Source organism: Micromonospora sp. R311, from assembly GCF_056780015.1.
In genome coordinates, this window is record NZ_JBSWCE010000018.1 from 1 (window position 1) to 56,299 (window position 56,299).

The window sequence follows — 56,299 nt, forward strand, 5'->3', positions numbered from 1 at the left end:
CGCCGGTATCACCGCCGCTAACTTCATGATCAACGCGCCCGGGCGGGGCGGGAGGGGGAGGGCGTGGGGGTGGGGGTTAGGCGACGGGGTCGGTGAGGAGCGGGGTGGGGGTGGAGCGGGCGCAGTGGACGGGTGGGCCGGCGGGACGGGGCGGGCCGGCGAGTCCGGAGCGGCGGCGGGCCCGGCGCGGTGCGCCGGCCGCGTACTCGTCGGCCGGCGGACGGAGTCGCGCGACCCTCGGCCGGGCCGGCGCCGTCCGGGCGGTGGGCACGCCACCGACCGGCCGGACGCTCGGCGCCGGCACCGGCCGGACCACGGTCGAGGCCGGCCGGACAACGCGGGCGGCCGTCAGGGCGACCCGGCGCACGCCGGGCGCGGCCAGCGCCCGGGCGACCCGGCGGCGCAGCCGGCGGTCCCGCAGCCCGTCCAGGGCCACCCCGGCCACCATGGTGGCGATCGCCGTGGCGGCGCCGGCCAGCACCAGGGTCTGCCGGGGCCCGGCGTGCTCGGAGAGCCAGCCGAGCAACGGGGCGCCGACCGCGGCGGAGACCGAGCCGGTGACCGCCAGCGCGGCCAGCACCCGCCCGCGCATCGCGTAGTCGGTGTCGAGCTGGGCCCGGGTCCCGACGGTGGTGTCGATGACCACCGCGGCGGCGGCGACCGGCAGGATCACCGCGGCGAAACCCAGGGTGGTCGGGGCCAGTCCGGCGGCGACCTGCAAGCCGCTGGCCAGCAGTCCCGCGCCGACCAGGACGCCGTAGCCCAGGTGCCGCCGGCGGGCCGCGACGAGCGCCCCGAGCACCGTGCCCACCGCGAAGACGGTGGAGAGCAGGCCGTAGCCGGCCGCGCCCCCGCCCAGCGGTCCGTCGCTCATCGCCGCCATGGTGACCTGGTAGTTGCGCCCGAGGCTGCCGAGCACGAACGACAGGGCCAGCGCGACCAGCACCACCGGCTGGCGCAGCAGGTAACGGAAGCCGGCCCGGATGCCGCCGTCGACCGGCTCCGCGTCGGCCGCCGGCTCGCCGGCGTGCAGTTCCCGCTCGCGTACGGCGAACAGGGCCACCAGCACCGCGACGAAGCTGGCCGAGTTGACGGCGAAGAGCACGGCGGGGCCGACCGCGGCGACCACGACGGCGCCGGCGCTCATGCCGAGGATGCGACCGGCGGAGTGGGTGAGCGAGCCGAGCGCCAGCGCGTTGCCGAGGCTTTCCCGGTCCACCAGGGTCGACGTCCAGCGGCCCATCATCGGCCCCTCGATCGCCGAGACCACGCCGGTGGCCAGGGAGATCGCGTAGATCGCCGGGAGGCCGCCCGCGCCGGTGGCGGCGACCACCGCCAGCCCGGCCGCCAGCGCCGCGTGCGCCGCCTGGGCGGCGACCAGCAGCGGCTTGGCCGACAGCCGGTCGGCCAGCGCCCCGCCCCAGGCGCTGAGCAGCAGCGTGGGCAGGGCCTGGAGGAGCACGGCGAGGCCCATCGAGGTCGCCGACCGGGTCTCGGCGAGCACGTACCAGTTGACCCCGAGGACCTGCATCCAGGTGCCGACCACCGAGACGAAACCCGCAGCGGCCCAGATCCGGTAGTTGCGGTGGCGCAGCGCTGCGAACGTGGCACCCACGGCCACGACCTCCCGTACGACGGCGACATGACGACGCCGACCCGCGAGGCGGATCGGCGGTCGCCAAGTCTGGCGACCGGCACAGCGATCCGCCCCTGTTCGTGAGGGGGTTCACCGGTCGCCGCCGCAGCCCGCCACAAACTTGGAGGAACCGGGCAACCATCCGGCCATCGGCACCTCCCCCGACCGGCTGGCCGGTCGGGACGGACGGCGGATCAGGCGGACGGTACCGGCGCGTCGCGGTGGCCGCCTCGCCGCCCGGACGGACGACGAAGACCATGACCCGGCCCACCGGGTTGCCGGCGAGCCACGACCGGTGCGGATCTTGGTAGGAAGTGACCCCTCCAGGGGCCGTTTCCCACCACAATCCGGAAGTCGCGACCGGTCAGCGGGCGGCGAGGGGTTCGGCAGCGGGATCCACCGGAGCGGGCAGGGCGCCGGGGCCGCCGAGGTAGGTGTGGATCGCGGCGGCCGCGGCGCGACCCTCGGCGATCGCCCAGACGATGAGCGAGGCGCCCCGGTGCATGTCGCCGGCCACGAAGACCCCGTCGACCCCGGTCTGCCAGTCCGGCCGGGCGTCGACCGCGCCGCGGGCGTTGCGGCTCACCCCGAGCTGCCCGAGCAGCGGCTGCTCCTCGGTGCCCTCGAAGCCGATCGCCAGCAGCACCAGGTCCGCCGGGAGCTCCCGCTCGGTGCCCGGCACCGGGGTGACGATCCGCCGGCCGTCCCGCTTCTGGACGGTCACCTCGGCGATCCGGACCGCCCGCACCGCGCCGGTGCCGTCGTCGACGAACTCCTGCACCGCCACCGCGAAGACCCGCTCGCCGCCCTCCTCGTGCGCCGGGTAGCTGCGCAGGATCCACGGCCAGGTGGGCCACGGGTCGCGCGCCTCGTCCCGGGCGTGCGGGGGCTGCGGGTACAGGTCCAGCTGGTGTACGCCGGCGGCGCCCTGCCGGTGCGCCACGCCGAGGCAGTCGGCCGCGGTGTCGCCACCGCCGATGATCACCACGTGCCTGCCGGCCGCGTCGATCGGCGTGCCGTCGGGCAGGACGGCGAGCGCGGGCCGCCCCTCGCCGGCCGCGGCGACCACCCGGTTGGCCGCGACCAGGTGCGCCATCGCCTGGTGCACGCCGCGCAGCTGCCGCCCCGGCGTCGCCGGGGTGTCCCGGCCCTGCAGCGCGCCGCAGGCGAGCAGCACCGCGTCGTGCTCGGCGCGCAGCTGCTCGGCGGTCACGTCCACGCCCACCTGCACGCCGGTGCGGAACCGCACCCCCTCCGCGGCGAGCTGGGCCAGCCGCCGGTCGATGTGCTCCTTCTCCAGCTTGAAGTCGGGGATGCCGTACCGGAGCAGGCCGCCGAGCGCGTCGTCGCGCTCGTACACCGTCACCGCGTGGCCGGCGCGGGCGAGCTGCTGCGCGGCGGCCAGGCCGGCGGGCCCGGAACCGACCACGGCGACCGAACGCCCGGACGGTGCCGGCACCGGGCGCGGCGCCAGCCGGCCGCGCTCGACGGCCGCGTTGGCGATCTCCACCTCGACCTGCTTGATGGTGACCGGCTCACCGCCGCCGATGCCGAGCACGCAGGCGGCCTCGCAGGGCGCCGGGCAGAGCCGGCCGGTGAACTCCGGGAAGTTGTTGGTGGCGTGCAGCGACTCCACCGCGGCGTCCCAGTTGCCGGTGCGGACCAGGTCGTTCCAGTCCGGGATCCGGTTGCCCAACGGGCAGCCGTCGTGGCAGAACGGGATGCCGCAGTCCATGCAGCGGGTGGCCTGCTCGCGGATCAGCTCCTCCCCGGCGGCTGGGTAGACCTCCCGCCAGTCGCTGATCCGCACCGGCACCGGCCGGCGGGCCGGCATCCGCCGCGGGTAGCGCAGGAAACCGTTCGGGTCAGGCACGAGCCACCTCCTGGGCGACCGCCCGCTGGGCGGGCGGCACCGGCGCGGTCAGGGCAGTCATGACCGCGTCGTCGACGTCACGGCCGGCGGCTTCGGCGGCCCGCATGATCTCCAGCACCCGGCGGTAGTCCCGGGGCACCACCGCGGTGAACTCCGCCACCGCCGCCGGCCAGTTCTTGAGCAGCTCCTCGGCGACCGCCGAGTCGGTCTCGGCGAAGTGCCGCTGCACCAGCTCGTGCAGCACGGCCTGCTCCTCCTCGGACAGCGGCGCCAGGTCGACCAGCTCGGCGTTGACCCGGCGCCGGTCGAGCCGGTGGACGAAGGCGGTCCCGCCGGACATGCCGGCGGCGAAGTTGCGGCCGGTCGGCCCGAGCACCACCACGGTCCCGCCGGTCATGTACTCGCAGCCGTGGTCGCCGACGCCCTCGACGACGGCCACCGCCCCGGAGTTGCGCACCGCGAACCGCTCCCCCACCCGGCCGCGCAGGAAGAGCTCGCCGGCGGTGGCCCCGTACAGGATGGTGTTGCCCGCGATGATCTGGTCCTCCGCCCGCGCCCCCGGCGCGGCGTCGCCGTCGAGGAACGGCGCGGCGGCGTCCGGCCGGACGACGAGCCGCCCGCCGGAGAGGCCCTTGCCGACGTAGTCGTTGGCGTCGCCGTGCAGCCGCAGGGTCACCCCGCGGGGCAGGAACGCGCCGAACGACTGCCCGGCGGTGCCGCGCAGGGTGAACTCGATCGTGTCGGCGGGCAGGCCGGCGCCGCCGTAGCGTCGGGTCACCTCGCCGCCGAGCATGGCGCCGACGCTGCGATGCTCGTTGCGCACCGCCACCTCGACCCGCACCGGCATGACCGGTGCGGACTCCCGCGCCTCGGCGCCGGCCGCCTGCGCCCGGGGCCCCGCACCCCGCAGCGCCGGCTCGGCCAGGGCGATCAGCTCGTTGTCCAGGGCCCGGTCCAGGCCGTGGTCCTGGGCGCGGGTGCGCCGGCGGGCGGCGTCGGCCGGCAGTTCCGGCAGGTGCAGGACGGGGGTCAGGTCGAGCCCGCCGGCCTTCCAGTGCGCGATCGCCGGGGTGACGTCGAGCAGCTCGGCGTGCCCGATCGCCTCCTCGATCGACCGGAAGCCCAGCTCGGCCAGGTAGCCGCGGACCTCCTCGGCGAGGAAGAGGAAGAAGTTCTCCACGAACTCCGGCCTGCCGGTGAAGCGTTCCCGCAGCACCGGGTTCTGGGTGGCGATGCCGACCGGACAGGTGTCCAGGTGGCAGACCCGCATCATCACGCAGCCCTCGACGATCAGCGGGGCGGTGGCGAAGCCGAACTCCTCGGCGCCGAGCAGCGCCGCGACCAGCACGTCCCGGCCGGTCTTGAGCTGGCCGTCGACCTGCACGGTGACCCGGTCGCGCAGCTTGTTCAGCAGCAGCGTCTGCTGCGCCTCGGCCAACCCCAGCTCCCACGGGGTGCCGGCGTGCTTGAGCGAGTTCAGCGGGGACGCGCCGGTGCCGCCGTCGTGCCCGGAGATCAGGATGACGTCGGCCTTGAGCTTGGCCACGCCCGCCGCCACGGTACCCACGCCGACCTCGCTGACCAGCTTCACGTGCACCCGGGCGGCCGGGTTGACGCACTTCAGGTCGTGCACCAGCTGGGCGAGGTCCTCGATGGAGTAGATGTCGTGGTGCGGCGGCGGGGAGATCAGCCCGACGCCCGGGGTGGCGTGCCGGGTACGGGCGATCCACGGCCAGACCTTGTTGCCGGGCAGCTGACCGCCCTCGCCGGGCTTGGCGCCCTGGGCCATCTTGATCTGCAGGTCGTCGGCGTTGACCAGGTATTCGCTGGTCACCCCGAACCGGCCACTGGCGATCTGCTTCACCGCCGAGCGGCGGGCCGGGTCGTGCAGCCGCTCGACGTCCTCGCCGCCCTCGCCGGTGTTGGACTTGCCGCCGAGCCGGTTCATCGCGACGGCCAGCGTCTCGTGCGCCTCCGCCGAGATCGAGCCGTACGACATGGCGCCGGTGGCGAACCGCTTGACGATCTCGGTGGCCGGCTCGACCTCCTCGATCGGCACCGCCGGCCGCGCCCCGGTCCGCAGGGTGAACAGCCCGCGCAGCGAGCCCGCCTGCGCGGCCAGCTCGTCGACCTTCGCGGTGTACTTCCGGAAGATGTCGTACTGCCGGCTGCGGGTGGCGTGCTGGAGCAGGAAAACCGTCTCCGGGTTGAACAGGTGCAGCTCGCCCTCGCGGCGCCACTGGTACTCGCCGCCCACCTCCAGCCGGTCGGTGGCCGCCGCGCCCGGCGCCGGCCAGGCCCGCGCGTGCCGGGCGGCGACCTCGGCGTGGATGCCGTCCAGCCCGATCCCGCCGATCTTGCTCGGGGTACCCCGGAAGTAGCGCTCCACCAGCCGGGCGTCCAGCCCGACGGCCTCGAACACCTGGGCGCCGCAGTACGACGACACGGTCGAGATGCCCATCTTGGACATGATCTTCAGGACGCCCTTGCCGAGCGCCTTGACGTAGTTGCGGACCGCGGTGGCCGGCTCGACCCCGGCCAGCGCGCCGGTGGCGATCATGTCCTCCACCGACTCGAAGGCCAGGTACGGGTTGACCGCCGCCGCGCCGTAGCCGATCAGCACCGCGGCGTGGTGCACCTCGCGGCAGTCGCCGGACTCGACGATCAGCGCCACCTGGGTGCGGGTCTGCTCGCGGACCAGGTGCTGGTGCACCGCGGCGGTGAGCAGCAGCGACGGGATCGGCGCCAGGTCGGCGTTGGAGTCCCGGTCGGAGAGCACCAGGATGCGCACGCCGTCCTCGATCGCCTCGGAGACGTGCCGGCAGATCTCGGTCAGCCGGGCCTTGATGCCGGCGCCGCCCTCACGGACCCGGTACAGCCCGGAGACCCGGACCGCCTTGAAGCCGGGCAGGTCGCCGTCCTCGTCGATGGAGAGGATCTTGGCCAGCTCGTCGTTGTCGACCACCGGGTAGGGCAGAACGATCTGCCGGCAGCTGGCCGGACCGGGGTCGAGCAGGTTGCCCTCCGGGCCGATGGTCGAGGCCAGGCTGGTCACCAGCTCCTCCCGGATGGCGTCCAGCGGCGGGTTGGTGACCTGGGCGAAGAGCTGGTGGAAGTAGTCGTAGAGCAGCCGCGGCCGGGTGGACAGCGGCGAGATCGGGGTGTCCGTGCCCATCGAGCCGATCGGCTCCGCGCCGGCCCGGGCCATCGGCGCGAGCAGGATCTTCAGCTCCTCCTCGGTGTAGCCGAAGGTCTGCTGGCGCCGGCGGACCGAGTCGTGGGTGTAGACGATGTGCTCGCGGGCGGGCAGCTCGGTCAGCTCGATCAGCCCGGCGTGCAGCCAGTCGCCGTACGGCCGCTCGGCGGCCAGCTCGGCCTTGATCTCCTCGTCGTGCACGATCCGGCCGGCGGCGGTGTCGACCAGGAACATCCGCCCCGGCTGGAGCCGCCCCTTGGCGACCACCCGGGCCGGGTCGAGGTCGAGCACGCCCGCCTCGCTGCCGAGCACCACCAGGCCGTCGTCGGTACGCCACCAGCGCCCCGGGCGCAGCCCGTTGCGGTCGAGGACCGCGCCGACGATCTCGCCGTCGGTGAAGGCGACCGAGGCCGGCCCGTCCCACGGCTCCATCAGGCTGGCGTGGAATCGGTAGAAGTCCCGCTTGTCCGGCCGCATCTCCGGGTCGTTCTCCCACGCCTCCGGGATCATCATCAGCACCGCGTGCGGCAGGCTCCGCCCGGCCAGGTGCAGCAGCTCCAGCACCTCGTCGAAGTTGGCCGAGTCGGAGGCGGCCGGGGTGCAGACCGGGAAGATCCGCCGGATGTTGCCGGGCAGGTTCGGGGTGCGCAGCAGCGCCTCCCGGGCCTGCATCCAGTTCCGGTTGCCGCGGATGGTGTTGATCTCGCCGTTGTGCGCGATGAAGCGGTACGGGTGCGCCAGCGGCCAGGACGGGAAGGTGTTGGTGGAGAACCGGGAGTGCACCAGCGCGATCGCGCTGACCACCCGCTCGTCGGTCAGCTCCGGGTAGAACGCGGGCAGCTGGTCGGGGGTGAGCATGCCCTTGAAGACCAGGGTCCGCGCGGACAGCGACGGGAAGTACGCCGGCACGCCCCGCTCGGCGGACTCCCGCTCGGCCTGCTTGCGGACGCAGAATGCCACCCGGTCCAGCTCGATGCCGCGCAGCGGCGTACCGGCCGGGCCGGCCGGCGAGTCGGTGAGCCGGTGCGCGGCGAGGAAGAGCTGCCGGATCCGGGGCATCGCGGCGAGCGCGGTCTCGCCCAGGCCGGCCGGGTCGACCGGCACGTCCCGCCAGCCGAGCAGCTCGGCCCCCTCGACCAGGGCGTACTTCTCCACCACCCGGCGGGCGCGCGCCTCGGCGGCGTCGTCGTCGGGGAGGAAGACCAGACCGGTGGCGTACTCGCCGGCCGGTGGCAGCGGGAAGTCCACCACGGCGCGCAGGAACGCGTCCGGCACCTGGATCATGATCCCGGCGCCGTCGCCGGTGTTCGGTTCCGCGCCGCGGGCACCCCGGTGGTCCAGCCGGCAGAGCGCGGCGAGGCCGTTGGCGACCACCGCGTGGGAGCGCCGCCCGTGCAGGTCCGCCACGAAGGCCACCCCGCAGGCGTCGTGCTCCTGAGCGGGGTCGTAGAGCCCCGTCGCGGGGACACCCGGGCCGTACGGCGCGGCCGGCTGGGGGCTGTGAGGGTACGGAAAGGCCACCGGGCCTCCTGTCGTCGCTCAGCGTTGGATCACGGGGTCGGGACGACGTCGGCCCTTGTGGGTTTATTGAGTCTACGTTAGGGCGGGGTGCGCAAGGCCAGTGCGGATTGATCACACCTTCCAGACTCTGGGACGTGTAGTCTCGCGCGGTGGATCCGCAGCACAAGGACCTGTTCGACCGGTTGGAACGCTTCTACGACGCGGTGCCCCGGGACGTGGCCCGGGCCGAGGAGTACGGCGGCCTGGTGCTCTTCGTCCGGGACGGGACCGGCTGGCCGTTCTACGCCCGGCCCCGGCGCGACGCCGGCGAGGCCCCCTCGCTGGCCGACGTCGCCCGGGTCCGCGAGCGGCAACGTGAGCTGGGGCTGCCGGAAGCCTTCGAGTGGGTGCACGAGACCACCCCGGACCTGCTCGCGGTGGCCCGCTCGGCGGGGCTGAGTGTGCTGGAGGCGCCGCTGATGGTGCTCGACCCGGCCGCGCTGCCCGACCCGGCGGCGCTGGCCACCGTGCCGGTGCGGCTGCTCGACCCGGACGCGCCGGACTTCGCCGCCGACGTGGCCGTCCGCCGGGCCGTCGCCGCGGTCGGCTTCTCCGCGCCGGGCACCGGGCGGGGCGACGCCGGCCCGGCCGAGCGGGACGCCGCGGTGGCCGAGGTGGACCTGGCCGCGCTGGCCGAGGAGCGGACCCGGATCGCCGACGGCGGGCGGCTCTCGGTGCTGGCCGGCACGCCGGTAGAGGGCGCCCTGGCCAGCGGGATGGCGATGCGGGTCGACGACGTCGCCGAGATCGCCGGGGTGGCCACCCTGCCGGCCGCGCGCCGCCGGGGCCTGGGCGCCGCGGTGACCGCCACCCTGGCCCGCGAGCTGCTGGCCGCCGGCACCGACCTGGTCTTCCTCTCCGCCGGCAGCGAGGAGATCGCCCGGGTCTACCTGCGGGTCGGCTTCCGCCGGATCGGCACCGCCTGCATCGCCGAACCCGCCCCCGTGCTGCCCTGACCGCAGGTCAGTTCGGCGGCCGCCAGGCGGCCGCGGCGGTGGCGGCGGTGGAGAGCAGCCGGGGGCTGATCGTGCCGAGGGCGGCGTCGCGGGCCCGCAGGGCGAGCCGGCCGCGGGCGCGCAGCACCGCCGACATCCGGCGGGCCTGCCGGACCATCGACGCCGCGCGTGGGCGGCGCACCCGGTCGTACGCGGCCACCGCGTCGGGCAGCCGCGACTCGCGCAGCAGGGTGGCGAGGGTGGCGGCGTCCTCGAAGGCGAGGCAGGCGCCCTGCCCGAGGTGCGGCGGCATGGCGTGCGCGGCGTCACCGAGCAGCACCACCCCGCCCGGGCCGGCCGGGAAGGCGTACGCCCGGGGCAGCGGCCGCAGCTCGCGGATCTCCTGCTGCACCAGGTCGGCCGGGTCGGTGGCGTCGAGCAGGTCGGTGACCGGCGACGGCCAGCCGGCGTACCAGCGGCGCAGCAGGGCGAGCTGGGTCTCCGGCGGCTCGGGCCGGGGCGCCCCGGCGGCGGTGGCCACCCAGTAGATGCCGCCCCGGCTGGACCCGCCCGACGAGCCGCGCTCGCCGAGCGAGGCGGAGACGAACCGGTATCCGGCGCCGAGGGTCTCGCCGCCCACCGGCACCTCGGCGGGCAGCCGCGGCGCCCGGTACCAGGGGATCACCGCCCGCCAGGCGGCGCAGCCGGAGCTGACCACGGTGGCCTCGGGCGCCAGTTGGCGGCGCAGCTCGCTGTCGGTGCCGTCGGCGGCGACCACCAGGTCGGCCTCGAGCGTGTGCCGGCCGTCGCCGACCGCCGGGCGCGCGCCGGCCGAGGCGCGCACCGTCCGCACGGTCACCCCGGTGCGCAACTCGACCCCGTCGCCCAGCCCGGCGATCAGCGCGTCGTGCAGGTCCTCCCGGTGCACCACCACCGGCATCCGGTCGGCCGGGGTGGGCCGGGGCTGCACCAGCCAGTGCCCGTCCGGGCGGCGTATCCCGGCGTCGGGCAGCGGCGTGGCGATCGCCTCCAGGCCGGCGCCGAGGCCGAGGGCACGCAGCGCGCGCACCCCGTTGGGCCACAGCACGACGGCCGTCGGTTCCGGGCGGATCCGGTCCGCCCGTTCCAGGAGGGTGACCCGCCAGCCGGAGCGGGCCAGCGCCCCGGCGACCGCGAGGCCGCCGATCCCGGCGCCGACCACCACCGCGCTCCGCATGGTTCCCCGCTCAGCTGTCGCCGTCGGCGGGGCGGGAACCGGCCGCGCCGGCCCGCTCGTCCCGCGCCGTCGCGTCCGCGGTCTCCGCGTCGTCGGGGCGGTCGGTCGACCCGGTCGCGTCCCGGTCGCCCGGCGCGGCGTCCCGGTCCGCCGGCTCGTCGTCCCCGTCGGCCTGGCCGGCCGACTCGCCGTCCCGGTCGGCGGCGGGGTCGGCGGGCGCCTCGCCGGTCTCCTGCCAGGTGCGGAACTGCTCCTCGCTGACCACCCGGTAGCCCTCCGGCGCGGCCGGCTGCGCGCCGGCCTCGGTGGCGGAGAGGTCGACCTGGGAGACGTCGGACGCGGGCGGGGCCGGCGCCGCCGCCACGCCGACCGGGACGAGGTACTCCCGGGGGCCGCGGACGCGCACGAAGTAGACCAGGGCGCCGAGGAACACCAGGGCCGCGGTCCAGACGTTGAGCCGGACGCCGAGGATGGTGTTGGCCTCGTCGGTGCGCATCAGTTCGATCCAGAACCGGCCGGCGGTGTAGCCCATCACGTAGAGCGCGAACGCGCGGCCCCGGCCGAGGCGCAGCTTGCGGTCGACCACGAGGACCAGCACCGCGACGCCGATGTTCCAGAGCGCCTCGTAGGCGAAGGTCGGGTGGTAGAGGCCCGGCTCGAGAATGGGCCGGCCGGTGTCGTCGCGCAGCGCGTGCCCCGGACTGTCCGGGTCCATCCGGTGGATCTCCAGACCCCAGGGCAGGGTCGTCTGCCCGCCGTAGAGCTCGTTGTTGAACCAGTTGCCGAGCCGGCCCACCGCCTGCGCCAGCGGCAGGCCGGGCGCGAGCGCATCGGCCACCACGGCGAACGGGATGCCCAGCTGGCGGGCGGCGATCCAGGCGCCGACGGCGCCGCCGGCCACCGCGCCCCAGATGCCGAGGCCGCCCTCATGGATGAAGAAGACCTTGATCCAGTTGCCGCCGGTGCCGAAATACTTCTCCGGCGAGGTGATCACGTGGTAGATCCGGGCGCCGATGATGCCGGCCGGCACGGCCCAGACCGCGATGTCGAGCACCGCGCCCGGGGCGACCCCGCGCCGGCGCAGCCGGTGCTCGGTGACCACGCAGGCCACCACGATGCCGAGGATGATGCACAGCGCGTACGCCCGGAGCGGGACCGGGCCGAGCTGCCAGACGGCGGTGCTGGGACTGGGCAGGGCCGCCTGGGGGGACAGCGAGGCGAGAGTCACGGATGCACACGCTACCGCTGTCGACCCCTCCGGCGGCACCCCGGTCCGTGCCGGGTGGCGGCTCGGTGACTTCTGGTTTGCGCCGACGTAGGCTCTTTGTCCATGAGCGCGCTCACCTGGGCGGTGGCCGCGGTCGTCACCGACGACGCCGGCCGGGTGCTGCTCTGCCGGCAGGGCCGGGGCGAGCGCCGGTACGCGCTGCCCGGCGGGCGGCCGCACCGGGCGGAGAGCCCGGTGCACGCGGCGGTGCGCGACATCCGCGCGGAGACCGGCTGGGAGATCGAGGTGGTCGACCTGGTCGGGCTCTACCACCTCGGTGCGCCGACGCCCGGCCCGGCGCCGCCGCCCGGCCGGGCCGGGCCGCTGCCCGAGGTCCTGGTGCACGTCTTCCGGGCCCGGGCGCGCGGCCGGCGGCCGGCGGGCGAGCCGGTGGGCGGTTGCCGGCTCTCCTGGCACGACCCGGCCGACCTGCCCGAGGCGCTCACCCCCACCACCCGCGCGGCGCTCGCCGACGCGCTGGCCGGCCGCTCCGGCGTGCTGCACGACTGCGCCCCGCCGGCCGACCGCAGCGTCGCGGGGACGGACGAGCGGGGTGTCGCCGGCCCACCGCCGAGCCGCGCCCCGGGGCAGCGGCCGCACCCGCCGAGAGACGGACTGCTTCCGGACGTGTCGAACCGGGGCGACCACGACCCGTGGCCCTCTTCCGGCCCGCCGGACCGTCGCTGACCGCACCCGGCCCGGCCGTCACCGCGCCGGCCCGCCGGTTACGACTGGCTCAGGCCCACCGTCACCAGGCCGACGGGTTACTTCGCACTGCGGTGATACCTCTGAGTCATCAATATGACTCAGAGGTATCACGCTCGTTCGAGCGCACCCGCCCCGGTCGCCGCAGCGCGACGACAGCCGCCGGGTTCGCCCGCGCACCCGCGACTGCCGAACCCGGGACGAGCGGGCGGACCGGTTGAGCGCGCGCGGGGGGTCAGTGTGCGGACTGCGGAGTCAGCGGGCCGGGTTGCGGACGCCCGCGGCGAGTTCGGCGCTGAGCGTACGGAGCGCGGCCAGGCCGGCGTCGAGGTCCGGCGCGTCGAGCAGGCAACGGACCAGCGCGCTGCCCACGATCACGCCGTCGGCGTACCCGGCCACCGTGCCGGCCTGCGCGCCGGTGCCGACGCCGAGGCCGACTCCGACCGGCAGGTCGGTGACCTCCCGCACCCGGGAGACCAGCACCGGCGCCGCCTGCGAGGTCTGCGTCCGGGCCCCGGTGACCCCCATGACGGCGGTGGCGTAGACGAAGCCGCGGCAGTGCCGGACGGTCATCGCCAGCCGGGCGTCGGTGGAGGACGGGGCGACCAGGAAGGTGCGGTCCAGCCCGCACGCGTCCGAGGCGGCCAGCCACTCGTCGGCCTCGTCCGGGATCAGGTCGGGGGTGATCAGCCCGGTGCCGCCGGCCGCGGCGAAGTCCCGGGCGAAGGCGTCCACGCCGTACCGCTCGATCGGATTCCAGTAGGTCATGGTGACCACCGGGGCGCCGGTGGCCGCGACCGCCTCGACGATGCGCAGCGTGTCGGCGGTCCGTACGCCGCCGGCCAGCGCGATGTCGCTGGCCTTCTGGATCACCGGGCCGTCCATCACCGGGTCCGAGTAGGGGATCTCCACCTCGATCACGTCGACCCCGGCCTCGACCATCGCGGTCATGGCCGCGATGCTGCCCTCGACGGTCGGGAACCCGGCCGGCATGCAACCGACCAGCAGGCCCCGCCCGTCGGCGCGCGCCTTGTCGAAGGCCACCCCGATCCTGCTCATGCCGGCCCTCCGCTTCGCTCCGTGCCGCCATCCGGCACCAACGCGCTGCGCCTGATGATTCGCCCGCTCGTGCCGGCAGCGCCCATCGCGCTCACTCCTTGTCGAGGATGCCGAAGTAGTCACCGGCGGTGTGCACGTCCTTGTCGCCCCGGCCGGAGAGGTTGACCACGATGGTGGGCTCGCGACCCAGGTCGGCGGCGAGCTTCGGGGCGATCTTCAGGGTGCCGGCCAGGGCGTGCGCGCTCTCGATCGCCGGGATGATCCCCTCGGTGCGGCAGAGCAGCTCGAACGCGGCCATCGCCTCGGCGTCGGTGACCGGCGCGTAGCTGGCCCGGCCGCTGTCGTGCAGCCAGGCGTGCTCGGGCCCGACGCCCGGGTAGTCCAGCCCGGCGGAGATCGAGTGCGACTCGCAGGTCTGCCCGTCGGCGTCCTGGAGCACGTAGGTGCGGGTGCCGTGCAGCACGCCGGTGGAGCCGCCGGTGATGCTGGCCGCGTGCCGGCCGGTCTCCACCCCGTCGCCGCCGGCCTCGAAGCCGTAGAGCCGCACCTGGGGGTCGCCGACGAAGGCGTGGAAGATGCCCAGCGCGTTGGAGCCGCCGCCGACGCAGGCGGTGACCGCGTCCGGCAGCGCGCCGGTCAGGTCGAGGCACTGCTGGCGGGCCTCGTCGCCGATGCCCCGGACGAAGTCGCGGACCAGCGCCGGGAACGGGTGCGGCCCGGCCGCCGTGCCGATCAGGTAGTGGGTGTTGTCGACGTTGGCCACCCAGTCGCGCATCGCCTCGTTCATCGCGTCCTTGAGGGTGCGCGAGCCGGTGGTCACCGGTACGACCGTGGCGCCCAGCATCCGCATCCGGGCCACGTTCAGCGCCTGCCGCTCGGTGTCGACCTGGCCCATGTAGACCACGCACTCGAGGTCGAACAGCGCGGCGGCGGTGGCGGTGGCCACCCCGTGCTGGCCGGCGCCGGTCTCGGCGATCACCCGGGTCTTGCCCATCCGCCGGGTCAGCAGCGCCTGGCCGAGCACGTTGCGCACCTTGTGCGCGCCGGTGTGGTTGAGGTCCTCGCGCTTGAGCAGCACCCGCGCGCCGGCCTTGGCGGAGAACCGCCGGGCCTCGTAGAGCAGCGACGGGGTGCCGGCGTAGTCGCGCAGCAGCGCGGCGAACTCGGCCCGGAACGACTCGTCGGCCATCGCCGTGCGGTGCGCGGCGTCCAGCTCGTCCAGCGCCGCGACCAGCGCCTCCGGCACGAACCGCCCGCCGAAGCGGCCGAAGTGGCCGGCCGGGTCGGGAAACGGACCGGTCGGTGCGGCCAACGCGTCGGCGCTCATGCCGGCACTCCTCTCGCTGCGGGCGTCAGCCGGCGCGCCTCAGCGCACCGGACGGGGCGTGGCCGGGTGGTTGCCGGCGTTGACCAGCTCGGCCACCGCCTCCCGAGGGCTCTTCTGGGTGACCAGGCCCTCGCCGACCAGGACCGCGTCGGCACCGGCCGAGGCGTACCGGATGAGGTCGTGCGGGCCGCGCACGCCGGACTCGGCGATCTTCACGACCCTGCTGGGCAGGCCGGGCGCGATCCGCTCGAACACCGAGCGGTCGACCTCCAGGGTACGCAGGTCGCGGGCGTTGACCCCGATCACCTGCGCACCGGCCTCCAGCGCCCGGTCGGCCTCCTCCTCGTCGTGCACCTCGACCAGCGCGGTCATGCCGAGCGACTCGATCCGCTCCAGCAGGCCGACCAGCACGTTCTGCTCGAGGGCCGCGACGATCAGCAGCACCAGGTCGGCGCCGTGCGCCCGGGCCTCGTGCACCTGGTAGCTGGAGACGACGAAGTCCTTGCGCAGCACCGGGACGTTGACCGCGGCGCGCACCGCGGCGAGGTCGTCCAGCGAGCCGCCGAACCAGCGCCCCTCGGTGAGCACGCTGATCGCCCGGGCGCCGCCGGCGGCGTACTCGCCGGCCAGATCGGCCGGGTCGGCGATCTCGGCCAGCTTGCCCTTCGACGGCGAGGAGCGCTTGACCTCGGCGATCACCGCGACACCGGGCCGGCGCAGCGCCGCGTAGGCGTCCATCGGCGGCGGCGCGGCGGCGGCCAGTTCGCGGATCCGCTCCAGCGGCACCTGCTCCTGCCGCCGGGCGACGTCCTCGCGCACGCCGGCCAGGATCTCGTCGAGCACGCTTACGGACGCCGCCGGACCGGCCTCGTCCCCCTCCGCGTGCGCATGCTCAGCAGTCACCAACGGACTCCCCTCTCCGGGTGTCATGGGCCGATGCTAGGGGGCGCCACCTGACCGTGCGAGGTGGGGGTATGGCGCGGCTCACGGAACGGCCTGCGGCATAATGGCCGACTTCGGTGAAGGGGATGTCACGTAGCGCCACCGCCGGCATCGACAACCACTCATGGGCCATTGGACCACGCGGCGGCGCCGGAGCACACCCGCCGCGACCCGCGCCCGGGCGCGCCCGCCACCACCCCGCCGGCCGCTGTGACGAAGCTCAAGGACGAACGGCCCTGTGCAGGTGGCGGCCCCGGACGCAGAGTTGACGTGTCGGTCACCACGGCGAAACGTGAACCGGCGAGCATCTTCCTCGGGCAGACTCGACGATGCGCCTGCCCCACCGTTCGCCGACGATCCTCGTGCGGAGAGATCATGAGTACTGCCGGGCCCCACCAGACCATCGGACTGACCACCATCTCCCGTACCGTCGCCTCGCTCGCCGTCGGGGTGGTGCACACCCTGGAGCGGGCCGTGGTCGGCGAGGCGCGGATGCGGACCGCCCGGGGCAACGCCTGGGAGGCGGTCTGCGCCGACCGGGCCCGCGCCGACCAGCGCGCCGAACTGAACCGCCTGGTGGCGGAGCTGGCGGCCGCCCGGGCCGCCGCCCGCGACCGCCAGCCGGTCAGCTGACCGTCGGGTCCTCACCCCGGTCCAGCGCGTCCCACGCCTCGGTGGTGCGCCGCCCGGTGACCGGTCCGGCGGGGCCGGGCGGCGTGGGGGCGGCCGCGCCCCGGGCCCGCCGTTCGTAGCGGGCGCCCATCGCCGGCCACCGCTGGCCGCGCAGCGCGGTGAGCAGGCCGCCGGTCGCCGCGAGCACCCCGCCGAGCAGGCACAGCGCCGGCCAGTGCCGGCTCACCTCGCCGGCGAAGTCGGCGACCAGCCCGTAGCCGCCGCCGGCCGCCACGGCGAGCCCCAGCAGGCAGAGCAGCCCGCCGAGCAGCCGCCGCAGCCGGCCCCGGGTGGCCAGCACCGCGCCGCCGCCGGCCAGCCCGACCAGGGCCAGCGCCGGTAGCCACGGCAGCAGCCCGGCGCCGGTGTGCGCGTCCCGCACCGGGGGCAGCGGCGCCGGCCGGGCGGCCAGCTCGACCGACCAGGTGCGGGTCGCCGCCCAGAGCGCCAGGCCCGCGCCGGCCAGGCAGAGCAGCACCGCGTACGTCAGCTCGCGCCGGCCCGCGGCGGGCCGGGCGGCCGGCCCGGCACCCTCGCCCACCGCAACCGCCGGTCGCTCGGGATCCCGGGGCTCCGTCGCGCCGCTCACCGGGCGGGCCGGAGGGTCTCGGCGGCGGCGATGGCGGCCAGCACGGCGGCGGCCTTGTTCCGGGTCTCCTGGTCCTCCGCCGCCGGATCGGAGTCGGCCACCACCCCCGCGCCCGCCTGCACGTAGGCGCGACCGGCGCGGATCAGTGCGGTCCGGATGGCGATCGCCATGTCGAGGTCCCCGCCGAAGCCGAAGTAGCCGACGGTGCCGCCGTAGAGGCCCCGCCGGACGGGCTCCAGCTCCTCGATGATCTCCATGGCCCGCACCTTCGGCGCGCCGGAGAGGGTGCCGGCCGGGAAGGTCGCGGCCAGCGCGTCGAACGCGGTGCGGTCGGCGCGCAGCGTGCCGACCACGGTCGAGACGATGTGCATGACGTGGCTGTACCGCTCGATGGTGGCGAACTCGGGCACCTCGACGGTGCCCGGGCGGCACACCCGGCCCAGGTCGTTGCGGCCCAGGTCGACCAGCATCACGTGCTCGGCCCGCTCCTTGGGGTCGGCGAGCAGCTCGGCGGCGAGCCGGGCGTCGGCGGCCGGGGTGCCGCCGCGCGGCCGGGTGCCGGCGATCGGGTGCAGCAGCGCCCGTCGCTGGCCGTCGGCGTCGACGGTCACCTTCAGGTGCGCCTCGGGCGACGAGCCGACGATGTCGAAGTCGTCGAAGCGCAGCAGGTACATGTAGGGGCTGGGATTGGTGGTGCGCAGCACCCGGTAGACGTCGAGCGGGTCGGCGTGGGTCTGCCGCTCGAACCGCTGCGCCAGCACGATCTGGAAGCACTCGCCGGCCCGGATCGCCTCCTTGGCCGCCTCCACCGCCTTCGGGTAGCCGCCCTCGGGCGTGCGGCTGTGCACCTCGCCGGCCGGCGGGCGCTCCACGGAGGAGATCATCGGCGGGATCGGCCGGGACAGCGCGGTGGTCATCGCGTCGAGCCGACCCACCGCGTGGTGGTACGCGGCGGCGACCAGCGCGTCGCGGTCCGGCTCGTCCGGCGGGGGAAGGACCGCGTTGGCGACCAGGATCGCGGAGCCCTCGTAGTGGTCCAGCACCACCAGGTCGGTGGCGAGCATCATGCCCAGCTCGGGCAGGTGCAGGTCGTCCTCGGTCAGCTCGGGCAGCCGCTCGAACCGCCGGACCAGGTCGTAGCCGAGGTAGCCGACCATGCCTCCGGTCAGCGGCGGCATCCCGGCGGCCGGCTCCGCGGCCGGGCCGGCGAGCGCCTCGACGGTGGCGCGCAGCACCTGGACCGGGTCGCCGGTGGTGGGCAGCCCGGCCGGCGGCTGCCCCAGCCAGGCCGCCCGGCCGTCCCGCTCGACCAGGGTGGCGCTGCTGCGCACGCCGATGAACGAGTAGCGGGACCAGGCCAGCCCGGCCGACCCGACGCCCTGCTCGGCGGACTCGAGCAGGAAGGTGCCCGGGCCGCCGGCCAGCTTGCGGTAGACCCCGACCGGGGTCTCCGCGTCGGCGAGCAGCCGGCGGGTGACCGGGACGACCCGCCGGTCGGCGGCGAGCGCGGTGAAGGTCGCCGCGTCCGGGCTCACCCTGCCGTCGGTCATGACCGGTCCTCCGCCCCGGTGACCGGCAGCTCGGTGAAGAAGCAGCTGCGGTGCCCGGTGTGGCAGGCGGCGCCGACCTGGTCGACGCTGACCAGCAGCGCGTCCCCGTCGCAGTCCAGGGCCACCGAGCGGACGTACTGGTGGTGCCCGGAGGTGGCGCCCTTGACCCAGTACTCGCGCCGGCTGCGCGACCAGTAGGTGGCCCGACCGGTGGTCAGGGTGCGGTGCAGCGCCTCGTCGTCCATCCAGGCGACCATCAGCACCTCGCCGGTGTCGTGCGCGCGGACCACGGCGGCGACCAGGCCGTCCGGGGTACGGCGCAGCCGGGCCGCGATGGCCGGGTCGAGCTGGGACGGGCGGGCCGGACCGCCGTCCGCCGGCCCGGTCGGGCTTGGTGGGGCGCCGGTCACCGGCGCGTCAGGTACGGGCACAGTGACCCATTCTCCCGCACGCGGCGCGGGCACCGGCGACGACTCCCGTCGGGGGCGCGGCCGCCGGGCGGCGGGTCGGGTCAGCTGGGCGACGTAGCGGTCCAGCCGGCCGTCGACCAGCGCCTCGGCCAGGTCCGCCCCGGCCACCTCGGCGATCTCGGCGGCGTGCCGGCGGACCAGCGGCAGGACGCCGGTGACCAGGCGGGCCGCCGCCGCGCAGAGCTGGCCGGTGGAGCCGGGCCGCAGCCCGAGGCAGAGCAGCATGTCGTCGCGGTAGCCCGGGGGCGCGACCGGCAGGGCGAGCACGGCGGCGAAGGCGGCCCGCCGGGAGACCACCCGGACCGAGGCGTTGGCCAGCCGGAGCACCGACGGGCAGAGCCGGGCCAGGTCGGCGGCGGCCAGCCGGACCCCGGCGTGGTCGCCGGCGTCCCGCGCCCCGGCGACCTTACCGAGCGTGGCGACCAGCTCCTCCAGCTGTGGCTCGCCGGCCGGCTGGCAGAGCACCGGCAGGTCGATCCGGGACCGCCAGTGCGGGTCCGCCCAGAGCAGCCGGGCCGGTGCGGCGACCGGCAGCCCGAACGCCCAGTCGGCCGGTTCGCCGAGCCGGGTCACCCAGGACCGGACGTCCTGGGTGGCCACCGAGACGTGGGTCAACCGGCCGGCGTGCTCGGCGAGGTAGGCCCGGCGGGCGGCGTACGGCGCGCCGCCGAGCAGCACGTCCACGTCGACGTCGCTGTGCGCGGTGGCCGCCCGCCGGGCGTGGCTGCCGCGCAGCATGATGCCCACGACGGGCCGCTCGGCCGCCGCCCGCAGCCGGGCGATCCAGTCCGCGAGGAACCCACTGTCCGGTGACGGAGGGTAGTCCACGAGGTCATCGTGTCGTACGCCCGATCGGGGCGCAATGCCCGTTGGCGGACGTGGTGTCCGGTCCGGGGCCTATGCGCCCTCCAGCTCCCCCTCCGCCCGCCGGTACGCGTCGATCTTGTGGTCGAGCACCTTCAGGTCCTCCGCCAGCTCGGCCATCCGCGCCAGCACCCGGGCGCGGTGCGCCTCGAACAGCGCCCGCCGGGCGCCCAGCGTGCCGTCGCCCTGCCGGGCCAGGTCGGCGTAGCGGCGCATGTCCCGCACCGGCATCCCGGTCCGCCGCAACCGGGTGAGCAGGAAGAGCCAGTTGACGTCCCCGGCGGTGTACCGGCGCCGCCCGGCCGAGTCCCGGCCGACCGGGGCGACCAGCCCTTCCTGCTCGTACCAGCGCAGCGTGTAGGTGGTGAGGCCGACCCGCTCGGCCGCCTCGCCGACGGTGAGCGTGCTCTCTCGGGTGCTGATGTCCACGGTTCCAGGCTGGCAGTTCGAGCCCGCTCGAAGTCAACCCCCCGTTGCGCGCGGGGCGATATCTCATCTAGCGTTGAGTTCAACAGGTGTTGAGTTCTTGGGGAGGTGTGCGATGGACGACGCGATCGCCGTCCGCGACCTGGTCGTCGACCGGGGAGGGCGGCGGGTGCTGCACGGGATCAGCGCCACGGTGCCGCGCGGCGTGGTGACCGGGCTGCTCGGCCCGAGCGGCAGCGGCAAGACCACGTTGATGCGCGCGGTGGTCGGGGTGCAGGTGGTCACCGCCGGCACGGTCACCGTGCTGGGCCGGCCCGCCGGGTCGGCCGAGCTGCGCCGCCGGGTCGGCTACCTGACCCAGGCGCCGAGTGTCTACGCCGACCTCACGGTGCGGGAGAACGCCCGCTACTTCGCCGCCCTGCACGGGCGCAGCCGGGCCCACGCCGACCAGGCGGTGGCCGACGTCGGGCTCACCGCCGCGGCGACCCAGCTGGTCGGCACCCTCTCCGGCGGGCAGCGCAGCCGGGCCTCGCTGGCCTGCGCCCTGGTCGGCGACCCGGAGCTGGTGATCCTCGACGAGCCGACCGTCGGGCAGGACCCGGTGCTGCGGGCCGACCTCTGGGCCCGGTTCCACGAGCTGGCGGCGGCCGGTACGGCCCTGCTGGTGTCCAGCCACGTGATGGACGAGGCGGCCCGCTGCGACCGGCTGCTGCTGATCCGGGAGGGCCGGCTGATCGCCGACGACACCCCGGACGCGGTCCGGGCCGCCGCCGGGGTGGCCGACCTCGACGAGGCGTTCCTGCGGCTGATCAGAGCAACCGAGACGAGCGGGGCCGGCGTCGGGCCGGCCACCGGCGGGGACGGCACGGCGGGCCGCAGCGGCGACGCCGGACGGGAGGCGTCGTGAACCCGAGGATCCTGGCGGTCACCACCGGCCGCATCCTGCGCCAGCTGCGGCACGACCGGCGCACCGTGGCCCTGCTGGTGGCGGTGCCCGCGCTGCTGCTCACGCTGGTCTACTACATGTACGCCGACCAGCCCGCCGCGCCCGGCCAGCCGTCCACCTTCGACCGGATCGCGCTGATCATGCTCGGCTTCTTCCCGTTCATCATCATGTTCCTGGTGACCAGCATCGCGATGCTCCGCGAGCGCACCACCGGCACGCTGGAACGCCTGCTCACCACGCCGCTGGCCAAGGCCGACCTGCTCTTCGCCTACGGCATCGCCTTCGGGCTGGCCGGCGCGGTCCAGGCCATCGTGGCCTCGGCCGTGGCGTACTGGCTCTTCGACCTGGACACCGCCGGCAGCAGCGGGCTGGTGATCATGATCGCCGCGCTGAACGCGGTGCTCGCGGTCGCGCTGGGGCTGTTCTGCAGTGCCTTCGCCCGCACCGAGTTCCAGGCCGTACAGTTCATGCCGGTCGTGGTCGCACCCCAGCTGCTGCTCTGCGGGCTCTTCGTGCCCCGGGGTGAGATGGCCGGTTGGTTGCAGGCGATCAGCGACGTGCTGCCGCTGTCGTACGCCGTCGAGGCGTTGCAGGAGGTCGGCGCGAACGCCGAGCCGACCGGCACCATGTGGCGGGACGTGGCGGTGGTCGCCGGCGCGGCGGTGCTGGCGCTGGTGCTCGCCGCGGCCACCCTGCGGCGGCGCAGCGGCTGACGGTGGCCGCCGTGGCGGGGGCCACGGCGCGGGAACGGAACGAGTGAAGGGCGGCGATGGTACGGCGGACCGGCCGGCGACCCGGCAAGCCGGGCACCCGGGAGGCGATCCTCGACGCGGCGCGGGCCGCGTTCGCCGAGCGGGGCTTCGACGGGGCCTCCATCCGTGCCATCGCCGCCGCGGCCGGGGTGGATCCGGCCCTGGTGCACCACTACTTCGGCAGCAAGGACCAGCTCTTCCTGGCCGCCATGAACGCGCCCGTCGATCCGGGCGAGCTGATCCCGCGGATCCTCGCCGGCGACCGCGACGGCATCGGCGAGCGGCTGGTCCGGCTCTTCCTCGGAATATGGGACTCGCCGGCCGGCCACGCCGGCGTCGCCCTGCTGCGTTCGGCGGTGAGCAACGAGTGGACCGCCCGGCTGATGCGGGAGTTCCTGACCACCCAGGTGCTGCGCCGCGTCCTCGACCACCTCGACATGGACCCGGCCGAGCTGCCGCTGCGCGGGTCGCTGGTGGCCAGCCAGTTGATCGGCCTGGCCATGATGCGGTACGTCATCAAGCTGGAGCCGGTCGCGTCCGCGCCGGCGGAGACCCTGGTCGCGACGGTCGGCCCGACCGTCCAGCGCTACCTCACCGGGAAACTGGCCTGATCGAGGACCGCGACCTGGAGTTCGCGCAGGCGTGCGGGGTCGGCCAGGATCTCGATCCCGGTGATCAGCCGGTCCCCGAGCGTGAAGGTCAGGACGGTGACCAGCCGGCCGTGCGCGGCGACGACGACGCCGACCGCCCCGTTGACCAGCGCCGGCTCGGCGTACCGGCTGCGGCCGGAGAACATGAGCGCCTGCTCGGCCACGGCCCGCGCACCGCGGACCTCCCGGACCGCGCCGGCCGGCGCCCCGGCGTCCGCGCGCGCGACCACGCCCGGGTCGAGCAGCGCGAGCAGGGCGTCGAAGTCCCCGTCGCGGGAGGCGGCGAGGAACGCCTCGACGACCTGGCGCTGGCGGGTCAGGTCGGGGGCGGCCACCGGGACGGCGCCGCGTACCCGCCGGCGGGCACGGCTGGCCAACTGCCGAGCCGCGGTCGGCGTCCGCCCCACGATCGGGGCGATCTCCGCGAAGGGCACGGCGAACATGTCGTGCAGCACGAACACCAGCCGTTCGGCGGGCGCGAGCTGGTCGAGCACCACGAGCAGCGCGAGCCCGACCGAGTCGGCGAGCACCGCCTCGCGCTCCGGGTCGAGCCGGTCGGCCCGACCCGGCACCTGGTCGGGCAGGGGCTCCTCGCGCCGCGACCGGCGGGAGCGCAGCAGGTTCAGGCAGACCCTGGCGGCGACCGTGGTCAGCCAGCCGTCGACGTTCTGCACGCCGCTGGTGCCCGACCGGCTGACCCGCAGCCAGGTCTCCTGTACGGCGTCGTTCGCCTCACTCGGCGAGCCGAGCATCCGGTAGGCCAGCGCGCGCAGGTGGCCCCGGTTCTCCTCGAACCGTCGCGCAAGCAGGTCGTCCATCCGTCACATTCCTCCGTCCCGCCGTTTCGTAGCACTGACCCGGCAGAGCCAGCCGACGTGACTGGAGGAGAAGACATGTCGCCCATCGTCACCACGATCGAGGTCGCCCGCCCGCCGGCCGAGGCCTTCGCGTACGTCACCGATCCCACCCGCTTCGCCGAGTGGCAGCAGGACGTCGTCAGCGTACGGACGGCCGACGACCGCCCACCCGCCGTCGGTTCGCGGTTCACCACCACGCGTCGCATCGGTCGCGGCGAGCAGGCGATGACCCAGGAGATCACCGAGATCAGCGCGCCGAGGAGCTGGGCCGCGCGCGGCGTGGACGGGCCGATCCGGCCGGACGCGACCATCACCGTCGAACCGCTCTCCGGCGGCGCCCGGTCGCGGATCACGATCAGCCTCGACTTCCGCGGCAGCGGGCTCGGCGAGTTGATCGTCCCCGTCGTCCGGCGGATGGCCGGCAGGGCGGGGCAGGCCAGCTTCCGCAACCTGAAGGAGCGGCTCGACCGGGGCGCCTGACCGACCGGCGGGCCCGGCGGGTCAGCCGCCGTCAGCCGTGGGGTGGGTCGTGACGTGCCGGCAGAGCAGCGGGTGCAGCAGCCGGACCAGCTCGGCGTGGTCGGCCACCGGGTGCGGGAAGGCGAGCCGGGCCCGGCGGCGGGCGGCGCGCCGGCCGTAGGTGACGACCATGCCGTACCGGTCGATCCGGACCACCCGGGGCGCGACGTCGCTGCCGCCGTCGGCGAGGCCGAGCTGCCGGCGCAGGTATCCGGTCACCTGGCCGGCGTGGTGGTCGGCGAGGTCGGCCAGCAGCTCCCCCTCGACCGGGTGCAGCGGGTCGGGCTCGGCCTCGGCGTACGCCGCCGGGTCGATCCGCCGCACCGAGCTGCCGCGTTCCCAGCGGGCCTCGACCACCTCGAACCGGAACAGCCGGAACCGGGTGCCGACGTCGAGCAGGTCACCGGTCGGCTCCACGGCCGCGAAGTCCACCGCCGCCCGGCGGGCCTCGTCGCCGTCGAGCCGGCCGGCCCAGCCGGAGACCCAGGCCCGGCCGAGCGCCGGCGCGCCGGCGGTCGGGGGCAGGTCGAGCACGTCGAGCACCACCGCGACGTCGGCGTCACCGTCGACCGGACGCAGCACCGCGGCGAGGTCGCTGACCACCGGCACCAGCAGCAGCACCCGCCCCTCCGGGTCGGTGACGTGCCGGACGTGGTGCGGGCCGGGCCGGTGGGCCACGTGGACGAGGCCGGGCAGCCGGCCCGCGACGAGGGTTCGGACGATCTCCGCCGGGCTGGGCCGCATGGCACGACCTCCTCAATAGGTTAGGCTTACCTAAGTCGCAGACTAGAGCACCGGAACGGAGACGTCCAGCGTGAACCACCCCAGGCCCAAGGCCCGGCTCTCCCGCGCCCTCGGCATCCCGCTGACCCGCAAGTGCGTGCGGTACTTCGAGCGGCGGCCCTTCCCGCCGGGCGTGCACGGCCGGCAGCGGCGCAAGACCTCGGACTACCAGGTGCGGCTGCTGGAGAAGCAGCGCCTGCGCCACCAGTACAACGTCAGCGAGTCGCAGCTGCGCCGCATCGTCGACGAGGCGGCCCGCGGCGCCGGCAAGACCGGCGAGACCCTCGTCGCGCTGCTGGAGCGGCGGCTCGACGCGGTGGTGCACCGGGCCGGGCTGGCCCGCAGCATCTACCAGGCGCGGCAGCTGGTCGCGCACGGGCACTTCACGGTCGACGGCCGCAAGGTCGACCGCCCCTCCTACCGGCTGCGCCCCGGCCAGGTGGTGGCCGTCCGCGAGCGCAGCCGCGCCGCGCTGCCGTTCCAGCTCGCCGCCAGCGGCGCCAACGCCGTTGACGGCCCGGGCCGGCCCTACCTGTCGGTCGCGCTGACCGAGCTGCGCGCCACCCTGCTGCGCGAGCCCGCCCGGCACGAGGTGCCGGTGATCTGCGACGAGCAGCTGGTGGTGGAGTTCTACTCCCGGTGATCGCACCCCGCGCGATCGTGCAGGTGGTGCCCCTGATCCGCGGTGTTCGCGGCTGTTTCCGGGGCGGCAACTGCACGATCGCGGGGAGGAGTCAGCGGGTCTGCTCCAGCCAGGAGGCGTAGAGCAGGCCGTAGACCGACTCCGGGTCGCGGACCAGCTCGTCGTGCGGCCCGCGCTGCACGATCCGGCCCCGGTCCACCACGATCACCTCGTCGGCGGCCTGCGCGGTGGAGAGCCGGTGCGCGATGGCGAGGGTGGTCCGGCCCCGGGTCACCGCGTCCAGGGTGCGTTGCAGCCGCACCTCGGTGGCCGGGTCGACCGCGCTGGTCGCCTCGTCGAGCACCAGCAGGTCCGGGTCGGCCACGTACGCCCGGGCCAGCGCGACCAGCTGCCGCTCCCCCACGCTCAACGCCTCGCCGCGCTCGCCCACCGGGGTGTGCAGCCCGGACGGCAGGCCGTCCAGCCAGTCGGCCAGCCCCAGCTCGGTGAAGGCCGCGGCCAGCTCGGCGTCGGTCAGCTCCGGCCGGGCGAACCGGACGTTGTCGGCCACCGTGGCGTCGAACAGGAACCCGTCCTGCGGGACCATCACCACCCGCGACCGCAGCGAGGCGAACCGGACCTGGTCCAGCGGCACGCCGGAGAGCAGCACCGCGCCGGCGGTCGGGTCCATCAGCCGGGTGAGCAGCTTGGCGAAGGTGGTCTTGCCGCTGCCGGTCTCGCCGACCACCGCCACCCGGCTCTTCGCCGGGATCTCCACGTCGATGTCGTGCAGCACCGGCGGGCCGCCCGGGTAGGCGAAACCCACCCCGGCGAACCGGATGTCCAGCGGGCCCGGCGGCAGCTCCCGGCCCTGCTCCCCCGGGTCGGCCACGTCCGGCGCGACGTCCAGCACGTCGAGCACCCGACGCCAGCCGGCGATCGCGTTCTGCGCCTCGTTGAGCACCTCGGTGGCGATCTGCACCGGCTGGATGAAGAGGGTCACCAGGAACAGGAACGCGGTCACCTCGCCGATGCTCAGCGTGCGGTCCGCGCCCAGGGTCACCCCGAGCACCACCACGCCGGCCAGCGCCAGCCCGGCGGCCAGTTCACCGACCGAGCTGCCCAGGATGCTGATCCGGATCGCCCGCTGCTGCGCCCGACGCTGGCCGTCGATGGCCTCGTCCAGCCGGCGCGCGGTCCGCCCGGCGATCCCGTACGCCCGGATCACCGGCGCGCCCACCACGCTCTCCCCGATCGCGCCGAGCAGCGCGCCGGTGCGCTGTCGGACCACCCCGTAGGCGGTGCCGAGGCGGCGCTGGAGCACCCGGATCACGAACACCGCGGGCAGGAAGGCGGCGAAGACCACCAGGGTCAGCTGCCAGGAGTACGCGAGCATCACCAGCGTGGTGACCACCAGCTGACCCAGGTTGATCACCAGGATCACGCCGCCCCACTGGAGGAACTGGGTGATCTGGTCGACGTCGCTGGTCACCCGGGAGACCAGCGAGCCCCGGCGCTCGGACTGCTGGTGCAGCATCGACAGGTCGTGCACGTGCCGGAACGCCCGGATCCGCACGTTGGCCAGCGCCGTCTCGCTGACCGTGAACAGCCGGCGCATCATCAGGTAGCCGCAGAGCGTGGTCACCACCAGCACCCCGGCGGTGATCAGAACGACCGTCCAGACCACCCCGAGGTCGAGACCGCCGACGATGCCCCGGTCGATGCCCTGCTGCACGGCCACCGGCACGGCCGCCCGCCCCACCATGTAGACCAGCGCCAGGGCCAGCGTGCCGGCCAGGCCGACCCGCAGCTCCGGGGAGAGCGCCAGGCCGCGGCGCAGCGTCCGCCACATCGTCTCGGTCGGCTCGGGCTGCTCGGCCCCCTGCTCGGACGCCGTAACACTCACCGGTCCACCTCGATCTCCAGGCCCGAGGTCAGCGGCGGCGTGACCTCGTCGTCGTACGGCCGTTCCTGCGCGCGCTCGACCTCGGCCTGCTCGTAGGCGGTGACCAGGTCGGCGTAGCCGGGCACGGTGGCGAGCAGCTCGGTGTGCGTGCCCCGGGCCACCACCCGCCCCTGCTCCAGGTAGATCACCTCGTCGGCCAGCGCGATGGTGGCCCGGCGGTAGGCGACCACCAGGATCGACGCGGCGGGCGTCGACGTGTCGGCGGCCGAGGAGCGCAGCCCGGCCAGGATGGCCGCCTCCACCCGGGGGTCGACCGCGCTGGTCGCGTCGTCGAGCACCAGCAGGCGGGGCCGGCCGGCCAGCGCCCGGGCCAGGGTGAGCCGCTGCCGCTGCCCGCCGGAGAGCGAGGTGCCCCGCTCGCCGACCCGGGTGTCCAGCCCCTCGGGCAGCGCCGCGACGAACCCGTCCGCCTCGGCCAGCCGCAGCGCCGCCCAGACGTCCTCGTCGCCGATGCCCGGCCGGTCCAGGGTGATGTTGGCCCGGACGGTGTCGTCGAAGATGAACGGCACCTGGGCCACCAGCGCGGCGGTGCCGGCCAGCGAGGCGGCGGTGAGCCGGCGGACGTCCACCCCGTCCAGCGCGACCGTGCCGGCGCGCGGGTCGACCAGCCGGACGGCCAGCGAGGCGATGGTCGACTTGCCGGCGCCGGTCGGCCCGACCAGGGCGACGGTCTTCCCGGCCGGCACGGTGAAGGTGACCTCGCCGAGCACCTCGGCGCCGGGCAGGTGCGCCTCGGCCGGCTCGTAGCCGAAGCAGACGTCGGTGAAGGTGAGCGCGGCCGGGCGGGGGTCGGCCGGATCGAGCACGGTGTCGCCGTACGGCATCTCGCCGGTGGCGTCCAGCACCCGGCGCACCCGGTCCCAGCCGGCGACGCTGCGCGGCAGCTCGGCCAGCACCCAGCCGATGGCCCGCACCGGGAACGCCAGCACGGTGAACAGGAAGGCCACGCTGACCAGCTCGGCGACGCTGATCGCGCCCTGGCGCAGCCGGAACGTGCCGACCACCAGCACGGCGAGCGTGCCGAGGCTGGGCAGCGTCTCCAGCATCGGGTCGAAGACCCCGCGCAGCCGGCCCACCGCGACCAGCGCGTCGCGCAGTTCGCCGGCCCGGTCGGCGAACCGGCGGGTCTCCTGCGCCTCCCGGCCCATCGTCTTGACCACCAGGGCGCCGTCGAAGCTCTCGTGGGCGATGCCGCTGACCTCGGCCCGCAGCCGCTGCGCGCGGGCCTGGCGGGGGGCCATCCGGCGGGAGTAGACCACGTTGAGCGCGAACAGCGCCGGGAAGACGGCCAGCCCGACCAGGGCCAGCGCCCAGTCGGTGACGAAGAGGGAGGCCACGGCGCCGACCAGCATCACCAGGGTGCCGACGGCGAAGGGCAGCGGCGCGATCGGGTACCAGGCGGCCTCCACGTCGGAGTTCGCGTTGGACAGCAGGGTGCCGGTGGCGTTGCGGTGGTGCCAGGACAGCGGCAGCTCCAGGTAGCGGCGGGTGACCCGGCGGCGGTAGGCGGCCTGGAGGCGGTACTGCATGTAGCCGGCGCCGAGCCGGCGGCCGACGATGCCGACCACCCGCAGCACGCTGATCCCGAACAGCGCGGCGGCGGCGAGCGCGAGCGTGCCCACCCCCACCGAGCCGCGGGCGATCGCCGGCACCACCACGTCGCCGACCACCGCGCCGACCACGTACGCGCTGGCGATCACCATGCCGCCGAACAGCACGCTGCCGGCCACCGCGACCGCGAAGATGTGCGGCTGCTCCCGGATCGCCCGACCGAGGACGGCCAACCCCCGACCGAGCACGTCCCGACTTGTCCTGCTCGCCACGCTCTCCCCCGCCGTAAGCCGCAATTATCTCCCTCATCCTTACCGGTCGGGGCGAGCTCCGCCGACCCGGACCGCTATGGCCACCGTCACGCGCGCCCGCCGGGCGGGCGCACCGCCGGCGCCGGCGCGGCGCGGCCGGAGGGGGTTCGGCCTAGGATCGATTCATGTCGCGGTACGCCCGATCGGAGCGCGAGGCGCTCGCCGACCTGATGTTGACGCTGGGACCGGACGCACCGACGGTCAACGAGGGGTGGACCACCCGCGACCTGGCCGCGCACCTGGTGGTGCGGGAGCGGCGGCCGGACGCCGCGGGCGGCATCGTGCTCGCGCCACTGCGCGGGTACGCCGAACGGGTCCGCCGGCGGATCGCCGCCCGCCCCTGGGCGCAGCTGGTCGGGCAGCTGCGCCGCCCGCCGGTGTGGAGCCCGGTCAGCAACCCGGTGACCGACGAGCTGGCCAACACCCTGGAGTTCTTCATCCACCACGAGGACGTGCGCCGGGCCGGCGAGCGGTGGCAGCCGCGCGACCTGCCGGCCGGCCTGTCCGCGGCGCTCTGGCGGCGCTGCTCCCCGCTGGCCCGGCTGGCGCTGCGCCGGTTCCCGGCCGACCTGTTCGTCCAGGCCCCGGGGCACGGCGAGGTCTCGGTGGGGCGCGGCGGCGAGCCGGTGCGGATGGTGGGGGCGCCGGGCGAACTGGCGCTGTTCCTGTCCGGCCGGCAGCGGGTCGCCCGGGTGCAGATCGACGGCCCGCCGCAGCTGGCCGACCGGCTCCGCCACGCCCACCTGGGCATGTAACCCAGTGTGCACAATCGGTCACACACAGACGCGAAAGTCGGTCCACCCGATGGATCTGTACCGATCCCTGCTCCCGTAGGCTGTCCGGCGTCGTCCCGTGGGGGGGCGGCGCGACAGGGGGCACCATGCGGACCTTTGCGGTCTCGGCGCTGCGGGAACCCCCCTTTCCCGCCGGGCGTCATGACGGCACGGGCCAGGTGGCTCGGCAGAGCATCGAGTGGGCGCGCAGTTTCGGGCTGATCGATAGCGGGCAGCGACTGCGCCGGGCCGACGTGGCCGGGCTGGCCGGGCGGGCCTGCCCGCACGGGCCGGTCGAGCGGCTGCGGCTCCTCTCCGACCTGGTCGCCTGGCTGTTCGTGGTGGACGACGCCTGCGACGAGGACGGCCTGGGCGACGCGCCGACCCGGCTCGCGCCGACCGTCGCCGCCCTGCTCGACGTGCTGGACCGGCACGGCGACCCGGAAGCGCCGCTGCCGACCACCGCCGGCCCGATCGGTGACGCGCTGGACGACCTCTGCCGGCGGATCCGGGCGGCCGGGCCGCCGGCGGCGCTGCTGCGCTTCACCGGCCAGGTGCGCGACTACCTGCTGGCGCTGCTCTGGGAGGCGGCGAACCGGGAACAGGACCGGGTCCCGCACCTGGCGGAGTACATCCAGATGCGCCGGCACACCGGCGCGGTCGGCCCCAGCCTCACCCTGACCGAACTGGCGCTCGGCGGGCACCCGCGGTCGGCGCAGCGGGCCGAACCGGCGCTGGTCGCGCTGGACCTGCTCGCCGTGGACCTGGTCTGCTGGTGCAACGACGTCTTCTCCTACGGCAAGGAGCGGCGCTCCGCGCCGGACGGGCACAACCTGGTCACCGTGATCGCCCGGGAGACCGGCGGCGACGAGGCGGCCGCGCTCCGGGCCGCCGCCGACCGGTTCAACGACACCCTGGCGGCCTATCTGGCGGCGGAGGCGGCCCTGCTGCCCGACGCGGACGCCGGGCTGCGCCCGGCGCTGGTCGCGCGGCGTAACTGGATCCGGGCCACCTACGACTGGTCCCTGGTGGCCGCCCGGTACGCCTGAATCCGCGTCCACCTCGCGGGACGGCGACGGCCGGTGATCGCCGGGGCTAGCCGACGCCCGGCGACAGGCAATACTCTTCAGTAACGAACACCGACGTGACGACCGTCACGCCTCCACCCCCGAAGGCGGCTACAGCGATGGCTCTCGATGTACCGTACCGTTCCATCCCCGAAATGTTCCTCAAGCGCGTCGCGGCGACCCCCGACCGTGACGCCTTTGCCCATCCGGCCCCGGACGACTCCGGCCCGGTCTGGTTGTCCTGGGCCCAGGTGGCCACGCGCGCCAAGGCCGTCGCCGCCGGCCTGCACGACCTCGGCGTCGGCCAGGAGGACCCGGTGGCCATCCTGGCCAACACCCGGCTCGACTGGGTGATCGCCGACCTGGGCATCATGTGCGCCGGCGGCGCGACCACCACCGTCTACCCGACCACCGAGCCCGAGGACGCGACCTACATCATCGCCGACTCCGGCTCCCGGGTGCTCTTCGCCGAGAACCCGGACCAGGCGGCGAAGGCCGCCGGGGCGCACCTGCCGGCGCTGACCCACGTGGTGCTCTTCGACGGGACCCCCGACCCGGCCGCCGCGGTACCCCAGCTCACCCTGGCCCAGCTGGAGGAGCGGGGCGCGGCCCGGCTCGCCGCCGAGCCGGAGCTGATCGAGAACATCGTCGCCGGCCTCGGCCCGGACCACCTGGCCACGCTCATCTACACCTCCGGCACCACCGGCCGGCCGAAGGGCGTCGAGCTGCTGCACGGCGGCTGGTGCTGGGAGGGCGTCGCGCAGGCCGAGCTCGGCCTGCTCCGCGACGACGACCTGCAGTACCTCTGGCTGCCGCTGTCCCACTCGTTCGGCAAGACCCTGCTCTGCGGCGCGATCCACGTGGGCCTGCCGACCTACGTCGACGGGCGGGTGGACAAGCTGGTCGACCTGCTGTCGGTGGTGCGGCCGACGCTGATGTGCGGCGCGCCGCGGGTCTTCGAGAAGGTCTACAACAAGGCCGTCACCACGGCGCAGGACGCCGGCGGCGCGAAGGCGAAGATCTTCGCCTGGGGCGTCCGGGTGGGCAAGGAGAAGGTCGCCCTCGAGCAGGCCGGCCGGCCGGTCCCGGCCGGGCTGAAGCTGAGGTACGCGGTCGCCGAGAAGCTGGTGTTCAGCAAGCTCCAGGCCCGCCTCGGCGGGCGCATCCGGGTGCTGGTCTCCGGCGCCGCCCCGCTCAGCCCGGACATCGCCACCTTCTTCGCCGCCGCCAACCTGCCGATCTCCGAGGGCTACGGCCTCACCGAGACCAGCGCCGGCAACTTCGTCAACCCGCCGGAGGGGCTGCGCATCGGCACCGTCGGCAAGGCGATGGGCGACCTCGAATGCAAGATCGACACCGACGGCGAGATCCTGGTCCGCGGCCGGCCGGTGATGCGCGGCTACCACAACCTGCCGGAGGAGACCGCGGCCGCGTTCACCGAGGACGGCTTCTTCCGCACCGGTGACATCGGCACGCTGGACGCCGACGGCTACCTGAAGATCACCGACCGGAAGAAGGACCTGGTCAAGACCTCCGGCGGCAAGTACATCGCGCCGTCGCACATCGAGGGCATGTTCAAGGCCACCTGCCCGTACACCTCCCAGGCGGTGGTGATCGGCCAGGCGCGCAACTACTGCACCATGCTGGTCACCCTCGACCCGGACGCGATCAAGGGCTGGGCCGCGGGCACCCCGCTGGAGGGCCGCAGCTACGCCGAGATCGTCGCCTCACCCGAGGCGCAGGCCATGGTCGAGGAGTACGTCGCCCAGCTCAACAGCAAGCTGAACCGCTGGGAGACGATCAAGAAGGTGACCATCCTGCCGCGCGACCTGACCATCGAGGACGGCGAGATCACCCCGTCGCTGAAGATCAAGCGCCGGGGCGTGGAGAGCAACTTCGCCACCGAGATCGAGAAGATGTACGCCGGCACGCTCGCCGAGATCTGAGCGGGCCGCGGTCCCGCGCCCGGCTCCCCGGCCAGGCGCGGGACCGCCTTCCCTCACAGGTGGTGGCCCCGCCACCTGGTCTGCTCCACCTCCGCGGCGAGCTGTTCCTCCAGCGCCACCCGGCGGACCTGCCGCCGGCGCGGCGCGTCGACGACCGTCTGCACGCCCACGATCGCCACCGTGGCCCCGGCGAGCACGGCCAGCGCGACCAGCTCGGGCAGCCGCCCGGCCACCGGCACCAGCGCGAGGAGCACCAGCACCCCGCCGACGGTCGGCCAGCGCGCGGCGCCCAGCATCCGGCCGCCGAGCACGATCAACGCGAGCAGGTAGAGCGCTGTCCCGCCGTGGAGTACCAGCAGGTCGAAGCCGGGCAGGGTGACCCCCCAGGTCGGGGTCGTGGGGGCGGCCCCCTCGTGGATCAGTCCCTTGAGCCCGAGCGCGAAGAGGATGACGCCCGCGATGACCGGCAGGTGCAGGTAGGTGTAGGCGTCCCGGGCCAGCACGGCGCGGGCGGCCCGGTCCCGGGTGCGGTGCAGAGCCTGCTCCATGGCGAACGCGAGGGTGTCGAAGTACGCCCACCACAGGGCCGCGACCACCGCGATGCCGAGCACCGCCCCGGTGATCGCCGGCCAGTTCAGCGGCAGCCCGGCGGTGCCGCCGGGCCCGAACCCGAGCGCGATGATGGACTCGCCGAGCGCGACCAGGACGATCTGGGCGTGCCGTTCCGCCCAGTGCCCGGCGGAGAGCACGGTCCAGCCGGTGCCGCGCAGCGCGAGCCCGGTGCCGTACTCGACGGCGAGGGCGGCGAGCCAGCACGCCAGCCGGGCGGCCGACTCGGCCGCGCCGTCGAAGAGCCGCTGCGGCACCAGCGCGGCGGTGACGATGAGCGACGTGGCCAGCAGCACCGGCAGGGCGAGCAGCAGCCAACGCCGGCTCAGGTCACGGTTGCGGCGACCGACCCACAGGAAGATCGAGACCTGGCTGGCCCGGACCAGGAAGTAGCAGGTGGCGAAGACCAGCGGCCCGGACAGCCCGCCGGGGCGGTCGACGAACGCCTTCGGCAGGGCCAGCGCCAGCACGAAGGCGGCGGCCATGGTGGCGAAGCCGACCAGCGGCACGATCCCCTGGTCGGTGCGGACCACGTTGCCCAGCGCCGCGAACCCGGTCCAGCACCACCAGAGCAGGGCGAGCACCACCAGGCACTTGACCAGGCCGCGGCCGGTCTGGTTGCCGGCGGTGACCGTGGTGACGTTCAGGAAGGCGAAGACGAAGACCAGGTCGTAGAAGAGCTCCAGCCGGGTCGCCCGGGAGCCCGGCGCGCTCCGCTGGACCCCGCGCGCCCACCGACCCCCGTCCGCGCGTCCCACCAGGGCAGTCTGGCAGCCGGTACCCGCTGGCAGGGCCGATCCGGGCGGACCGCACGAGGCTCCGCGATCCGGGCGCCGGCCGTCCCGGGGCCCGCCGTGGTCCCGGCACGGGTTCCGGCCGTCCCGGGGCCGCCGTGGTCCCGGCACGGGTTCCGGCCGGCGCGGGGCGGGCGGGCGCCTCGGCACGATGCCCCGGCCGGCGCCGGCGGGTCAGGCGATGACGGCCGGCTCCCGCCAGCGGGGCCGGCCACCACGGTCCAGGTCGTAGCGGACCGCCGCGATCCGGCCGACCGCCTCCACCAGGTCGGCGGCCGGCAGCGTGAACGGCAGCCGCAGGAAGCGTTCCAGCGTCCCGTCCAGCCCGAACCGGGGTCCGGGGGCCAGCCGCACGCCGACCTCCTCGGCGGCCCGGGCGAGCGCGCTGGAGATCGGCCCGTCCAGTTCGGCCCAGAGGGTGACGCCGCCGCGCGGCACGGTGACCCGCCAGTCCGGCAGCCGCTGCGCCAGCGCGCCGAGCAACGCGTCCCGCTGGGCGGCGAGCTGGGCCCGCCGGGCCGCGACGATGGCCGGCGCGTCGGCCAGCAGGTGCACCGCGACCAGCTGGTCCAGCACCGGGCTGGCCATGTCCACCCCGACCCGGGTCGCGGCCAGCCGCTGCACCTGCGGCGCGGACGCGCGGACCCAGCCGATCCGCAGGCCGCCCCAGAAGGGCTTGCTCATCCCGCCGATGGTGACCACCCGCGAGTGCCGGTCGAACACGGCGGTCGGCGGCGGCACGGTCGTGCCGTCCAGCGGCAGGTCCACGAAGGACTCGTCGACGACCAGGTCGGTGCCGACCGCGTGCGCCGTGGCGACCAGCCGCTCGCGCAGGTCGGCGGGCATCAGGTGGCCGGTGGGGTTCTGGAAGTCCGGGATCAGGTAGGCCAGCTTCGGCCGGGTCTGCCGCAGGCTGCCGAGCAGCAGGTCGGCGTCCCAGCCGGCCTCGGCGCCCAGCCCGTGGGTGGTGATCCGGGCCCGCCGCGCCGCGAGCGCGGCCAGCGCGTTCGGGTAGCTCGGCGACTCGACCAGCACGCCGGCGCCGGGCGCGAGCGCCAGCCGGAGCACCAGGTCCAGGGCGTGCTGGGTGCCGTTGGTGACCATGATCTGGTCGGCCGAGGTGGGCAGCCCCCGCTCGGTGTACGCCTGCGCCACCGCCTCGCGCAGCTCGACGATCCCGGTCGGGTGGTAGCCGGCGCCGCCCAGGTAGCGGGGCAGGTCCTCGGCGGCGGCCCGGGCGGCCGGCACCAGCTCGGCCGGGGCGGCCAGCGCGGCCACACCCAGGTCGATCATGTCGTGGTCGTCCTGCGGGGTCCACAGACCGGTGCTGGCCACCCGGTGGGTGCGGGGCAGCATGGTCCAGCTGCCGGCGCCGCGCCGGCTGGCCAGGTGGCCGCTCTCGCGCAGCTCCCGGTAGGCGGCGCTGACCGTGGTGCGGCTGATCCGCAGCGCCTGGGCCAGTTCCCGTTCGGCCGGCAGGCGGACGCCCAGCGGCAGCCGGCCGTCGGCGAGCAGGCCGCGCACCGCGCCGGCCAGGGCGGCGTAGTCGGGGCTGCGCCGGCGGCCCGGGAGGGCATGCCACTGGCCGAGCAGCCGGGCCAATTGGACTCCCCGCACCTGGCTTGTCATGCCACTCCTCCGATATTGGCTCTTCAGCGCTCCGGATTGGCCCCTAGGGTGGCATGCATGGCAACGGTTGGCAATCTGCGGTACCGCCCCCTCCGGCGGCTGACCCAGCTCTACGCGGGCCTCGCCCTCTACGGGATCAGCATGGCCCTCATGATCCGGTCGGGGCTGGGCCTGAACCCGTGGGACGTCTTCCACCAGGGGCTCGCCCGCGGCACCGGGTTGTCCTTCGGCACCGTGACCATCGCGGTCGGCGCGCTCGTCCTGCTGCTCTGGATCCCGTTGCGGCAGCGCCCCGGCATCGGCACGGTGAGCAACGTGGTGGTCATCGGCCTGGTGGTGGACGCCACGCTGGCGGTGCTGCCGGCCGGCGGGCCGCTCGCCGTCCGGATCGGTCTGCTGGTCACCGGCATCGTGGCCAACGGCGCCGCCACCGGCCTCTACATCGGCGCCCGGCTCGGCCCCGGCCCGCGCGACGGGCTGATGACCGGCCTGGTCGCCCGCCGGCCCGGCTGGTCGATCCGGGTGGTCCGCACCGCCATCGAGGTGGCCGTGCTGGCGGTGGGCTGGCTGCTCGGCGGCACCGTCGGCGTCGGCACGGTGGCGTACGCGCTCGCCATCGGGCCGCTGACCCAGCTGTTCCTGCCCCGGTTCACCGTCGCCGAGCCGCCGCTGCCCACCCCGGGCCGGGCCGCGCCGGTGCCGGCCGGCTGAGCGGCGTACACACGTCGTCGCCCAGGGTGCGGGGGCGGGCCGGGTGTTCCCTTTTGGCCGTGCTGCCCGGCAGAATCTGCGCATGGGGGAGAGCGGATGGCGCTGGAGCGACGCCTGGATCTTCGTCTCGTTGGTGATCGCCAGCGGTGCCGGACGGCACCGCCGGTCCCCGGCCAGCCGCCGGCCCGAGGGGGTGCGGCTGGCCGACGTGCTCTCCACCGCCGACCACCTCAACCAGGCGATCCCGGAGCGGCACGAGGTGGAGGAGGCGGTCCGCCGGCTGGTCGGCGCCGGCCTGGTCGACGTCGCCGACGGCTGGTTCCGGATCACCCCCGACGGTGAGCGGCTGTGGCGCACCCGCCCGAGCGCCGGGCTGGCCACCACGGTCGACACGGTGCAGGGCGTGCTGAGCCGCCGGCAGCCGCCGGTCCACGCGGAGTGGCGGCTCGACGAGGCCGACCACGCCGCCGCGGTGCAGGAGTATCTGGTGCGCTCGATCCCGGCGCCCCGCCGCTCGCCCGAGAACCGGGCCCACCGGGACTGACCCTCGGGCCGACCGACGCCGGCTCAGCGGACGGGGTGGCCCGCCCCGCGCAGCGCGTCCTTGACCTCGGCCACGGTGAGCTCACCGAAGTGGAAGACGCTCGCGGCGAGCACCGCGTCGGCGCCGGCGCCGACCGCCGGCGGGAAGTGCGCCACCTCGCCGGCGCCGCCGCTGGCCACCACCGGGACGTCCACCACCCGGCGCACCGCCCCGATCAGCTCCAGGTCGAACCCGGCCTTGGTGCCGTCGGCGTCCATCGAGTTGAGCAGGATCTCGCCGGCGCCCAGCTCGGCGCCCCGGCGGGCCCACTCGACCGCGTCCAGCCCGGTGCCCCGCCGGCCGCCGTGGGTGGTGACCTCGAAGCCGCTGGGCGTGGTGCCGGCCGGCGCGCGCCGCACGTCCAGGGAGAGCACCAGCACCTGCCGGCCGAACCGGTCGGCGATCTCGGCGATCAGCTCCGGGCGGGCGATCGCCGCGGTGTTCACCCCGACCTTGTCGGCGCCGGCCCGCAGCAGCGTGTCGACGTCGGCGACCTGCCGGATGCCGCCGCCGACGGTCAGCGGGATGAAGACCGACTCGGCGGTGCGCCGGACCACGTCGAGCATGGTGCCGCGGTCGCTGGAGGAGGCGGTGACGTCGAGGAAGGTCAGCTCGTCCGCGCCGGCCCGGTCGTACGCCGCGGCCAGCTCGACCGGGTCGCCGGCGTCGCGCAGGTCGAGGAAGTTGACCCCCTTGACCACCCGCCCGGCGTCCACGTCCAGACACGGGATCACCCGTACCGCCACCGTCATGCGGCGAGCCTATCCCGTCGGCGGGCCGCGGCGGCCGACCCGGACGGGCCGGCCGCCGCCGACGAGGCCCGGGTCACACCCGGACGAGCATCTTGCCGAGGTTCTCGCCGCGCAGCAGGCCGAGGAACGCCTCGGGGGCGTTCTCGATCCCGTCGACGACCGTCTCGTCGTAGCGGACGCTACCGTCGCGCAGCCAGCCGGACATCTCCCGGACGAACTGCCCGCGCAGCGCGCCGTGGTCGCCGACCAGGAAGCCGCGCAGGGTCAGCCGCTTGCCGATGACCAGCGCCAGGTTGCGCGGCGCGGCCGGCGGCTCGGTGTCGTTGTACTGCGCGATCATGCCGCAGATCGCGGCCCGGCCGTGCGGGCGCATGGCGGAGATGGCCGCCTCCAGGTGGTCGCCGCCGACGTTGTCGAAGTAGACGTCGATGCCCTCGGGCGCGGCCTCCTTCAGCGACCGGCGGACCGGCCCGTCGTGGTAGTCGAACGCCGCGTCGAAGCCGAGCGCGGTCAGCCGCTGCACCTTGGCCGCCGAGCCGGCGCTGCCGACCACCCGGGACGCCCCCTTGAGCTTGGCGATCTGCCCGACCAGGCTCCCCACCGCGCCGGCCGCGGCGGAGACGAAGACCGTCTCGCCCGGCCGCATCGCGGCCACCTCGAGCAGCCCGGCGTACGCGGTCAGCCCGGTCATCCCGAGCACGTGCAGGTACGTGGTCACCGGCGCCAGGTCGGGGTCGACGGTACGCGCGGAGCCCGCGTCGACCAGCGCGTACTCCCGCCAGCCGAGGCCGTGCAGCACCCAGTCGCCGGGCGCGAAGCCCTCCGCCTCGGCGGCCACCACCTCGCCGACCGCGCCACCGTCCAGCGGCGCGTCGAGCCGGAACGGCGGCAGGTACGACTTCACGTCGTTCATCCGCCCGCGCATGTACGGGTCGACCGACAGGTACCGGTTGCGCACCAGGAGCTGGCCCGGCCCGGGCTTCGGCACCTCCGTCTCGACCAGCCGGAAGTTCTCCGCGGTCGGCCAGCCCTCGGGGCGGGACGCCAGGTGGATCTCCCGGTTCGCCGGCCCGCTCACGCCGCCGCCCGTACGGTGAGCGCGACGTCGATGTTGCCCCGGGTGGCGTTGGAGTACGGGCAGACCTGGTGCGCCTGGGCCACCAGTTGCTCGGCGGCGGCCCGCTCGACGGCGGGCAGGTCGACCAGGAGCGTGACGGTCAGCCCGAAGCCGCCGGCGCCGTTCGGGCCGATGCCCACCTCCGCCTCGACGACCGAGCCGGTCACGTCCGCCTTGGCCCGGCGGCCGACCACCCGCAGCGCGGAGTGGAAGCAGGCCGCGTAGCCGGCGGCGAAGAGCTGCTCGGGGTTGGCGGCCCCGCCGGCCCCACCCATCTCCTTCGGCACCGCGAGGTCGAGCGCCAGCGTGCCGTCGGGGGTCTGGACGTGGCCGTCGCGGCCGTCACCGGTGGCCCGGGCGGACGCGGTGTAGAGCACCTGCATGAGGGGTCACTGCTCCTTCTGTCGGTGGATGGTCTCGGTGACCCGGGTGAGGGTGTCCCGGATGGCGACCAGCTCCGCCGCGGTGAGCCCGGTGGCCCGGGCCACCCGCAGCGGCACGTCCGCCATCCGCTCGCGCAGCGCCCGACCCTCGGCGGTCAGGCCCACCTCGACCCGCCGCTCGTCGCGCGCCGAGCGCCGCCGGACCACCAGGCCCGCCCCCTCCAGCCGCTTGAGCAGCGGAGAGAGCGTGCCGGAATCCAACCGCAGGCGCGCACCGAGCTCGGAGACCGTGGGCGCGGAGTCGTCGTGCTCCCAGAGCACCAGCAGCACCAGGTACTGCGGGTAGGTCAGCCCGAACCGGTCGAGGATCGGGCGGTAGACGTCGGTCAGCGCGCGCGACGCCGCGTAGAGCGCGAAGCACACCTGCCGGCCCAGCACCAGATCATCGGTCACCAGAAAACGGTAGCGCACAATTGGGTTGTGCACAATCTATCGGCGGGTCACACCACGCAGAGCGGCACGTCCGGCGGGACGGTCTCGGACCGCTTCACCACCACGCTCTCGTCGCCGAGTTCGCCCCGCTGCCGGATCGGCTTGGTCTTGAAGACCTTGAGGAAGAAGTTGACCACGTCGGCCACCACCTTCGGGATCGAGTAGCTGATTCCGTAGCGCATGGTGACGCTGAGCCCGGCACCCCGGCAGACGATCAGGCCGGCCCCCGAGCCGAGGCTCGCCCCGACCGTGGCGCGCAGGCCGGCGTAGACCCCGGCGGTGAACCCGAGCGCCCCGATCCCCACGGTGAACTTCACGTCGTACGCGACGAGCAGCCCGCTCGCTCCGATCGAGACGCCGGTGATCGAGTTGGTCAGACTGTTGCGGACGGCGAAGCCGCTCGGCATGACCGGGCCCCAGTACGGGCGGTGGTACCCGTAGCCGAGAGCGCCGGTCAGCGCGTACTCGCCGGCGGCGTCCAGCCTGCCGTCCTTGGCGCTGAACGCCGTCCGCACCTCCAGCAACTGGTCCACCGTGGCCGAGAAGGGCACCCCGAGCAGCGTCCCGATCGGGACGCTGAACTGCGTCGGCACCACGACCGACCGGGCCAGGTTACGGACGTTGCCGACCGCGGTCGCCGCCTTGACCGCCACCCGGAGGCCGGCGCCGCCGGTGATGCTGAACTCCGCCCGGGTGACCGCGCCGCCGGAGATGGCGAGATCGAACGTGGCCGTCGGCCGGTCCATCAGCAGGGTCACCGAACCGGTCATCCGGATCTCGCCGTCGTCGTGCTCGAACCGGGCGGTGACCCCGTCGGAGCAGCACTCCGTCGTCAACCGGAGAGCACCCGCCTGCGCCGACTGCTGGTTGGCGACCCGGGCCGGTGGCGCCGGCGGGCGGGGCGCGGGCACCGGCGCACGGACCGGAGACCGGCGCGACCGGCCGACCGGCGCCCCGCCGGCCGCTGCGGCCCGGACCTGCCCACCGCCGACCTCGCCCGGCCCGCCACCACCGACGCCGCCGGCCGGCTCGCCACCGGTGCTTCCGCTCGGCCCGCCGGCGTTGTCCGCGCCCGGCGTGCCGCCGCCGGTGCCCCCGGTCGGCGGGGCGTCGGGCGGCAGGTCGGCGGCGACCCAGGCCGGCGTGCCGGCGGAGTAGGCGATCGGCCGGTCCAGCGGCACCGGGGCGTCGGTGCGGAAGGTGCCGTCCCGGATGACCTCGGTCAGCTCGACCGGACCGATGGTCACCGCCAGGTCGCCGCCGTCCCGGCGGACGTCCACCACCCGGCCGACCGCCCGGGAGGTCAGGAACATGACCTTGCCCGGGGCCAGCTCGTCGGCCCGGTCGGCGCCGGGGTCGATCCGCCAGGTCAGCCCGTCGTCCGTCACCGACCGCACCGCGGCGCCGCCGCCGCCGACCAGGACCACGTCCGGCTGGTACGTGACGTCGGGGTGCGGCCGTGGCGCGAGCCCGAACCGGATGGCGTCCGCGTGGTACGGGTCCATCCGCTCGCCGCCCGGCGGCGGGTCGCCCTGGCAGGCGCCGGTCGCCACCAGCACGGCCAGCGCCGTCACCACGGCGAGCCAGCGGGTGGAACGGTTCGTCCTCATCGCCGCCGCGCCCCGCTCAGAGTCGTCCGGCCACGGTACGCGCCACCTTCTCCAGCGGGGCGCGGTTCTCCGCCGGGTCGTTGAGCCGGACCAGGCGCACCGACACCCAGACCCCCGAGCCGTTCACGAAGACCGCCTCGTGGCTGGCGTACGCCTCGTCACCGACCCCGGCCAGCGGCCGCAACTCGTGGCCGAGGTCGCGCTCGATGTCCAGGAACTTCTTCGCCCCGTCGCCGACGAAGACCTCGACCTGGGCGGTCGGCCCGCTGACCGGCCCGTTGTAGGTGCAGGTCTCCCGCACCGGCCGGGCGTCCTCCAGCGGCGTGCCGGCGAGCTGTTCGGCCTCCCGCCTGGATACCAGCGCGCACGGGTCCGGCGTCGACGCCGCCGGCGTCGGGGACGGCTCGGCGGCCGCGGTCGCGGTGGCCACCACCTCCGGCGGCGGCGCGCCGCCGGCCGTCGGCGGCGTCTCTTCCGTGCCGCCGCAGCCGGCCAGCCCGAGCAGCCCGGCCAGCAGCAGCGCGGACGGCCGGTGACGACGAATCTGCTTCACCTCGACGTCCCTCCTTCGTGGATCGATGCCCGGAGCTTGCCGGCACGGGCCGGCGGAACGGTCATGACGGGTCTGCTCCGGCCCGGGGCGCCGCGCCCTCCGGCGTGGCGATCCACTCGGCCGGCCCGATCCGATCCACCCGCCAACCGGCGGCGGCGGCCACCGCCGCCACCGTCTCCGCGTCGGGCCCCTCGACCAGTGCCAGCACCACGTCGTCGGCGGGGATCCGCACCGCGCCCCGCAGCCGGGTGGTGCCGGTGGTCAACCCGCCGACGGGCTCGCCGGCACCCTCCCCCGGACCCCGGTCGTAGCGTTCGAGCACGAACAGTCGAGCGGCCATGCGTCGACGCTAGGTCGGCGCGGCGCCGAGGTAATCGGGTGTTTCCCTATCCTTCGACGTCGGCGCGGGCCATCACCGCGCCCAGCTCCGCCCGGCTGGCGACGCCGAGCTTCCGGTAGACCCGGGCCAGGTTCGCCTCGACGGTCTTCGGGCTGATGAACAGCGTGTCGGCGATGACCCGGTTGGTGCGGCCGGCGGCGGCCAGCCGGGCCACCTCCAGCTCGGTGCCGGTCAGCTGACGGGGTGCCGGCGGGCGGCCACCGGTACGGTCCGCCTCGGCCCGGGCCCGGGCCGCCAGGGCTTCCGCGCCGAGCGCGTCGAACTCGGCGGCGGCGGCGGTCAACGCGTCCCGCGCCTCGCGCCGACGCCGCAGGCGCCGGTACGCGACCCCGGCCACCAGCAGGCAGCGGGCCCGGTCCAGGGGCAGTACGTCGGCCGGCACCGCGGCCCGGGCGGCGGCCAGTTCGGCCAGCGCGTCCGACGGGTCGCGGCCCAGCGCGCCGGCGAGCAGCACCCGGCCGCGGGCCAGCCCCAGCGTGGTCCACGGTCGCGGCAGCCGCCGGTGCCGGACGGCCAGCCGGTCCAGCACCGCCTCGGCGGTGGCCAGGTCACCGGCGCCGACGCAGGCCTCCAGCCAGTCCGGTTCGAACCGCTGGGCGATCGGCTCGACCAGGCCCAGCTCGTCGACGGTCACCGCCAGCTCGCCGTAGTGCCCGGCGGCCACCGGCATCCGCCCCGCGCTGAGCGCGACGAACCCGGCGAGCTGGGCGTAGATCCGCCGCCGCCAGCGGTCGTCCAGCTCGGCGGCCCGGCGCAGCCCCTCCGCGGCGATCCGGTCCGCCTCCGGCAGCCGCCCCCGGTGGGCCAGCAGCAGCCCGTCCAGCCAGTGCTCGCCGGCCGAGTCGGTGCCGTACTGCTCACCCAGCTCGCGGGCGGCGGCGATGTGCGTGGCGGCGTCCGCCCACCGGCCGGCGAGCAGTTCGGTCTCGCCCAGGTGGCAGAGCAGGTCGTGCTGGGACGGCTCGTCGCCCCGGGCGACCGCCCGGTCCAGCATCCGGTGCAGCCGGTCGCGGGCCCGGCCGTGCTCGTCCACCGACCGCCACCAGATCGCCGGCACCGTGCCGGCCAGCCAGGACGGCTCCTCCCCCTCCAGCTCCAGGCCCCGCGCCAGCAGTTCGGCCCGCGCCGGCCGCCCGGCCCGCACCTCGCTGAAGAAGAGCAGCAACAGGGCGGCGGCGTGCACCGGCCGGTGGTCCGGGCTGCCGGCCAGCAGGGCGACCGCCGCCTCCGCGTGCCGCCGGGCCGTCTCCGGGGCGTCCCGGAACAGGCTGAGGTGGGCGTGGATCCGGCCGGCCAGCGTCGAGCCGGCCGGTGCGGACGCCAGGGCCGCCTCGGCCGCCGTCCAGGCCGCCTCCGCCGGCTCGTCGGAACTCCAGGCGACGACCGCGCGCAACAGCAGTGCCTCCGCGCGTGCCGGCCCGGTCAGCTCCTCGGCCGCCCGGTCGGCGGCCGCTCGCGCGGCGGAGTAGTCGCCGCAGTCGTTGCGGCACTCCACGGCGGCCAGCCGCCACCTCGCGTGCTCGTCGGTGGCGCCGGGCGACGCGAGCCGGGCCGCGCTGTCGTACAGGCCGGCGGCCGTCTCCGGCGCGCCCCGGCCGCGCTGCCGGGCGGCGGCCGCGGCGACCTCCGCCGCCGCCGCCGGATCCGGCCCGGTGACGCAGCGGGCCAGCTGCCGGGCCCGCTCGTCGGGGTCGAGCGCGGTGTCGGCGAGCAGTCGGTGCAGCCGGCCGCGCACCCCGGGCGGCACGTCACCGCGGACCGCCGCGGCGTACACCGGGTGGGCGAACCCGACGACCTCGCCGCGCACCACGACCAGGCCGGCCTCCTCGGCCGCGTCGAAGGCGGCCGGCGACACCCCGGCGCGGGCCAGCCCGGCCAGCGTGGGGACTCCCGAAAGGGCGGCCAGGCGCACCGCGTGCCGGGTGTCCGGCGGCAGCGCGGCCACCCGGTCGGCGACCAGCTGCCGCAGCGACGGCGCGGCCGGCAGGTCGGCGCCCGGGGCCGGCAGTTGCGGCAGGCGGAGCACCGCCCGGGCCAACTCGATGGCGAGCAGCGGGTTGCCGCCGGCCTCCGCGGCGATGCGCACCAGCAACGGCCGCGGCAGCGCCGTCCCGGTCTCGGTGCGCAGCACGTGGTGCAGCGCCCCCACGCCGAGCGGGCCGAGCGCGATCCGGTCCAGCCGGGCGCCGGTGGCGCCGTGGTCGAGCCCGAGCGGGACCGGGTCCGTGCCGGCCCGTTCACTGCGCGCGGTGACCAGCACGGCGATCCGCGGCACCAGCCGGCGCACCGCGAACCGGAGCGCGCGCTCGCTCGGCGGATCGAGCCAGGGGGCGTCGTCGACGGCCACCAGCAGCCGGGGCACCGCCTGGTCGGCGGCGGCCAGGTCCAGCAACGACCGGATGGCCACGCCCACGGTCCGCTCGTCGATCGGCTGCCCCGGCTCGTCGCCGGTGAGCAGCACCCCGGCCAGCGCGGCGCGCTGCGGCGCCGGCAGCTCGGGCACCCGGGCCGTCACCGGGGCCAGCAGGTCGGCCAGCGCCGCGAACGGCAGCGCGGCCTCCGCCTCGGTCGGCGCGCAGGCCAGCACCAGCCAGCCGGCCCGCTCCGCCGCGGCCAGCAGCGCCCGGTGCACGACCGTCTTGCCGATCCCGGCCGGCCCCTCCACCAGCACCGGGCGGCCCTCGTCCAGGGACCGCCGGGCGCGGTCGACCACCATGTCCCGACCGACAGCCGCCCCGCTCACCGGGTCAGTCTTCCACCGACCGGCGGCGCCGGTCGAGCACCGGACGGCGGGACACGCCGCGCCGTCCGGCCGGCTCAGCGGTCGCCGAGGTAGGCCTCCAGCTCCACCTCGACCAGGTGCTCCGGGTCCAGCAGGCCGGCCACCACCACCATGGTCGCGGCCGGGCGGACCGCCCCGAAGACGGCGTTGTGCGCCCGGCCGACCTCGTCGGCGTACGCCCGGTCGGTGACGTACATCCGCGTCCGCACCACGTCGGCCGGCTGCGCCCCCACCTCGGCGAGCGCGTCCAGCGCGATCCGCAGCGCCTGCGCGGTCTGCGCGGCGGCGTCCCCGACGTGGGTCACCACCCCGTCCACGGTGGACGTGCAGCCGGCCGTCCAGGCGAGGTCGCCGGCGCGGACCACCCGGGAGTAGCCGTAGGTGGCCTCCCACGGGCCGCCGGAGCCGAGCCGGGTGACCGTCGCGCCGCTGCCCCCGACGATGGGCCCGGTCACGCCGCCGCCAGCGTTTCCAGCGCCTCGGCGACCGTGAAGGCCCCCGCGTAGAGCGCCTTGCCGGCGATGACGCCCTCCACGCCCAACGGCTCCAGGGTGGCCAGCGCCCGCAGGTCGTCCAGGGTGGAGACGCCGCCGGAGGCGATCACCGGGGCGTCGGTGCGGGCGCAGACCTCGCGCAGCAGGTCCAGGTTCGGCCCGCGCATGGTGCCGTCCTTGGTGATGTCGGTGACCACGTACCGGGCCGCGCCGGCCTTGTCCAGCCGCTCCAGCACCTCGTACAGGTCACCGCCGTCGCGGGTCCAGCCCCGGGCGGAGAGGGTACGGCCGCGCACGTCCAGCCCGATCGCCACCCGGTCGCCGAACTCGCCGACCACCCGGTCGCACCAGGTCGGGTCCTCCAGCGCGGCGGTGCCGATGTTCACCCGGGCGGCGCCGGTGCCCAGCGCGGCGGCGAGCGACTCGTCGTCCCGGATGCCACCGGAGAGTTCCACCTTCACGTCCAACTGCCGCACCACCTCGGCGAGCAGGTGGGCGTTGGAGCCGCGGCCGAACGCGGCGTCCAGGTCGACCAGGTGGATCCACTCGGCGCCGTCCCGCTGCCAGGCCAGCGCGGCCTCCAGCGGGTCGCCGTAGCTGGTCTCGCTGCCGGCGGCGCCCTGCACGAGCCGGACGGCCCGGCCGTCGGCGACGTCCACGGCGGGCAACAGGGTCAGGCTCAAGGTTCTTCTCCTCGACTCAGGTACGACGGTCCAGGGCGATCACCACGATCGCCGGCAGTACGAGCAGCAGCAGCACGACCAGCGCGAGACGCAGCGCCAGGTCGTCCACGAGCGACCAGATCAGCATGATCGACGCCAGGGTGAGCAGCACGATCGCGGCGCGTTCGCCGCGGCTGTGCCGGGGCAGCCGGCCGGTACGCCCGCGCCGCCAGGTGGGCGTCATCCGCCGCAGCAGCGCCCGCCGCCGGGCCCGCCGGGCCGACCGCCGCTGCCGGACGGCCCGCTCGCGGGCCTGCTCGGCCTCCCGCTCCGCCCGCCGGCGGGCGCGCTCCTTGCTCACCGGGCACCCCGCCGGCGCACCCCGCCGGCCGGTCGCGCGGGACCTCGCCGGCGGGATCGGCGGCGGACCCGCTCAGCCACGGGTGCCCAGCGTGCCGAGCCAGTTGCGCAGCAGCGTGGCCCCGGTGTCGGCGGACTTCTCCGGGTGGAACTGGGCGGCCGACAGCGCGCCCCGCTCCACCGCCGCGACGAAGTCCACCCCGTGGTGCGCGGTGGTCACCGTGGCGCCCGCCGCGGCCAGCCCGCCCGGCTCGCCGACCGCGTACGAGTGGACGAAGTAGAACCGGCTGTCGGCGGGCAGCCCGGCGAAGAGCACCGAGCCGGCCGGCGCCCGGACGGTGTTCCAGCCCATGTGCGGCAGCCGGGCGGCGGGCAGCTTGGTCACCCCGCCGGGGAGCAGGCCGAGCCCCTTGGTGACCACGCCGTGCTCGTCGCCGTGCTCGAAGAGCACCTGCATGCCGACGCAGATGCCCAGCACCGGACGGCCGGCGGCGACCCGCTCGGCGATCACCGGCCCGGCGCCGAGCGCCTCGATCCCGGCCATGCACGCGGCGAACGCGCCCACCCCCGGCACCACCAGACCGTCCGCCTCGGCGGCGGCGGTCAGGTCGTCGGTCACCGTCACCCCGGCGCCGGCGGCGGCCAGCGCCCGCTCCGCCGAGCGCAGGTTGCCCGACCCGTAGTCGAGCACCACGACGTTGCTCATGCCGGCACTCCGCTTCGCTCCGTGCCGCCCTGAGGCACCACAGCGCTGCACCGATGATTCGCTCGCTGACGCTCGCTCATGAACCCTCCCCCGGCAGCAGCCAGAGCACTCCACCCACGGTGGCCAGCACGGCGAGCAGGGCGGTGATCAGCAGCGCGGCCCGCGGCGCGCCCTGCCGGTACAGCGAGAAGACCCCACCCACCAGCACGCCGGCGAGGACCAGGAGCAGGATCGGCAGCGCCGCGCCCATCAGAGCGCCCCCTTCGTGCTGGGGATCGCGCCGGCCGCGCGCGGGTCGATCGCGGTGGCCTCGCGCAGCGCCCGGGAGACCGCCTTGAACTGGGCCTCGACCACGTGGTGGGCGTCCGGGTGACCACCCGGCCGGGCCGCCCGCAGCACGTCCACGTGCAGGGTGATCCGGGCCGCCTGGCCGAAGGACTCCCAGATGTGCCGGGTCATGCTGGTCGGGTAGACCGGCCCGATGTACGGCGCCAGCGCCGGCTCGTCGTGCACCACGTACGGCCGGCCGGACAGGTCCACCGCCGCCCGGACCAGCACCTCGTCCATCGGGACGGTGGCCGAGCCGTACCGCCGGATGCCGGCCTTGTCGCCCAGCGCCTGGTCGAACGCGGCGCCCAGGGCGAGCGCGGTGTCCTCCATGGTGTGGTGCGCGTCGATCTCCAGGTCGCCCACCGTGCGGACGGTCAGGTCGAAGCCGCCGTGCCGGGCGATCTGGTGCAGCATGTGGTCGTAGAAGCCGACGCCGGTGCTGATCTCGGCCCGGCCCGCGCCGTCGAGGTCGACCTCGACGAGGACCTTCGTCTCCTTGGTGATCCGCTCCACCCGGGCGGTCCGGCTCATTGCTCGCCTCTCGGTCGCGGGGCTTGCGCGCCCATCTACAGCTTCTCCATGGCGGTGAGGAAGGCGTCCGTCTCGGCGGGGGTGCCGGCGGTGACCCGCAGCCAGCCGGGCAGCCCGACGTCGCGGACCAGCACGCCCTGCGCCAGCAGGGCCCGCCAGGCCGCCGTCTGGTCGCCGCCGACGTGGAAGAGCACGAAGTTGGCGTCGCTGTCGGCGACCCGCAGGCCCCGGCCGCGCAGCTCGGCGACGATCCGGTCGCGCTGCGCCTTGATCGCGGCGACCGTGCCGAGCAGGGCGTCCCGGTGGGCCAGCGCCGCGCGGGCGGCGGCCTGGGTGAGCGCCGAGAGGTGGTACGGCAGCCGGACCAGTTGCGCCGCCGCCACCACCGCCGGGTCGGCGGCGAGGTAGCCCAGCCGGCCGCCGGCGAAGCCGAACGCCTTGCTCATCGTCCGGGTCACCACCAGGCGCGGGTGACCGGGCAGCACGGCGAGCGCGCTCACCGTGCCGGGGCGGGCGAACTCGGCGTACGCCTCGTCGACCACCACCATGCCGGGGGCCGCGTCGAGCACGGCGGTGACCACCGCCGGGTCGAGGGCGGTGCCGGTGGGGTTGTTCGGCGAGCAGAGGAAGACCACGTCCGGGGCGTGCTCGCGGACCTGGGCCACCGCCTCGTCGGCGGTCAGGCCGAAGTCGACCCCGCGGCGGGCCGGCACCCACCGGGTGCCGGTGCCCAGCGCCAGCAGCGGGTGCATCGAGTACGCCGGGGTGAAGCCGAGCGCGCTGCGCCCCGGGCCGCCGAACGCCTGGAGCAGCTGCTGCTGGATCTCGTTGGAGCCGTTGGCCGCCCAGACCTGCTCGACGGTGAGCCCGTGGCCGAGGTAGCCGGCCAGGTCGGCGCGGAGGGCCACCGCGTCCCGGTCCGGATAGCGGTTGAGGTCGCGCAGCTCGGCCGCGAGCGCCTTGCCGATCGCCTCCACCACCGGCTCGGGCACCGGGTAGGAGTTCTCGTTGGTGTTCAGCCGCACCGGCACGTCCAGCTGCGGCGCCCCGTACGGGCTCAGCCCGCGCAGGTCGTCGCGGATCGGCAGGTCGTCCAGCGTGGTCACGAGCCGACCCCCGGGAAGCGGGCGCGCACCGCCTGGCCGTGCGCGGGCAGGTCCTCCACGTTGGCCAGGGTGACCACGTGCGGGGCCACCTCGCGCAGCGCCTGCTCGGAGTATTCGACCAGGTGGACGCCGCGCAGGAAGGACTGCACGGACAGCCCCGAGGAGTGCCGCGCGCAGCCGCCGGTGGGCAGCACGTGGTTGGAGCCGGCGCAGTAGTCGCCGAGCGACACCGGCGACCAGGCGCCGACGAAGATCGCGCCGGCGTTGCGCACCCGCAGCGCCCACTCGCGGGCGTCCCGGGTCTGGATCTCCAGGTGCTCGGCCGCGTACGCGTCGACCACCCGCAGCCCGGCGTCGAGGTCGTCGACCAGCACCACGCCGCTCTGCTCGCCGGTGAGCGCGGTGCCGACCCGCTCGGCGTGCTTGGTCGCCGGCACCTGCCGGGCCAGCTCCCGCTCGACCGCCTCGACCAGCTCGACCGACGGGGTGACCAGCACGCTCGCCGCGAGCGGGTCGTGCTCGGCCTGGCTGATCAGGTCGGCCGCGACGTGCGCCGGGTCGGCGGTGTCGTCGGCCAGGATCGCGATCTCGGTCGGGCCGGCCTCGGCGTCGATGCCGACCACCCCGCGCAGCAGCCGCTTGGCGGCGGTGACCCAGATGTTGCCCGGCCCGGTGATCATGTCGACCGGTTCGCAGTGCGCGCCGCCCTCGGCGTCCACGGCGGCGCCGTACGCCAGCATCGCCACCGCCTGGGCGCCGCCCACCGCGTAGACCTCGTCGACGCCGAGCAGCGCGCAGGCGGCGAGCACCCGCGGGTCGGGCAGGCCGCCGTTGTCCTGCTGCGGCGGGCTGGCCACCACCAGCGAGCGGACCCCGGCCGCCTGCGCCGGCACCACGTTCATCACCACGGTCGACGGGTACATCGCCAGGCCGCCGGGGACGTAGAGGCCGACCCGGTCGACCGGCACCCAGCGCTCGGTCACCGTGCCGCCCGGCACGACCTGGGTGGTGTGGTCGGTGCGGCGCTGGTCGGCGTGCACCTTCCGGGCCCGCGTGATCGACTCCAGCAGCGCGGCGCGGACCTCCGGGTCGAGGGTGCCCTCCGCCGCGGCGATCGCCTCGGCGGGCACCCGCAGCCGGTCGGGGGCGACCCCGTCGAACCGCTCGCTCGCCTCCCGGATCGCCGGGTACCCATGCTCCCGGACCGCCTCCACGACGGGGCGGATCCGCTCGACGGCCACCGACACGTCGAGCTGGGCACGGGGCAGCAGGCGGCGCGGGTCGCGCACGCCGCCGCGCAGGTCGATCCGATTCAACACCCTTGCGAGTCTAGGCGGCCGGCCGCCGGGGCGACCGGCACCGCCCGTACGCCGGGACGGTGAGCCGGGACACGCCGCCGGGGCGGGGCCGGGCTAGGCTCGACGGCGTGACTGCGCGGCTGCCGGTGTTTCCGCTCGGGACGGTGCTCTTTCCCGGTCTGGTGCTGCCGTTGCACATCTTCGAGGAGCGCTACCGGGCGCTGGTGCGGCACCTGGTCGGGCTGCCCGACGGGGCCCCGCGCGAGTTCGGCGTGGTGGCCATCCGGAAGGGCTGGGAGGTCGCCCCGACCGGGCCGGACGGCCGGCCCACGCCGGGCGGCGGCGAGATCACGCTGCACGAGGTCGGCTGCACCGCAGAGCTGCGCCAGGTCACCGAGCTGGCCGACGGCGGCTTCGACATCGTCACCGTCGGTCGGCGCCGGTTCCGCATCGCCGACGTCGACGCCCGTTCCGCGCCCTACCTGACCGCCGAGGTGGAGTGGCTGCCCGAGCCGGGCGGGCCGGACGAGACCGCCGAGCTGCTCGCCGCCCGGGTGATCGCGGTCTTCCGGCAGTACCTGGGCCTGGTCCGCCCCGACCCGGACGAGATCTCCGAGCAGCTGCCGGAGGACCCGACCGTGCTGTCGCACCTGGTGGCCGCGACGGCCGCGCTGACCGTGGCCGACCGGCAACGGCTGCTCGCCATCGACGACACCGCGGCCCGGCTCCGCGCCGAGCTGCGGCTGCTCAATCGCGAGGCGGCCCTGCTGCGCCAGGTGCGGGCGGTTCCGGTGCCGCTGGCGGAGCTGGCCGCGCCACCGGCACCGAACTGAGCCCGGCCCCGCCGAGCTCCGGCTCCGGGCGCAGCGACGGCCACCGCGACCAGCCGGCCAGCAGGGTGTACGTCACGGCGGCACCGAACGCGGGCAGCAGCAGGTTGCCGTGCGGGACGACGAACCACTCCAGTCCGCCTGCCCGCAGGTCGGCCGGCTTGGTGAAGACCTGCCCGTCCGGGGCGGTCGCCAGCAGCCGCTCGAACGTCGCCAGCCCGATCCGGCGCCCGACCTGCCAGGCGACCAGCGCCGCGCCCAGGGCGCCGAGCGTCGCGGCGAGCAGCCCGACCGGCCCGCGGACCCGGCGCAGCACGAACCAGAGCGCGACCGCGGCGAGCACCCCGAAGCCGAGCCCGAGCAGGCTGAACCAGCCGTCGGCGGCGATCGGCTGCTCGGGCTGCGGCTGGGCGTAGACGGCGCCGCCGGGTGCCTTGACCACCGGGGTGTCCGGGGCGAACGCCGCCCAGAGCAGCCCGAGCGGCGCCCCGAGCAGGGTCAGCGCTCCGACGGCGAGCGCACCGAGCCGCAGCGCCCGCCGGCGGGGCAGGTCCGGCTCGCCCGGCTGCCCGGCACCGGGCCACCCCTGCGGTTCGGCGTCCCACGCCACTTCCGCCTCGCCGGAGTCCACGTACCGCGGCCGGTCAGCACCGGCGGGAGCCGGCTGGAGCGACCCGTCCGCCGCCTCGTGCTCCGGGTGGCGGGGCCCGTCCGCGCCGGCCGGGGCCGGGGCCGCGGGCCGGTCGGCGGCGGCGTGGTCCGGGGCGGGCGGCGGCGCGGCGGCGTCGGCCGGTGTGGTCGGGGCCGGCTCGTCGTGGCGGGTGCCGGGCCGGTCGTGGTCGGGGGTGTCCGGGCTCACCCGGTGATCCTCTCAGGCCGCGCGGCGCGGCGGGTCGCCGGTGGCGACAGACCCGCTCACCGGGCGAACGGCTCCAGCATCACCCCGGCCGCCCGCAGCCACGCCTGCCGGGTCTGCGGCTGGAGCTGGTGGTACTCGATCGAGGAGCCGGTCTCCAGCGCCGGGTCGTACGGGACCACGGCGACCGCGCGGGTGCGGCTGGCGAAGTGCTTCTCCAGGTCGTCCTGCAACGGCGAGCGGCCCGGCGTCGGGCAGGAGATCAGCGTCACCGCGTTCTCCGCCAGCTCCCCCATGCCCACCTCGTGCAGCAGGTCGAGCATCCAGTCGGCGCTGAACGCGGCGTCCTCGCGGGGCACGGTGGTGACCACCAGCTGGTCGGCCGCCTGCATCACGGTGCGCCAGTTGGGGCTCTCCACGTTGTTGCCGGTGTCCACGCAGACCACCTCGTGGGTACGCCGGAGCAGCTCCAGCACCCGCCGGACGGTGAACTGGTCGAGCCGCTGGGCGAACCGGGGGCTCTCCTCGCCGGCCAGCACGTCGTACGAGCCGTCGGAGGCGTGCCGCAGGTAGTCGTCGAGGGTCTCCAGCAGGTCGGTGCCCTCGCGGATCTCGATCTGGGCGAGGTCGGTGACCAGGTGCCGGATCGTCCGGGCGTGCCGGGCGCTGCCGGCGCGCAGCCCGAGCGTGCCGCGCAGTTCGTTGTCGTCCCAGGCCAGCACGCCCCGCCCGCGTACGCTGCCGACGGTCGCCGCGGCGAGCACGGTGGCGGTGGTCTTGTGCACGCCGCCCTTGGGGTTGGCGAAGGCGAGCACCCGCGGGGTGCCCAGGTCGCGGCGGAGCACCGCGGTGGCCCGCTCCAGCTCCGGGTCGGCGGCCGGCGGGCGCCACTCGACCCGCGCCGAGGGGTAGCCCCGGTCGGCGACCGCCGGCGGCGGCGCGACCGCGGGCGGCGGAAGGAGCGCCGGCGGCGCGGGGGGCGGGGGCGGCGGCGCGACGGGATAGCCGGTCTCCGGGCGGTAGCCGTTCTCCAGCAGGGCGTAGCGCGACTCGGCCGGCGGCGGCTCGGGCTGGTAGCCGCTCTCCAGCAACGCGTACCGCGACTCGGGCGGCTCCGGTCGGCGCTGCTCCGGCAGCCGGTACCCCGGCTCGCCCGGGTATCCCGGCTCGGGCCGGTAGGCCGGCTCCGCCCGGTACGCCGGGTCCACCCGGTAGGTCGCCTCCGCCCGGTAGCCGGGATCCGCGCCGTACGACCGCTCGCCCGGCTGGTTGACGGCCGGCGCCCGCCCGGCGTAGCCGTTGCGGGCCGAACGCCGGGGCAGCGCCTCCGGCGGGGACGGCGGCTCGGGCGGGGCCAGCGGCCCGGGCGGTGGCAGCGGCTCCTCGAGCCGGCGGTCGGGCTCGGGCTGCTCGGCGCCCCGGCCGGCATGGCGGGCGCGGTCGAGCAGCGCGCGCCACCGGGGCGCTGGTTCGGCCGGCCGACCCCAGCCGGTCTCGCTGCCGTCCAAGGCTCGTCCTCCCCAGCACCGTGAACTCCGCCTGACAGGCTACGAACCAAACCCTATTCGGGCCACACCCGTCCGCGCACCCTCCCCCCGTGGCCGGTTGTCACACCGACGGCGTCGCGGGGCTACCGTCGGTCCCGTCCACCGAGGTCGGTGGGGTGTGCGACGGGGTCGCCGCGGGCACCGACGGCGAGGGCGGGAGTGACGGATCCGTCACGGCCGGTGCGGGTTCGGACGATTCGCCCACCGACGGGGCGGGTGCCGGGCTGCGCGTGCCCGGCCCGCTCGGCTCGCCGGTCGGTGCCGAGGGGGCGAGACCGCCGTCGGCCGGCGGCCGGGCCACGTCCTCCTGCTCGGGCAGCGGTGGGGTGAAGACCGTCCGGTCGAGCCGGCGCACCTCGGGGGCCGGGTCGACCACCCGGACGCCGGGCCGGGCGGCCACGCCGCGCAGCGCCGCCGGCTCGGCCCGGACCACCGCCGCGTAGACGCAGGCGCACCCCGACCGGTACGCGGCCGCCTCCGCCGCCGCGACCTCGGCCCCGCTGGCGTACACCTGGCGCAGCCCGGGGTCGGCGGTGGCGGCGGCCCGGGACCGGTAGTCGGCCGCCTCCCGGTCCTTGCGCGTGGCGAGTTCGGCCATCGCGCCGACCACGTCGTCCGGCAGCCGCTGGGCGGGGATGCGGACGATCTCGGTCTGCCGGTCGGGCAGCGGCACCCGGCCGAAGACCTCGGCGACCGACACGTCGCCGAGGACCGCCGCCAGCCGCTGCGGGGGCAGGTAGGACGAGAGCGAGACCAGCGCGTAGGTGCCGTCGCCCGGCGCGGCGGCGGTGGCCGGCAGGGTCGCCAGGTCGGCCCCGGCGGCCCGGACGTAGCCGGGGATGGACTCGCCGTTGGCCACCCCGACCCGGGTCACCTCGCCGACGGTCCGGTCGCCGACCGGCCGGTCGTCGGTGGCGAGGGCGGCGGTGAGCAGCACGGCGGCGCAGGACAGCAGCGCCACCGACGGCAGCAGCCGAGGCCGGGCCGGGCCGTGGCCCAGCCGGGCCACCGCCGTGGCCAGCCGCGGCAGCAGCCGCTGGTCCAACTGCCGCAGCAGGTCGCCGGCGCGCACGGAGGCCCCCTCGTCGGATCGTTTCGGGCGGGCGCCGCGCTAGTCGCGGAGGATCTCGAGCGCGCGCTCCAGGTCGTCAGGGTAGTCGCTGACGAAGCTGACCTCGTCCCCCGTTCGGGGGTGCAGGAAGGTCAACGCGCGGGCGTGCAGCCACTGTCTGGTCAGGCCGAGGCGGGCCGCGAGGGTGGGGTCGGCGCCGTAGGTGAGGTCGCCCACACACGGGTGGCGCAGGGTGGAGAAGTGCACCCGGATCTGGTGGGTGCGCCCGGTCTCCAGCCGCACGTCGACCAGGCTCGCCGCCGGGAACGCCTCGACGGTGTCGTAGTGGGTGATGCTCGGCTTGCCGCCGGAGACCACCGCCCAGCGGTAGTCGTGGGTCGGGTGCCGGTCGATCGGGGCGTCGATGGTGCCGCGCAGCGGGTCGAGGTGGCCCTGCACCACGGCGTGGTAGCGCTTGTCCACCTCGCGGTACTTGAACGCCCGCTTCAACGCGCTGTACGCCTGCTCGCTCTTGGCCACCACCATGATTCCGGTGGTGCCCACGTCGAGCCGGTGCACCACGCCCTGCCGCTCGGCCGCCCCGCTGGTGGCGATCGTGTGCCCGATCGCGGCCAGCCCCCCGATCACGGTCGGGCCGGTCCAGCCGGGGCTGGGGTGGGCGGCGACGCCGACCGGCTTGTCCACCACCACGATGTCCTCGTCGGCGTAGACCACCCGCAGCCCGGGCACCGCCTGCGGCACCACGGTGGGCGGGGCGGCCGGCGCGGGCAGCGTGACCTCCAGCCAGGATCCGGCCTTCACCTTGTGCGAGTTGGGCCGCACGGCGCCGTCGACCAGCGCGTCGCCGGCGTCGACCAGGGCCGCGGCGGCCGTCCGGGAGAGGCCGAAGAGCCGGGCCACGGCCTGGTCCAGCCGCAACCCGTCGAGGCCGTCCGGCACCGGCAGTGATCGGTGGTCGCCGCCCGCGGCGAACACCGAGGTCACGCCCGCTCCCGCTGCTCGGCGCCGGCCGCCGCGGCGGGGGCGTCGGCGGCGGCGTCCGTGCCCGCCCGGCTACCGTCG

General features: G+C 75.8%; 53 protein-coding genes and 1 pseudogene (1 of these 54 cut by a window edge). 14 read left to right on the top strand and 40 right to left on the bottom strand.

What is annotated here, in order from left to right:
* Positions 1 to 76 precede the first annotated feature (76 nt).
* From AC1WTP_RS16800 to gltB, 3 genes are all read right to left on the bottom strand, one after another.
* On the bottom strand, positions 77 to 1,615 hold the full coding sequence (locus AC1WTP_RS16800) for an MFS transporter (RefSeq protein ID WP_481650198.1): 1,539 nt from the start codon (positions 1,613 to 1,615) through the stop codon (positions 77 to 79).
* Between the two features lie 385 nt (positions 1,616 to 2,000).
* Positions 2,001 to 3,509: a glutamate synthase subunit beta gene (locus AC1WTP_RS16805; RefSeq protein ID WP_481650199.1), complete on the bottom strand. Its 1,509-nt coding sequence runs from the start codon at positions 3,507 to 3,509 to the stop codon at positions 2,001 to 2,003.
* Complete coding sequence (gltB, locus tag AC1WTP_RS16810; protein WP_481650200.1) at positions 3,502 to 8,226, bottom strand: glutamate synthase large subunit; 4,725 nt, start codon at positions 8,224 to 8,226, stop codon at positions 3,502 to 3,504. Before gltB ends, AC1WTP_RS16805 begins: the two co-directional genes overlap by 8 nt.
* 149 nt (positions 8,227 to 8,375) lie before the next feature.
* Between gltB and AC1WTP_RS16815 the strand changes: the two genes are divergently transcribed.
* Positions 8,376 to 9,221 (top strand): GNAT family N-acetyltransferase, encoded by an 846-nt coding sequence (locus AC1WTP_RS16815; protein WP_481650201.1) that lies wholly within the window; start codon positions 8,376 to 8,378, stop codon positions 9,219 to 9,221.
* A 7-nt stretch (positions 9,222 to 9,228) separates the two neighbouring features.
* On the opposite strand, the gene AC1WTP_RS16820 is transcribed toward AC1WTP_RS16815, so the two are convergent.
* Positions 9,229 to 10,416 carry an FAD-dependent oxidoreductase gene (locus AC1WTP_RS16820; protein WP_481650202.1) on the bottom strand — a complete coding sequence of 396 codons (1,188 nt, stop codon included), beginning with the start codon at positions 10,414 to 10,416 and terminating at the stop codon, positions 9,229 to 9,231.
* A gap of 10 nt (positions 10,417 to 10,426) precedes the next feature.
* Positions 10,427 to 11,644 carry a prolipoprotein diacylglyceryl transferase gene (gene lgt / locus AC1WTP_RS16825; RefSeq protein WP_481650203.1) on the bottom strand — a complete coding sequence of 406 codons (1,218 nt, stop codon included), beginning with the start codon at positions 11,642 to 11,644 and terminating at the stop codon, positions 10,427 to 10,429.
* Positions 11,645 to 11,746: 102 nt separating this feature from the next.
* Between lgt and AC1WTP_RS16830 the strand changes: the two genes are divergently transcribed.
* Positions 11,747 to 12,370, top strand: a complete 624-nt coding sequence (locus AC1WTP_RS16830; protein WP_481650204.1) for an NUDIX hydrolase — start codon at positions 11,747 to 11,749, stop codon at positions 12,368 to 12,370.
* Between the two features lie 273 nt (positions 12,371 to 12,643).
* Here the strand turns inward: AC1WTP_RS16830 and trpA are convergent, their stop codons facing one another.
* The 3 genes from trpA to trpC form a co-directional block, all read right to left on the bottom strand.
* Positions 12,644 to 13,447 (bottom strand): tryptophan synthase subunit alpha, encoded by an 804-nt coding sequence (trpA, locus tag AC1WTP_RS16835; protein ID WP_481650205.1) that lies wholly within the window; start codon positions 13,445 to 13,447, stop codon positions 12,644 to 12,646.
* A 91-nt stretch (positions 13,448 to 13,538) separates the two neighbouring features.
* Entirely contained in the window at positions 13,539 to 14,774 is a 1,236-nt protein-coding gene (gene trpB, locus AC1WTP_RS16840) for a tryptophan synthase subunit beta (RefSeq protein WP_481650206.1), read from the bottom strand.
* A 39-nt stretch (positions 14,775 to 14,813) separates the two neighbouring features.
* Complete coding sequence (gene trpC, locus AC1WTP_RS16845) at positions 14,814 to 15,617, bottom strand: indole-3-glycerol phosphate synthase TrpC (protein WP_481650318.1); 804 nt, start codon at positions 15,615 to 15,617, stop codon at positions 14,814 to 14,816.
* A 474-nt stretch (positions 15,618 to 16,091) separates the two neighbouring features.
* Between trpC and AC1WTP_RS16850 the strand changes: the two genes are divergently transcribed.
* Complete coding sequence (locus AC1WTP_RS16850) at positions 16,092 to 16,349, top strand: hypothetical protein (protein WP_481650207.1); 258 nt, start codon at positions 16,092 to 16,094, stop codon at positions 16,347 to 16,349.
* Here the strand turns inward: AC1WTP_RS16850 and AC1WTP_RS16855 are convergent.
* From AC1WTP_RS16855 to AC1WTP_RS16875, 5 genes and pseudogenes are all read right to left on the bottom strand, one after another.
* A complete protein-coding gene (locus tag AC1WTP_RS16855) occupies positions 16,342 to 16,977 on the bottom strand; it encodes a Trp biosynthesis-associated membrane protein (protein ID WP_481650208.1) in 636 nt (211 codons plus the stop codon). The two genes, AC1WTP_RS16850 and AC1WTP_RS16855, sit on opposite strands and share 8 nt — an antisense overlap.
* On the bottom strand, positions 16,974 to 18,527 hold the full coding sequence (locus tag AC1WTP_RS16860) for an anthranilate synthase component I (RefSeq protein WP_481650209.1): 1,554 nt from the start codon (positions 18,525 to 18,527) through the stop codon (positions 16,974 to 16,976). Before AC1WTP_RS16860 ends, AC1WTP_RS16855 begins: the two co-directional genes overlap by 4 nt.
* Complete coding sequence (gene hisI, locus AC1WTP_RS16865) at positions 18,524 to 18,958, bottom strand: phosphoribosyl-AMP cyclohydrolase (protein ID WP_481650319.1); 435 nt, start codon at positions 18,956 to 18,958, stop codon at positions 18,524 to 18,526. The genes AC1WTP_RS16860 and hisI overlap by 4 nt, the downstream gene beginning before the upstream one ends.
* 189 nt (positions 18,959 to 19,147) lie before the next feature.
* A pseudogene (locus tag AC1WTP_RS16870) lies at positions 19,148 to 19,735 on the bottom strand (phosphoribosyl-AMP cyclohydrolase); the annotation flags it as partial.
* A 159-nt stretch (positions 19,736 to 19,894) separates the two neighbouring features.
* Positions 19,895 to 20,290: a MerR family transcriptional regulator gene (locus AC1WTP_RS16875; protein ID WP_481650210.1), complete on the bottom strand. Its 396-nt coding sequence runs from the start codon at positions 20,288 to 20,290 to the stop codon at positions 19,895 to 19,897.
* A 112-nt stretch (positions 20,291 to 20,402) separates the two neighbouring features.
* Here AC1WTP_RS16875 and AC1WTP_RS16880 point away from each other — a divergent pair, with 112 nt between their 5' ends.
* The 3 genes from AC1WTP_RS16880 to AC1WTP_RS16890 are packed head-to-tail and all read left to right on the top strand — an operon-like array spanning position 20,403 to position 22,596.
* Positions 20,403 to 21,194: an ABC transporter ATP-binding protein gene (locus tag AC1WTP_RS16880; RefSeq protein WP_481650211.1), complete on the top strand. Its 792-nt coding sequence runs from the start codon at positions 20,403 to 20,405 to the stop codon at positions 21,192 to 21,194.
* Positions 21,191 to 21,946: an ABC transporter permease gene (locus tag AC1WTP_RS16885; RefSeq protein WP_481650212.1), complete on the top strand. Its 756-nt coding sequence runs from the start codon at positions 21,191 to 21,193 to the stop codon at positions 21,944 to 21,946. The genes AC1WTP_RS16880 and AC1WTP_RS16885 overlap by 4 nt, the downstream gene beginning before the upstream one ends.
* A gap of 56 nt (positions 21,947 to 22,002) precedes the next feature.
* Complete coding sequence (locus AC1WTP_RS16890; protein ID WP_481650213.1) at positions 22,003 to 22,596, top strand: TetR/AcrR family transcriptional regulator; 594 nt, start codon at positions 22,003 to 22,005, stop codon at positions 22,594 to 22,596.
* Here AC1WTP_RS16890 and AC1WTP_RS16895 read toward each other — a convergent pair.
* A complete protein-coding gene (locus AC1WTP_RS16895; RefSeq protein ID WP_481650214.1) occupies positions 22,572 to 23,453 on the bottom strand; it encodes a sigma-70 family RNA polymerase sigma factor in 882 nt (293 codons plus the stop codon). The genes AC1WTP_RS16890 and AC1WTP_RS16895 overlap by 25 nt on opposite strands.
* A gap of 75 nt (positions 23,454 to 23,528) precedes the next feature.
* On the opposite strand from AC1WTP_RS16895, the gene AC1WTP_RS16900 reads away from it, so the two are divergent.
* The gene (locus AC1WTP_RS16900; RefSeq protein ID WP_481650215.1) at positions 23,529 to 23,972 is read left to right on the top strand and encodes an SRPBCC family protein; all 444 of its coding nucleotides are present in this window, start codon (positions 23,529 to 23,531) and stop codon (positions 23,970 to 23,972) included.
* A gap of 21 nt (positions 23,973 to 23,993) precedes the next feature.
* Here the strand turns inward: AC1WTP_RS16900 and AC1WTP_RS16905 are convergent, their stop codons facing one another.
* The gene (locus AC1WTP_RS16905) at positions 23,994 to 24,755 is read right to left on the bottom strand and encodes a DUF2470 domain-containing protein (RefSeq protein ID WP_481650216.1); all 762 of its coding nucleotides are present in this window, start codon (positions 24,753 to 24,755) and stop codon (positions 23,994 to 23,996) included.
* A 70-nt stretch (positions 24,756 to 24,825) separates the two neighbouring features.
* On the opposite strand from AC1WTP_RS16905, the gene rpsD reads away from it, so the two are divergent.
* A complete protein-coding gene (gene rpsD, locus AC1WTP_RS16910; RefSeq protein WP_481650217.1) occupies positions 24,826 to 25,437 on the top strand; it encodes a 30S ribosomal protein S4 in 612 nt (203 codons plus the stop codon).
* Positions 25,438 to 25,528: 91 nt separating this feature from the next.
* Here rpsD and AC1WTP_RS16915 read toward each other — a convergent pair whose 3' ends face one another.
* Both AC1WTP_RS16915 and AC1WTP_RS16920 read right to left on the bottom strand, forming a co-directional pair.
* Positions 25,529 to 27,268: an ABC transporter ATP-binding protein gene (locus AC1WTP_RS16915; protein WP_481650320.1), complete on the bottom strand. Its 1,740-nt coding sequence runs from the start codon at positions 27,266 to 27,268 to the stop codon at positions 25,529 to 25,531.
* A gap of 50 nt (positions 27,269 to 27,318) precedes the next feature.
* Positions 27,319 to 29,205, bottom strand: coding sequence for an ABC transporter ATP-binding protein (locus AC1WTP_RS16920; RefSeq protein WP_481650321.1), 1,887 nt, complete (start codon positions 29,203 to 29,205; stop codon positions 27,319 to 27,321).
* Between the two features lie 164 nt (positions 29,206 to 29,369).
* Here AC1WTP_RS16920 and AC1WTP_RS16925 point away from each other — a divergent pair, with 164 nt between their 5' ends.
* The 3 genes from AC1WTP_RS16925 to AC1WTP_RS16935 all read left to right on the top strand — a co-directional run bounded on the left by AC1WTP_RS16925 (position 29,370) and on the right by AC1WTP_RS16935 (position 33,030).
* Positions 29,370 to 29,999, top strand: a complete 630-nt coding sequence (locus tag AC1WTP_RS16925; RefSeq protein WP_481650218.1) for a TIGR03085 family metal-binding protein — start codon at positions 29,370 to 29,372, stop codon at positions 29,997 to 29,999.
* A gap of 125 nt (positions 30,000 to 30,124) precedes the next feature.
* Entirely contained in the window at positions 30,125 to 31,066 is a 942-nt protein-coding gene (locus AC1WTP_RS16930; RefSeq protein WP_481650219.1) for a terpene synthase family protein, read from the top strand.
* A 137-nt stretch (positions 31,067 to 31,203) separates the two neighbouring features.
* On the top strand, positions 31,204 to 33,030 hold the full coding sequence (locus AC1WTP_RS16935; RefSeq protein ID WP_481650220.1) for an AMP-dependent synthetase/ligase: 1,827 nt from the start codon (positions 31,204 to 31,206) through the stop codon (positions 33,028 to 33,030).
* 53 nt (positions 33,031 to 33,083) lie between these two features.
* Here AC1WTP_RS16935 and AC1WTP_RS16940 read toward each other — a convergent pair whose 3' ends face one another.
* Positions 33,084 to 34,397 carry a low temperature requirement protein A gene (locus AC1WTP_RS16940; protein ID WP_481650221.1) on the bottom strand — a complete coding sequence of 438 codons (1,314 nt, stop codon included), beginning with the start codon at positions 34,395 to 34,397 and terminating at the stop codon, positions 33,084 to 33,086.
* A 210-nt stretch (positions 34,398 to 34,607) separates the two neighbouring features.
* Positions 34,608 to 36,062 (bottom strand): MocR-like transcription factor YczR, encoded by a 1,455-nt coding sequence (gene yczR / locus AC1WTP_RS16945; protein ID WP_481650222.1) that lies wholly within the window; start codon positions 36,060 to 36,062, stop codon positions 34,608 to 34,610.
* 57 nt (positions 36,063 to 36,119) lie between these two features.
* Here yczR and yczE point away from each other — a divergent pair, with 57 nt between their 5' ends.
* Complete coding sequence (gene yczE / locus AC1WTP_RS16950; protein WP_481650223.1) at positions 36,120 to 36,773, top strand: membrane protein YczE; 654 nt, start codon at positions 36,120 to 36,122, stop codon at positions 36,771 to 36,773.
* Between the two features lie 82 nt (positions 36,774 to 36,855).
* Positions 36,856 to 37,317, top strand: coding sequence for a hypothetical protein (locus AC1WTP_RS16955; protein ID WP_481650224.1), 462 nt, complete (start codon positions 36,856 to 36,858; stop codon positions 37,315 to 37,317).
* A gap of 23 nt (positions 37,318 to 37,340) precedes the next feature.
* Here the strand turns inward: AC1WTP_RS16955 and hisF are convergent, their stop codons facing one another.
* From hisF to hisD, 16 genes are all read right to left on the bottom strand, one after another.
* The gene (hisF, locus tag AC1WTP_RS16960) at positions 37,341 to 38,108 is read right to left on the bottom strand and encodes an imidazole glycerol phosphate synthase subunit HisF (protein WP_481650225.1); all 768 of its coding nucleotides are present in this window, start codon (positions 38,106 to 38,108) and stop codon (positions 37,341 to 37,343) included.
* Between the two features lie 73 nt (positions 38,109 to 38,181).
* A complete protein-coding gene (locus tag AC1WTP_RS16965) occupies positions 38,182 to 39,186 on the bottom strand; it encodes an NADP-dependent oxidoreductase (protein WP_481650226.1) in 1,005 nt (334 codons plus the stop codon).
* The gene (locus AC1WTP_RS16970; RefSeq protein ID WP_481650227.1) at positions 39,183 to 39,608 is read right to left on the bottom strand and encodes an organic hydroperoxide resistance protein; all 426 of its coding nucleotides are present in this window, start codon (positions 39,606 to 39,608) and stop codon (positions 39,183 to 39,185) included. The genes AC1WTP_RS16965 and AC1WTP_RS16970 overlap by 4 nt, the downstream gene beginning before the upstream one ends.
* Positions 39,609 to 39,614: 6 nt before the next feature.
* On the bottom strand, positions 39,615 to 40,061 hold the full coding sequence (locus AC1WTP_RS16975; protein ID WP_481650228.1) for a MarR family winged helix-turn-helix transcriptional regulator: 447 nt from the start codon (positions 40,059 to 40,061) through the stop codon (positions 39,615 to 39,617).
* 47 nt (positions 40,062 to 40,108) lie between these two features.
* The gene (locus AC1WTP_RS16980) at positions 40,109 to 41,710 is read right to left on the bottom strand and encodes a hypothetical protein (protein WP_481650229.1); all 1,602 of its coding nucleotides are present in this window, start codon (positions 41,708 to 41,710) and stop codon (positions 40,109 to 40,111) included.
* A gap of 16 nt (positions 41,711 to 41,726) precedes the next feature.
* Entirely contained in the window at positions 41,727 to 42,263 is a 537-nt protein-coding gene (locus AC1WTP_RS16985) for a DUF3558 family protein (protein WP_481650230.1), read from the bottom strand.
* Positions 42,264 to 42,324: 61 nt separating this feature from the next.
* A complete protein-coding gene (locus tag AC1WTP_RS16990; RefSeq protein ID WP_481650231.1) occupies positions 42,325 to 42,603 on the bottom strand; it encodes a hypothetical protein in 279 nt (92 codons plus the stop codon).
* A 46-nt stretch (positions 42,604 to 42,649) separates the two neighbouring features.
* On the bottom strand, positions 42,650 to 45,406 hold the full coding sequence (locus AC1WTP_RS16995) for an AAA family ATPase (protein WP_481650232.1): 2,757 nt from the start codon (positions 45,404 to 45,406) through the stop codon (positions 42,650 to 42,652).
* 74 nt (positions 45,407 to 45,480) lie between these two features.
* On the bottom strand, positions 45,481 to 45,900 hold the full coding sequence (locus AC1WTP_RS17000; protein WP_481650233.1) for a RidA family protein: 420 nt from the start codon (positions 45,898 to 45,900) through the stop codon (positions 45,481 to 45,483).
* Positions 45,897 to 46,622, bottom strand: coding sequence for a bifunctional 1-(5-phosphoribosyl)-5-((5-phosphoribosylamino)methylideneamino)imidazole-4-carboxamide isomerase/phosphoribosylanthranilate isomerase PriA (gene priA, locus AC1WTP_RS17005; RefSeq protein WP_481650234.1), 726 nt, complete (start codon positions 46,620 to 46,622; stop codon positions 45,897 to 45,899). The genes AC1WTP_RS17000 and priA overlap by 4 nt, the downstream gene beginning before the upstream one ends.
* 16 nt (positions 46,623 to 46,638) lie before the next feature.
* Positions 46,639 to 46,962: a hypothetical protein gene (locus AC1WTP_RS17010; protein ID WP_481650235.1), complete on the bottom strand. Its 324-nt coding sequence runs from the start codon at positions 46,960 to 46,962 to the stop codon at positions 46,639 to 46,641.
* Positions 46,963 to 47,034: 72 nt separating this feature from the next.
* Positions 47,035 to 47,667 (bottom strand): imidazole glycerol phosphate synthase subunit HisH, encoded by a 633-nt coding sequence (gene hisH, locus AC1WTP_RS17015; RefSeq protein WP_481650236.1) that lies wholly within the window; start codon positions 47,665 to 47,667, stop codon positions 47,035 to 47,037.
* Between the two features lie 76 nt (positions 47,668 to 47,743).
* Positions 47,744 to 47,917: a hypothetical protein gene (locus AC1WTP_RS17020; RefSeq protein ID WP_447136196.1), complete on the bottom strand. Its 174-nt coding sequence runs from the start codon at positions 47,915 to 47,917 to the stop codon at positions 47,744 to 47,746.
* Positions 47,917 to 48,528: an imidazoleglycerol-phosphate dehydratase HisB gene (gene hisB / locus AC1WTP_RS17025; RefSeq protein WP_481650237.1), complete on the bottom strand. Its 612-nt coding sequence runs from the start codon at positions 48,526 to 48,528 to the stop codon at positions 47,917 to 47,919. The genes AC1WTP_RS17020 and hisB overlap by 1 nt, the downstream gene beginning before the upstream one ends.
* A 35-nt stretch (positions 48,529 to 48,563) precedes the next feature.
* The gene (locus tag AC1WTP_RS17030) at positions 48,564 to 49,634 is read right to left on the bottom strand and encodes a histidinol-phosphate transaminase (RefSeq protein ID WP_481650238.1); all 1,071 of its coding nucleotides are present in this window, start codon (positions 49,632 to 49,634) and stop codon (positions 48,564 to 48,566) included.
* Positions 49,631 to 50,953, bottom strand: a complete 1,323-nt coding sequence (hisD, locus tag AC1WTP_RS17035) for a histidinol dehydrogenase (protein ID WP_481650239.1) — start codon at positions 50,951 to 50,953, stop codon at positions 49,631 to 49,633. The genes AC1WTP_RS17030 and hisD overlap by 4 nt, the downstream gene beginning before the upstream one ends.
* Positions 50,954 to 51,060: 107 nt before the next feature.
* On the opposite strand from hisD, the gene AC1WTP_RS17040 reads away from it, so the two are divergent.
* Positions 51,061 to 51,765 (top strand): LON peptidase substrate-binding domain-containing protein, encoded by a 705-nt coding sequence (locus tag AC1WTP_RS17040; protein WP_481650240.1) that lies wholly within the window; start codon positions 51,061 to 51,063, stop codon positions 51,763 to 51,765.
* Here the strand turns inward: AC1WTP_RS17040 and AC1WTP_RS17045 are convergent.
* The 5 genes from AC1WTP_RS17045 to lspA all read right to left on the bottom strand — a co-directional run.
* Entirely contained in the window at positions 51,680 to 52,621 is a 942-nt protein-coding gene (locus AC1WTP_RS17045; RefSeq protein WP_481650241.1) for a DUF2567 domain-containing protein, read from the bottom strand. The genes AC1WTP_RS17040 and AC1WTP_RS17045 overlap by 86 nt on opposite strands.
* Before the next feature lie 56 nt (positions 52,622 to 52,677).
* Positions 52,678 to 54,126 (bottom strand): MinD/ParA family ATP-binding protein, encoded by a 1,449-nt coding sequence (locus tag AC1WTP_RS17050; protein WP_481650242.1) that lies wholly within the window; start codon positions 54,124 to 54,126, stop codon positions 52,678 to 52,680.
* 100 nt (positions 54,127 to 54,226) lie between these two features.
* A complete protein-coding gene (locus tag AC1WTP_RS17055; protein WP_481650243.1) occupies positions 54,227 to 55,237 on the bottom strand; it encodes a hypothetical protein in 1,011 nt (336 codons plus the stop codon).
* A 39-nt stretch (positions 55,238 to 55,276) separates the two neighbouring features.
* Entirely contained in the window at positions 55,277 to 56,221 is a 945-nt protein-coding gene (locus AC1WTP_RS17060; protein ID WP_481650244.1) for an RluA family pseudouridine synthase, read from the bottom strand.
* Positions 56,218 to 56,299, bottom strand: partial view of a signal peptidase II gene (lspA, locus tag AC1WTP_RS17065; protein WP_481650322.1) — the end only. Its footprint extends 581 nt past the window's final position; only the last 82 of its 663 coding nucleotides appear in the window; its start codon lies off the right edge, out of view — the gene reads right to left on this strand; the stop codon is at positions 56,218 to 56,220. Before lspA ends, AC1WTP_RS17060 begins: the two co-directional genes overlap by 4 nt.

Coding starts and splice junctions, on each gene's coding strand:
- AC1WTP_RS16820 (WP_481650202.1), bottom strand. CDS start 10,416: ATGCGGAGCGCGGTGGTGGTCGGCGCCGGGATCGGCGGCCTCGCGGTC.
- AC1WTP_RS16830 (WP_481650204.1), top strand. CDS start 11,747: ATGAGCGCGCTCACCTGGGCGGTGGCCGCGGTCGTCACCGACGACGCC.
- trpA (WP_481650205.1), bottom strand. CDS start 13,447: ATGAGCAGGATCGGGGTGGCCTTCGACAAGGCGCGCGCCGACGGGCGG.
- trpB (WP_481650206.1), bottom strand. CDS start 14,774: ATGAGCGCCGACGCGTTGGCCGCACCGACCGGTCCGTTTCCCGACCCG.
- AC1WTP_RS16850 (WP_481650207.1), top strand. CDS start 16,092: ATGAGTACTGCCGGGCCCCACCAGACCATCGGACTGACCACCATCTCC.
- AC1WTP_RS16860 (WP_481650209.1), bottom strand. CDS start 18,527: ATGACCGACGGCAGGGTGAGCCCGGACGCGGCGACCTTCACCGCGCTC.
- AC1WTP_RS16880 (WP_481650211.1), top strand. CDS start 20,403: ATGGACGACGCGATCGCCGTCCGCGACCTGGTCGTCGACCGGGGAGGG.
- AC1WTP_RS16890 (WP_481650213.1), top strand. CDS start 22,003: ATGGTACGGCGGACCGGCCGGCGACCCGGCAAGCCGGGCACCCGGGAG.
- AC1WTP_RS16895 (WP_481650214.1), bottom strand. CDS start 23,453: ATGGACGACCTGCTTGCGCGACGGTTCGAGGAGAACCGGGGCCACCTG.
- AC1WTP_RS16900 (WP_481650215.1), top strand. CDS start 23,529: ATGTCGCCCATCGTCACCACGATCGAGGTCGCCCGCCCGCCGGCCGAG.
- AC1WTP_RS16905 (WP_481650216.1), bottom strand. CDS start 24,755: ATGCGGCCCAGCCCGGCGGAGATCGTCCGAACCCTCGTCGCGGGCCGG.
- AC1WTP_RS16915 (WP_481650320.1), bottom strand. CDS start 27,268: ATGTGGCGGACGCTGCGCCGCGGCCTGGCGCTCTCCCCGGAGCTGCGG.
- AC1WTP_RS16925 (WP_481650218.1), top strand. CDS start 29,370: ATGTCGCGGTACGCCCGATCGGAGCGCGAGGCGCTCGCCGACCTGATG.
- AC1WTP_RS16930 (WP_481650219.1), top strand. CDS start 30,125: ATGCGGACCTTTGCGGTCTCGGCGCTGCGGGAACCCCCCTTTCCCGCC.
- AC1WTP_RS16935 (WP_481650220.1), top strand. CDS start 31,204: ATGGCTCTCGATGTACCGTACCGTTCCATCCCCGAAATGTTCCTCAAG.
- yczR (WP_481650222.1), bottom strand. CDS start 36,062: ATGACAAGCCAGGTGCGGGGAGTCCAATTGGCCCGGCTGCTCGGCCAG.
- yczE (WP_481650223.1), top strand. CDS start 36,120: ATGGCAACGGTTGGCAATCTGCGGTACCGCCCCCTCCGGCGGCTGACC.
- AC1WTP_RS16955 (WP_481650224.1), top strand. CDS start 36,856: ATGGGGGAGAGCGGATGGCGCTGGAGCGACGCCTGGATCTTCGTCTCG.
- hisF (WP_481650225.1), bottom strand. CDS start 38,108: ATGACGGTGGCGGTACGGGTGATCCCGTGTCTGGACGTGGACGCCGGG.
- AC1WTP_RS16970 (WP_481650227.1), bottom strand. CDS start 39,608: ATGCAGGTGCTCTACACCGCGTCCGCCCGGGCCACCGGTGACGGCCGC.
- AC1WTP_RS16980 (WP_481650229.1), bottom strand. CDS start 41,710: ATGAGGACGAACCGTTCCACCCGCTGGCTCGCCGTGGTGACGGCGCTG.
- AC1WTP_RS16990 (WP_481650231.1), bottom strand. CDS start 42,603: ATGGCCGCTCGACTGTTCGTGCTCGAACGCTACGACCGGGGTCCGGGG.
- hisH (WP_481650236.1), bottom strand. CDS start 47,667: ATGAGCAACGTCGTGGTGCTCGACTACGGGTCGGGCAACCTGCGCTCG.
- AC1WTP_RS17020 (WP_447136196.1), bottom strand. CDS start 47,917: ATGGGCGCGGCGCTGCCGATCCTGCTCCTGGTCCTCGCCGGCGTGCTG.
- hisB (WP_481650237.1), bottom strand. CDS start 48,528: ATGAGCCGGACCGCCCGGGTGGAGCGGATCACCAAGGAGACGAAGGTC.